General features: G+C 56.6%; 51 protein-coding genes (1 of these 51 running past the window's edge). 44 read left to right on the top strand and 7 right to left on the bottom strand.

What is annotated here, in order from left to right:
• From AC13CY_RS13780 to lpxC, 13 genes are all read left to right on the top strand, one after another.
• Nucleotides 1–1119: the 3' portion of a peptidoglycan D,D-transpeptidase FtsI family protein gene (locus AC13CY_RS13780; protein ID WP_172514590.1), read on the top strand. Its footprint begins 588 nt before the window's first position; only the last 1119 of its 1707 coding nucleotides appear in the window; its start codon lies beyond the left edge, outside the window; the stop codon is at nt 1117–1119.
• Nucleotides 1120–1135: 16 nt separating this feature from the next.
• Complete coding sequence (locus AC13CY_RS13775) at nt 1136–2626, top strand: UDP-N-acetylmuramoyl-L-alanyl-D-glutamate--2,6-diaminopimelate ligase (protein WP_089674979.1); 1491 nt, start codon at nt 1136–1138, stop codon at nt 2624–2626.
• Entirely contained in the window at nt 2626–3981 is a 1356-nt protein-coding gene (locus AC13CY_RS13770) for a UDP-N-acetylmuramoyl-tripeptide--D-alanyl-D-alanine ligase (RefSeq protein WP_474786753.1), read from the top strand. Before AC13CY_RS13775 ends, AC13CY_RS13770 begins: the two co-directional genes overlap by 1 nt.
• Before the next feature lie 9 nt (nt 3982–3990).
• A complete protein-coding gene (gene mraY / locus AC13CY_RS13765) occupies nt 3991–5073 on the top strand; it encodes a phospho-N-acetylmuramoyl-pentapeptide-transferase (RefSeq protein WP_044629186.1) in 1083 nt (360 codons plus the stop codon).
• Nucleotides 5074–5130: 57 nt separating this feature from the next.
• Nucleotides 5131–6510 carry a UDP-N-acetylmuramoyl-L-alanine--D-glutamate ligase gene (gene murD, locus AC13CY_RS13760; RefSeq protein WP_172514589.1) on the top strand — a complete coding sequence of 460 codons (1380 nt, stop codon included), beginning with the start codon at nt 5131–5133 and terminating at the stop codon, nt 6508–6510.
• Entirely contained in the window at nt 6507–7703 is a 1197-nt protein-coding gene (ftsW, locus tag AC13CY_RS13755; RefSeq protein WP_172514588.1) for a putative lipid II flippase FtsW, read from the top strand. The genes murD and ftsW overlap by 4 nt, the downstream gene beginning before the upstream one ends.
• A gap of 18 nt (nt 7704–7721) precedes the next feature.
• Nucleotides 7722–8819 carry an undecaprenyldiphospho-muramoylpentapeptide beta-N-acetylglucosaminyltransferase gene (gene murG, locus AC13CY_RS13750; RefSeq protein WP_089674974.1) on the top strand — a complete coding sequence of 366 codons (1098 nt, stop codon included), beginning with the start codon at nt 7722–7724 and terminating at the stop codon, nt 8817–8819.
• Nucleotides 8820–8836: 17 nt separating this feature from the next.
• The gene (murC, locus tag AC13CY_RS13745; protein ID WP_288102261.1) at nt 8837–10285 is read left to right on the top strand and encodes a UDP-N-acetylmuramate--L-alanine ligase; all 1449 of its coding nucleotides are present in this window, start codon (nt 8837–8839) and stop codon (nt 10283–10285) included.
• On the top strand, nt 10282–11217 hold the full coding sequence (locus tag AC13CY_RS13740) for a D-alanine--D-alanine ligase (RefSeq protein ID WP_062373419.1): 936 nt from the start codon (nt 10282–10284) through the stop codon (nt 11215–11217). The genes murC and AC13CY_RS13740 overlap by 4 nt, the downstream gene beginning before the upstream one ends.
• A 25-nt stretch (nt 11218–11242) precedes the next feature.
• Nucleotides 11243–11971: a cell division protein FtsQ/DivIB gene (locus AC13CY_RS13735; protein WP_062360042.1), complete on the top strand. Its 729-nt coding sequence runs from the start codon at nt 11243–11245 to the stop codon at nt 11969–11971.
• Nucleotides 11972–12281: 310 nt separating this feature from the next.
• The gene (gene ftsA / locus AC13CY_RS13730; RefSeq protein WP_062360043.1) at nt 12282–13571 is read left to right on the top strand and encodes a cell division protein FtsA; all 1290 of its coding nucleotides are present in this window, start codon (nt 12282–12284) and stop codon (nt 13569–13571) included.
• 34 nt (nt 13572–13605) lie between these two features.
• The gene (gene ftsZ, locus AC13CY_RS13725; RefSeq protein WP_044629193.1) at nt 13606–14787 is read left to right on the top strand and encodes a cell division protein FtsZ; all 1182 of its coding nucleotides are present in this window, start codon (nt 13606–13608) and stop codon (nt 14785–14787) included.
• A 158-nt stretch (nt 14788–14945) separates the two neighbouring features.
• Entirely contained in the window at nt 14946–15857 is a 912-nt protein-coding gene (gene lpxC, locus AC13CY_RS13720; RefSeq protein WP_054641053.1) for a UDP-3-O-acyl-N-acetylglucosamine deacetylase, read from the top strand.
• A gap of 110 nt (nt 15858–15967) precedes the next feature.
• Here the strand turns inward: lpxC and AC13CY_RS13715 are convergent, their stop codons facing one another.
• Nucleotides 15968–16438: a DUF721 domain-containing protein gene (locus AC13CY_RS13715; protein WP_058577884.1), complete on the bottom strand. Its 471-nt coding sequence runs from the start codon at nt 16436–16438 to the stop codon at nt 15968–15970.
• A gap of 547 nt (nt 16439–16985) precedes the next feature.
• Between AC13CY_RS13715 and secA the strand changes: the two genes are divergently transcribed.
• From secA to AC13CY_RS13700, 3 genes are all read left to right on the top strand, one after another.
• Nucleotides 16986–19709 (top strand): preprotein translocase subunit SecA, encoded by a 2724-nt coding sequence (secA, locus tag AC13CY_RS13710; RefSeq protein ID WP_253027955.1) that lies wholly within the window; start codon nt 16986–16988, stop codon nt 19707–19709.
• Nucleotides 19710–19745: 36 nt separating this feature from the next.
• Nucleotides 19746–20975 (top strand): bifunctional glutamate N-acetyltransferase/amino-acid acetyltransferase ArgJ, encoded by a 1230-nt coding sequence (argJ, locus tag AC13CY_RS13705; protein ID WP_253027956.1) that lies wholly within the window; start codon nt 19746–19748, stop codon nt 20973–20975.
• 77 nt (nt 20976–21052) lie between these two features.
• Nucleotides 21053–22009: a Nudix family hydrolase gene (locus tag AC13CY_RS13700; protein WP_253027957.1), complete on the top strand. Its 957-nt coding sequence runs from the start codon at nt 21053–21055 to the stop codon at nt 22007–22009.
• A 111-nt stretch (nt 22010–22120) separates the two neighbouring features.
• Here the strand turns inward: AC13CY_RS13700 and AC13CY_RS13695 are convergent, their stop codons facing one another.
• Nucleotides 22121–23023, bottom strand: coding sequence for a carbon-nitrogen hydrolase (locus tag AC13CY_RS13695; RefSeq protein ID WP_044629199.1), 903 nt, complete (start codon nt 23021–23023; stop codon nt 22121–22123).
• A 10-nt stretch (nt 23024–23033) separates the two neighbouring features.
• Nucleotides 23034–24098, bottom strand: coding sequence for an agmatine deiminase family protein (locus AC13CY_RS13690; protein ID WP_172514586.1), 1065 nt, complete (start codon nt 24096–24098; stop codon nt 23034–23036).
• 204 nt (nt 24099–24302) lie between these two features.
• Here AC13CY_RS13690 and AC13CY_RS13685 point away from each other — a divergent pair, with 204 nt between their 5' ends.
• Both AC13CY_RS13685 and AC13CY_RS13680 read left to right on the top strand, forming a co-directional pair.
• On the top strand, nt 24303–25544 hold the full coding sequence (locus tag AC13CY_RS13685; protein WP_044629201.1) for a lipoprotein-releasing ABC transporter permease subunit: 1242 nt from the start codon (nt 24303–24305) through the stop codon (nt 25542–25544).
• A gap of 10 nt (nt 25545–25554) precedes the next feature.
• Nucleotides 25555–26253 carry an ABC transporter ATP-binding protein gene (locus tag AC13CY_RS13680; protein ID WP_232068246.1) on the top strand — a complete coding sequence of 233 codons (699 nt, stop codon included), beginning with the start codon at nt 25555–25557 and terminating at the stop codon, nt 26251–26253.
• A gap of 12 nt (nt 26254–26265) precedes the next feature.
• Here AC13CY_RS13680 and AC13CY_RS13675 read toward each other — a convergent pair whose 3' ends face one another.
• Nucleotides 26266–26817, bottom strand: a complete 552-nt coding sequence (locus AC13CY_RS13675; RefSeq protein ID WP_058577888.1) for a DUF2062 domain-containing protein — start codon at nt 26815–26817, stop codon at nt 26266–26268.
• A gap of 97 nt (nt 26818–26914) precedes the next feature.
• Between AC13CY_RS13675 and AC13CY_RS13670 the strand changes: the two genes are divergently transcribed.
• From AC13CY_RS13670 to murB, 7 genes are read left to right on the top strand one after another with little or no spacing between them, the layout of a single operon-like run.
• Nucleotides 26915–29185: a DNA internalization-related competence protein ComEC/Rec2 gene (locus AC13CY_RS13670; RefSeq protein ID WP_062373433.1), complete on the top strand. Its 2271-nt coding sequence runs from the start codon at nt 26915–26917 to the stop codon at nt 29183–29185.
• A 56-nt stretch (nt 29186–29241) separates the two neighbouring features.
• The gene (msbA, locus tag AC13CY_RS13665) at nt 29242–30978 is read left to right on the top strand and encodes a lipid A export permease/ATP-binding protein MsbA (RefSeq protein ID WP_172514584.1); all 1737 of its coding nucleotides are present in this window, start codon (nt 29242–29244) and stop codon (nt 30976–30978) included.
• Nucleotides 30975–31991: a tetraacyldisaccharide 4'-kinase gene (gene lpxK / locus AC13CY_RS13660; protein WP_074210476.1), complete on the top strand. Its 1017-nt coding sequence runs from the start codon at nt 30975–30977 to the stop codon at nt 31989–31991. Before msbA ends, lpxK begins: the two co-directional genes overlap by 4 nt.
• Nucleotides 31984–32193: a Trm112 family protein gene (locus AC13CY_RS13655; protein ID WP_054641055.1), complete on the top strand. Its 210-nt coding sequence runs from the start codon at nt 31984–31986 to the stop codon at nt 32191–32193. The genes lpxK and AC13CY_RS13655 overlap by 8 nt, the downstream gene beginning before the upstream one ends.
• Nucleotides 32193–32984: a 3-deoxy-manno-octulosonate cytidylyltransferase gene (gene kdsB, locus AC13CY_RS13650; RefSeq protein WP_044629208.1), complete on the top strand. Its 792-nt coding sequence runs from the start codon at nt 32193–32195 to the stop codon at nt 32982–32984. The genes AC13CY_RS13655 and kdsB overlap by 1 nt, the downstream gene beginning before the upstream one ends.
• Nucleotides 32981–33448 (top strand): low molecular weight protein-tyrosine-phosphatase, encoded by a 468-nt coding sequence (locus AC13CY_RS13645; protein ID WP_044629209.1) that lies wholly within the window; start codon nt 32981–32983, stop codon nt 33446–33448. The genes kdsB and AC13CY_RS13645 overlap by 4 nt, the downstream gene beginning before the upstream one ends.
• A complete protein-coding gene (gene murB / locus AC13CY_RS13640; RefSeq protein ID WP_244154911.1) occupies nt 33438–34457 on the top strand; it encodes a UDP-N-acetylmuramate dehydrogenase in 1020 nt (339 codons plus the stop codon). The genes AC13CY_RS13645 and murB overlap by 11 nt, the downstream gene beginning before the upstream one ends.
• Before the next feature lie 63 nt (nt 34458–34520).
• Here murB and rne read toward each other — a convergent pair whose 3' ends face one another.
• Complete coding sequence (gene rne / locus AC13CY_RS13635) at nt 34521–37772, bottom strand: ribonuclease E (protein ID WP_172514583.1); 3252 nt, start codon at nt 37770–37772, stop codon at nt 34521–34523.
• Nucleotides 37773–38462: 690 nt separating this feature from the next.
• On the opposite strand from rne, the gene AC13CY_RS13630 reads away from it, so the two are divergent.
• From AC13CY_RS13630 to sppA, 3 genes are read left to right on the top strand one after another with little or no spacing between them, the layout of a single operon-like run.
• On the top strand, nt 38463–39404 hold the full coding sequence (locus AC13CY_RS13630; RefSeq protein ID WP_054645061.1) for an RluA family pseudouridine synthase: 942 nt from the start codon (nt 38463–38465) through the stop codon (nt 39402–39404).
• Between the two features lie 12 nt (nt 39405–39416).
• A complete protein-coding gene (locus AC13CY_RS13625) occupies nt 39417–40070 on the top strand; it encodes an HAD family hydrolase (protein ID WP_054641056.1) in 654 nt (217 codons plus the stop codon).
• 32 nt (nt 40071–40102) lie between these two features.
• Entirely contained in the window at nt 40103–41218 is a 1116-nt protein-coding gene (sppA, locus tag AC13CY_RS13620) for a signal peptide peptidase SppA (RefSeq protein WP_089674961.1), read from the top strand.
• A gap of 2 nt (nt 41219–41220) precedes the next feature.
• On the opposite strand, the gene AC13CY_RS13615 is transcribed toward sppA, so the two are convergent.
• Nucleotides 41221–41823, bottom strand: a complete 603-nt coding sequence (locus AC13CY_RS13615; protein ID WP_054641057.1) for a Maf family protein — start codon at nt 41821–41823, stop codon at nt 41221–41223.
• Nucleotides 41824–41982: 159 nt separating this feature from the next.
• Between AC13CY_RS13615 and AC13CY_RS13610 the strand changes: the two genes are divergently transcribed.
• From AC13CY_RS13610 to AC13CY_RS13540, 15 genes are all read left to right on the top strand, one after another.
• Nucleotides 41983–42531, top strand: a complete 549-nt coding sequence (locus tag AC13CY_RS13610; protein WP_044629215.1) for a YceD family protein — start codon at nt 41983–41985, stop codon at nt 42529–42531.
• Between the two features lie 36 nt (nt 42532–42567).
• Entirely contained in the window at nt 42568–42738 is a 171-nt protein-coding gene (gene rpmF, locus AC13CY_RS13605; protein ID WP_009099300.1) for a 50S ribosomal protein L32, read from the top strand.
• 40 nt (nt 42739–42778) lie between these two features.
• Entirely contained in the window at nt 42779–43792 is a 1014-nt protein-coding gene (gene plsX / locus AC13CY_RS13600; protein ID WP_287836976.1) for a phosphate acyltransferase PlsX, read from the top strand.
• Between the two features lie 156 nt (nt 43793–43948).
• Nucleotides 43949–44908 carry an ACP S-malonyltransferase gene (fabD, locus tag AC13CY_RS13595; protein WP_054645062.1) on the top strand — a complete coding sequence of 320 codons (960 nt, stop codon included), beginning with the start codon at nt 43949–43951 and terminating at the stop codon, nt 44906–44908.
• 52 nt (nt 44909–44960) lie between these two features.
• Nucleotides 44961–45704, top strand: a complete 744-nt coding sequence (gene fabG / locus AC13CY_RS13590) for a 3-oxoacyl-ACP reductase FabG (protein WP_044629217.1) — start codon at nt 44961–44963, stop codon at nt 45702–45704.
• 124 nt (nt 45705–45828) lie between these two features.
• A complete protein-coding gene (gene acpP, locus AC13CY_RS13585) occupies nt 45829–46062 on the top strand; it encodes an acyl carrier protein (protein WP_008956801.1) in 234 nt (77 codons plus the stop codon).
• Between the two features lie 194 nt (nt 46063–46256).
• Complete coding sequence (gene fabF / locus AC13CY_RS13580; protein ID WP_044629218.1) at nt 46257–47495, top strand: beta-ketoacyl-ACP synthase II; 1239 nt, start codon at nt 46257–46259, stop codon at nt 47493–47495.
• A gap of 6 nt (nt 47496–47501) precedes the next feature.
• On the top strand, nt 47502–48326 hold the full coding sequence (pabC, locus tag AC13CY_RS13575; RefSeq protein ID WP_172514581.1) for an aminodeoxychorismate lyase: 825 nt from the start codon (nt 47502–47504) through the stop codon (nt 48324–48326).
• 18 nt (nt 48327–48344) lie between these two features.
• The gene (gene mltG, locus AC13CY_RS13570) at nt 48345–49349 is read left to right on the top strand and encodes an endolytic transglycosylase MltG (RefSeq protein WP_062360071.1); all 1005 of its coding nucleotides are present in this window, start codon (nt 48345–48347) and stop codon (nt 49347–49349) included.
• A gap of 55 nt (nt 49350–49404) precedes the next feature.
• Nucleotides 49405–50058, top strand: a complete 654-nt coding sequence (gene tmk / locus AC13CY_RS13565; protein ID WP_253557283.1) for a dTMP kinase — start codon at nt 49405–49407, stop codon at nt 50056–50058.
• Nucleotides 50049–51032, top strand: coding sequence for a DNA polymerase III subunit delta' (locus tag AC13CY_RS13560; RefSeq protein ID WP_044629222.1), 984 nt, complete (start codon nt 50049–50051; stop codon nt 51030–51032). Before tmk ends, AC13CY_RS13560 begins: the two co-directional genes overlap by 10 nt.
• A 23-nt stretch (nt 51033–51055) precedes the next feature.
• Nucleotides 51056–51391: a PilZ domain-containing protein gene (locus AC13CY_RS13555; protein ID WP_054645063.1), complete on the top strand. Its 336-nt coding sequence runs from the start codon at nt 51056–51058 to the stop codon at nt 51389–51391.
• Nucleotides 51392–51427: 36 nt separating this feature from the next.
• Entirely contained in the window at nt 51428–52261 is an 834-nt protein-coding gene (locus tag AC13CY_RS13550; protein WP_172514580.1) for a TatD family hydrolase, read from the top strand.
• Nucleotides 52262–52290: 29 nt separating this feature from the next.
• Complete coding sequence (locus AC13CY_RS13545; protein ID WP_089674952.1) at nt 52291–52851, top strand: DUF1285 domain-containing protein; 561 nt, start codon at nt 52291–52293, stop codon at nt 52849–52851.
• Nucleotides 52848–55055 carry an ATP-dependent helicase gene (locus tag AC13CY_RS13540; protein ID WP_062360075.1) on the top strand — a complete coding sequence of 736 codons (2208 nt, stop codon included), beginning with the start codon at nt 52848–52850 and terminating at the stop codon, nt 55053–55055. Before AC13CY_RS13545 ends, AC13CY_RS13540 begins: the two co-directional genes overlap by 4 nt.
• Nucleotides 55056–55095: 40 nt before the next feature.
• Here the strand turns inward: AC13CY_RS13540 and AC13CY_RS13535 are convergent, their stop codons facing one another.
• Nucleotides 55096–56760 (bottom strand): electron transfer flavoprotein-ubiquinone oxidoreductase, encoded by a 1665-nt coding sequence (locus AC13CY_RS13535; RefSeq protein ID WP_044629227.1) that lies wholly within the window; start codon nt 56758–56760, stop codon nt 55096–55098.
• Nucleotides 56761–57134: 374 nt separating this feature from the next.
• On the opposite strand from AC13CY_RS13535, the gene AC13CY_RS13530 reads away from it, so the two are divergent.
• Nucleotides 57135–57671 (top strand): electron transfer flavoprotein subunit beta/FixA family protein (locus tag AC13CY_RS13530; RefSeq protein ID WP_483052665.1); only part of this gene is annotated, 537 nt, incomplete at its 3' end.

Genomic DNA, 57671 nt, shown 5'->3' with positions numbered 1-57671 from the left:
GGTCACCCGGGGCAGCGTCGTGTCATCAAAGACCGGCGCGGTCGGCTGGTGCGAGAGCTGGGCGTGATTCGTGAAGCGCAGCCAGGCGGAGAGCTGACCCTGGCGATTGATCAGCGTATCCAGTACATGGCATATCGCGAATTGCGCGCTGCAGTGGCTGAACATCAAGCAGATGGTGGTGTTTTGGTCATGATGGATGCCCGTACAGGTGAAGTCCTGGCAATGGCCAATCTGCCGTCTTACAACCCCAATAACCGAGCGGGCTTAGATCCTCGTGGTTTGCGTAATCAAGCGCTGGTGGATGTATTCGAGCCTGGTTCGGTCATGAAGCCGTTAGCCATGGCAGCGGTGCTTGAAAGCGGTATTGTTGGCCGTGATGCTGTGGTAGATACATCGCCTGGATGGATGAGGCTTGATCAATTTACGATCCGAGACTTCCGTAACTACGGTGAACTGGATCTCGCGGGTATTCTTGAAAAATCTTCTAACATTGGCATGTCTCGCTTGGCTCTGCAGCTAAGCGATACGGCTATTTGGGAGAAGTATAACCAGCTCGGCCTGGGGCAAAGCCCCGGAACAGGCTTCCCAGGGGAGTCTACGGGCAATCTGCCGGCTCGGATTCAGTGGTCTAGAAGTGAGCGAGCAGCTCTCTCTTATGGTTATGGTTTATCGGTAACGGCCGTTCAGCTAGCCAGTGCTTATACTGCGTTGGCTAATAATGGTGAACGCTTACCCCCTTCGCTGTTAAGGTTGTCAGAGCCGCCCCAAGGTATCCCGGCCATTGAGCCGAGTGTTGCCAACGACTTACTAGAAATCTTAGAAACCTCGGTTGGCGCCTATACAGGTGGGCGACGTGCCCGTGTAGAAGGGTATCGCGTTGGCGGAAAAACCGGCACCGTGCGTAAAACGGGCCAGCAAGGCTACGCCACCGATGCGTACCGCAGTGTCTTTGCGGGGATTGCGCCCATTTCGGACCCGCGTATCGTGACGGTGGTGATGATTGACCATCCCAAAGCAGGCGAATTTTATGGTGGAGCGGTGGCAGCGCCGGTGTTCTCTAGTGTCACCGGTAAAGCGTTGCGGCTACTGGATGTGCCGCCTGACTACGAGGTCGAATAGTGTTTAAGGAGATGGCATGACCATATGCCCAGACCAGTTATGGAAAGCGTTGCACCACGTATGGCCCAGCGCCAAGCTGCCAGCATTGCCTGACCTGCCTCAGCAGCTCAGTTTAAGAACGGATTCTCGCGCCCTGGCCGCTGGAGACGTGTTCGTGGCCGTGCCTGGTAGTCAGCGCGATGGACGCGAATATATCGAACAAGCGCTGGCCAAGGGTGCCTCGCTGGTGCTGGCTCACACCAAGGATAGCGACATAGGGCTAGAGGAACGGGTGTTATTTCTCCCCCATCTTTCGCTACGCCTAGGCGAATTAGGTCGAGCGCTATTTGATGTTCCTCGTGGTCTGGAGGTCATTGCTGTTACGGGAACGAACGGCAAAAGTTCGGTGACTCACTATGTGGCCGAGCTAAGTGAGCAGTTAGGCACCCAAGCGGGTGTGATTGGGACGCTGGGCGTGGGTCGGCCAGGTAAGCTGCTTGAGAGCGGTCTAACCACGCCAGGCCCGTTGGCACTGCAAGCAACACTAGGTGAGCTAGCGCGTCAGGGCGTTAAGCGCGTTGCGCTTGAAGCCTCTTCTCATGCGTTAGATCAGCAGCGTTTGGACGCAGTCGATGTCAACGTCGCGGTCTTCACCAATCTGACGCGAGATCATTTGGATTATCACGGCAGTATGGCGGCTTACGCGGCCGCTAAAGCCAAGCTGTTTAGACGCACCGAGCTATCTCTTGCGGTGGTCAATGGTGATGATCCTCTCGCTAAGTTGATGCTGGCGGGCTGCGATAGCGATGTACGCGTACTAGCGACAGGTACCGATGAGGCAGTGACGCTGCGCGTTTTAGATTGGCAGCCCCATGCCCTTGGGCAGCAGGCGCTGATAGCCACCCCAGAAGGCGAAAAAGTCCTGCGGCTAGGGCTCGTGGGGCGTTTCAACCTGGATAATGTACTACTTGCCATGGCCGTACTTTACGGATTAGGTGAGCCGCTGGATGCGATCTTTGAAGCAGCAGCAGTGCTTTCTCCTGTGCCGGGGCGCATGGCCTGCTACGGTGGTGATAACGCCCCTAGCGTGGTGGTAGATTATGCCCACACGCCAGATGCACTGCAGAGTGCGTTGGGTGCTTTGCGTGCCCATTTGGGCAGTCAAGGCAAGCTATGGTGCCTGTTTGGCTGCGGCGGTGAGCGGGATACAGGGAAGCGCGCTGAAATGGCGAAAGTAGCAGAGCAACTGGCTGATCACGTGGTCGTCACCGATGACAACCCACGCAGTGAGTCTGCCGAGCAGATTCGTCAGCAAATCCACGCAGGCTTTGCCGGTAGTGTGCCAGTAGATGATAGAGGTGACCGCCGACAAGCCATTCTTTACGCGGTTCATCAAGCCGCTCCTGACGATGTGATTCTCGTTGCAGGAAAAGGTCATGAAACCTATCAAGAGATAGACGGAGTTCGCCACCCTTATCAAGATGTCGAGCAGGTGCTCCACGCCCTTGCCACACGGGGAACCCCCTAATGTGGGCGTTGGTAGAAGTAGCCGCCGCCCTTGGCTGCGATATCTCGGCTGAGAGCGCCAACTTGCCCATTTCAGCGGTAGTGACCGACACGCGTAAAATTGTGCCGGGCTGTCTATTTATCGCGCTAAAAGGGCCGCGCTTTGATGGCCATGAGTTTGTAGAGCATGCCAAAGAGCAAGGGGCCGCAGCAGCCCTGGTAGAGCGTGAGGTGGATAGCGCTCTACCTCAGTTGGTGTGCGCCGATACGCGGTTAGGACTTGGGCTGGTCGCGCGGGCTTGGCGTCAGCGCTTTATCCTGCCGCTGGTGGCGGTGACGGGTAATAGCGGTAAAACCACGGTAAAAGAAATGACTGCTGCGCTGTTAGCACCGCTAGGTTGCGTGCTGGCGACAGCAGGCAACTTGAATAACGATATTGGTGCGCCGTTAACCCTGCTGCGCTTATCGAGCGAACATCAAGCGGGCGTTATTGAGCTAGGCGCTAATCATTTAGGCGAGATCGCCTGGACTAGCCAGCTCACTGCACCGCAGGTCGCTATTATCACTAACGTGACTGGCGCTCATGTGGGCGAGTTTGGCGGCATGGGCCAAATTGCTCAGGCGAAGAGTGAAATTTTCTCGGGTCTTAGCGGTCATGGTACTGCCGTCATTAATAGGGATGACCGCTACTACGCTTTTTGGGCCGCCTGTGCTGCCCCTCGGCAAATTGTAAGCTATGGCTTACATGACGATGCGGACGTTCACGCGAGGGCACTTTCCTGCGACCCCCAGGGGCGGTATGCTTTCACGCTTGTTGCGCACGGCCAAATCATGGGTGAAGTGCAGTTGCCGCTTATCGGCAAACATAATGTCAGTAATGCCCTGGCCGCATCGGCAGCAGCGCTAGCGCTAGGAGTAACGCCAGAGCACGTCGTGACAGGATTAAGCTGTTTAACCTCGCTTTCGGGGCGGCTAAGCGTGGTGCCGGGGTTACGCAATGCAACGTTGTTGGATGACACTTACAATGCAAATCCAGGGGCGGTTAAAGCTGCTTTGGATGCGCTCGCTAGCTTCCCAGCGCCACGCTGGTGTGCACTCGGGGCAATGGGTGAGTTGGGCAGCGAGTCCCAAGCTTTACATGCAGAGATTGGCCGCTACGCCGCGTCGTTAGGTATCGATACGCTATTAACGTTTGGCGAGGCGGCGCGCGCGGCCTCAAGTGCCTTTGGTCGCGGGCAACACTTTGACGACCACGAGACGCTTGTGCGTCATGTTCTTAATACTCTTCCGCCTAACACCACTCTGCTGGTGAAAGGGTCACGTAGTGCAGGCATGGAAACGGTCATTGCTGCGCTGCGTGCGGATGAAACAAGGTAAGCGCCGTTCATGTTACTTCACTTGGCGAATTTTTTAGCTCAATTCCAAACTGCGTTTCAGGTGTTCAATTATTTGACGCTGCGCGTCATTCTCGCCGCGCTCACCGCGCTGATGCTGTGCCTTTGGCTGGGGCCCTGGGTGATACGTCGCCTGGTCGAAGGGCAGATTGGCCAGGCCGTTCGCGACGACGGCCCACAGTCGCATCTTTCCAAAGCAGGTACGCCGACCATGGGCGGCGCCATGATCCTGCTGGCGATTGCGATCAGCACCTTGCTGTGGGGTGACCTGACCAACTATTACGTCTGGATCGTGCTGCTGGTGACGCTGGGCTTTGGCGCCATCGGGTGGGTCGACGATTATCGTAAAGTGGTTGAAAAGAACCCACGAGGCCTGCCTGCACGTTGGAAATATTTCTGGCAGTCGGTGGTCGGCCTGGGAGCCGCCATCATTCTGTACGCCACGGCCACCACGCCCGCCGAAACCAGTCTGCTCATTCCGCTGTTCAAGGACGTTGCGCTGTCGTTGGGCTTGTTCTACATCGTATTGAGCTACTTCGTCATCGTCGGCAGCTCCAACGCCGTCAACCTTACCGACGGTTTGGATGGCTTGGCGATTATGCCCACTGTGCTGGTGGCGATGGGGCTCTCTGTATTTGCTTATGCCAGCGGTAATGCGGTGTTTGCCAACTACCTGCATATCCCTTTTATCCACGGCACCGGCGAGTTAGCAGTATTTTGTGCCACCATCGCGGGTGCCGGTCTTGGCTTTTTATGGTTTAACACCTATCCCGCCCAGGTATTTATGGGCGACGTAGGTGCCCTTGCCCTAGGGGCTGCGTTAGGGGTAGTCGCGGTCATTGTCCGTCAAGAGATCGTGCTCTTTATCATGGGCGGTATTTTTGTACTGGAAACCGTCTCGGTGATCCTCCAGGTAGGCTCCTACAAACTAACTGGACGCCGCATCTTCCGCATGGCACCGCTACATCACCACTACGAGCTGAAAGGGTGGCCAGAGCCGCGGGTTATCGTGCGCTTCTGGATTATTACCGTGGTACTTGTGCTGCTAGGCTTGGCCACGCTCAAAGTTCGTTAATCAAAGAAACAGTAGGCGGCGCACAGGCCGCCTTTGGCGTATGGCAGAAGGAGCCACATGGTGCAGGTACCAAACGGATTTACGGTAGTCGTTGGGCTAGGGCTCTCTGGTCAGGCGATTTGCCGCCACCTTACCCAGCTGGGTAGGCCGTTTATGGTGGCTGACACCCGTGAAGCGCCGCCAGGGGTGGAGGCTTTTCGCCAAACGTACCCGGATGTTCAGGTGCATTGTGGCTCTCTGGCTGCTGTAGATTTTTGTCAGGCCTACGAGGTCGTGATTAGCCCAGGTGTAGATCCTCGCACGGCTGGTTTGGAGGGGCTGCTTGAGCGCCATAACCCTGCCACTGGCGAGCCCATGCTGGTAGGCGAAATCGCGCTGTTCAAACGTGCCGTGAAAGCACCCATTGCGGCCATTACGGGCTCCAATGCTAAGTCCACAGTGACGACGCTACTTGGCGAGATGGCTGCTGCATCTGGCATTAATGCCGCTGTGGGCGGCAATCTAGGTACGCCCGCGCTTGATCTTCTGGCGCAACAGCCAGACGCCGACCTATACATCCTAGAGCTATCCAGCTTTCAGTTGGAAACCACGCCCTCTTTAGGCGCGGCCTCGGCGGCCTTCTTAAATCTCTGCGATGACCATCTAGATCGCCACGGCGATCTAGAGGGCTACCGACAGGCCAAGCAGCGTATTTTTATCGGCGCAGAGCACGCCGTGGTGAATGCTGACGATCCGCAAACATGGCCGGATCAGCCGCTAGAGCATATCGAACACTTTGGGGTACATACTCCCCGTGATGCTGCGTGGGGACTGGTCGAGCAACAGGGCCATTGGTGGCTAATGCAGGGCAAAACGCCATGGCTGTTAGCCGATGAGCTGCGTATAACTGGGCAGCATAATTACGCCAATGCGTTAGCGGCGCTGGCGATGGGGCGCGCATTAGGCTTTGATAAAGCCAGTATGTGCGGTGCCCTAAAAGCGTTTGTAGGCTTGCCGCACCGCAGTGAAACCATTGCCGAGCTAAACGGCGTTCGCTGGGTCAATGATTCCAAAGGAACCAATGTGGGCGCGACGCTGGCTGCCATCAACGGGATTGGCGCCACCCTGCAAGGAAAGCTGCTTCTTTTGGCAGGCGGCGTTGGCAAGGGGGCGGATTTTTCTCCGTTGGCTGCGCCGCTAGCGAATAGCGCTCGCACTGCTATTGTGTTTGGGGCCGATGCGCCGCGCCTTGCCGAAGCGCTTAATGAGGCGATTCCGGTTGAGCGTGTAGAACACTTAACGCAAGCCATGGAGGTTGCTTTCGCCATGGCCAAACCCGGTGATTGCGTGCTGCTGTCACCCGCCTGTGCCAGTTTGGATCAATTCGCCAACTATCAGGCACGAGGTGACGCCTTTCGTCACTGGGTTGAGCACAAACGCAGCGAGTTGACGCCATGAGCGATGAATCTCTCAGTAGAGTACAGCGCCTGCGCGCTGCCTTAACGACCCAGCACCTGCCTTGTGATATCTGGCTGATTGTTGCGGTGGTGGCGTTGGCGGGGCTTGGCTGGATTATGGTCAGCTCTGCGTCGGTGGGGCTACTGGAAAACAGCTACCACTACTCCCGTCAGCACGGCATCTTTCTATTATTAGCCATTGTTGCCTGCTTATTTATGTTATGCGTGCCTTTGGAGCTGTGGCGGCAGAACGCAGCGCTTATTCTACTCGTCAGCATTTTTATGCTGGTGGTGGTGCTAGTTATTGGCCAAGAGGTGAACGGCAGTAAGCGTTGGATTTCACTGCCTGGGCCGCTGCCGAGTTTGCAGGTGTCGGAACTGGCGAAAGTGGGCCTTATTTTTTACATGGCGGCATTTATGTCGCGCTTTACCTACGAGCTGCGGCGGCGGGCGTTTACCATGTGGCGGCCATTGGCCGTGCTTGCCGTGCCCGCGAGCCTGCTGTTCTTAGCTCCAGATTTCGGTGGCATGGTGGTTTACACCGTATGTGTCATTGGCATGTTAATGATGAGCGGAGCCTCGCTGACCTTACTGCTCGGCAGTGGAAGCGTGCTGGGGGTTGGGGCGGTGATGATGGTAGTAATGGAGCCCTACCGCTTGGCCCGCTGGACAAGCTTTCTTGACCCCTGGGCCGATCAATTTGCCACCGGCTATCAGTTAACCCAGGCGTTGATTGCGTTTGGTCGTGGGCATGTAACAGGTACCGGTCTTGGCAATAGCGTTCAAAAGCTTCACTACCTGCCGGAAGCCCACACCGACTTTATTTTTGCCGTAGTGGCCGAAGAGCTAGGGATGATTGGTGCCATTTTAGTGGTGCTACTGTTTACTCTATTTATTGTACGCGCCATGTGGGTCGGCCGCCGCGCGGAGCTGGCAGGGCATCTGTTTGGCGCCTACGTTAGCTACGGCATTGGATTTATTGTGGCGGCTCAGGCGTTAATTAACATGGCCGTAAGCTCTGGGTTGCTGCCCACAAAAGGGCTTACTCTGCCGCTAATCAGCTATGGCGGCTCAAGTCTGTTGGTGACGGGCATGATGATTGGGCTACTGCTGCGTGTGGATGCTGAGACTCGGCACCGCCCCCGGCGTACGCCTACCCCCTACCGAGCACGCCGAGAACCGCGTTTATCGTAATTATTCAAGGAGTCGTTTGTGGCGACGAACTCGCGTCGACGGATATTGATTATGGCCGGGGGAACCGGTGGGCACGTTATTCCTGCGCTCTCTTTGGCGCATGCTTTACAGGCCAAGGGTGTCGACGTTGAATGGCTGGGAAGCCCGCGTGGTATCGAAAATCGGCTAGTGCCTAATGCTGGTATTATGCTACACACGATTGCCATTGAAGGGCTGAGGGGCAAAGGGCTGGCAGGCTGGTGCAAAGCGCCCATCAATCTTTCCCGAGCGGTGATGCAGGCGCGACGCATCATTAAACGCTTTAAACCTGATGTTGTGGTCGGCCTGGGGGGCTTTGCCAGTGGCCCGGGTGGGCTGGCGGCGCGGCTGTCGGGTGTGCCGCTGGTCATTCATGAACAGAATGCCGTCGCAGGCCTCACTAATAAAGTGCTTTCGCGCTTGGCGACGCGTACTTACGCCGCCTTTGAGGATGCGTTTGGCAGTCGTGCAGTAGTTATTGGTAACCCCGTGCGTGAAGAGATTGCGGCGCTAGGCGAGAGCCCTAAGCAGGTGGCTGAGATGTCTAATAGGCCGCTTAGGCTGCTGGTTGTGGGTGGCTCGCTCGGTGCTGTAGCACTAAATGAGCGCCTGCCGCCAGCGCTTGCCGCGCTACCACCAGAGCGGCGCCCGGATGTGCGCCATCAAGCCGGTAAAGAGCGCGACGTAGCCACCGCCCAGGCATATACAGAACTTGGCATTGTGGCCGATGTTAGCCCCTTTATCGATGATATGGCGGCCGCCTACTCATGGGCGGATCTTGTGGTTTGCCGCGCTGGTGCGTTAACGGTTGCCGAGTTGGCTGCAGCGGCAAAGCCTGCGCTGTTAGTGCCATTTCCATTTGCAGTAGATGACCATCAGCGAGTCAATGCTGATGTGCTGGTGAAGGCGGGAGCGGCTCAGTGTGTCATCCAATCAGCCCTCACGCCTGAGCGCTTAACTCAATTATTAGACGAATTACTTCATCCCGACAGGCTGGCGGAAATGGCGTCTAAAGCGCGCCAAGCCGCTTATTTAGATGCCACCGAGCGTCTTGCAGCAGGCTGTTTGGGATTAGTGAAGCAAGGAGAAACTGCGTGACCGATTCAGTGACTAACATGTCGCCGCAGGGGGCTCGCCCAACTGGCCCCGGTATGCGTCGTATTAAGCGGCTGCATTTTGTAGGTATCGGTGGTGCAGGCATGTGCGGTATTGCCGAAGTATTAGCCAACCAGGGCTACCAAGTTAGCGGTAGCGACATGAAAGCCTCCGCCGTGGTTGAACGGCTGCGCCATTGCGGAGTAAGCGTGGCCATTGGTCATGCTGAAGAGCATGTGCAGGGGGCCGATGTGGTTGTTGTCTCCAGCGCAATCGATGAAACCAACCCTGAAATACGCTGGGCACATGAGCACCGCGTGCCGGTAGTGCGCCGTGCCGAAATGCTGGCAGAACTGATGCGCTTCCGTCACGGTATTGCCGTCGCGGGGACTCACGGTAAAACAACCACCACTAGCTTGACAGCAACACTATTGGCCGAGGGTGGCCTGGACCCTACTTTTGTGATTGGCGGAAAACTGACGAGTGCAGGCGCCAATGCTCGTTTAGGTGAAGGTGATTACTTAGTCGCTGAAGCTGATGAATCCGATGCCTCGTTCCTTCACCTTCAGCCCATGGTATCGATTGTTACCAATATCGATGCTGACCACATGGCGACTTATGGCGGCGATTTTGAGCGCCTGAAAAGCACTTTCATCGAATTTTTGCACAATCTACCGTTTTATGGTCTTGCGGTGTTGTGTATTGACGATCCTCATGTGCGTGGGCTGTGTGACCAAGTTAAACGCCAGTTTGTCACTTACGGCTTTGATGAAGATGCCGACTACCGCATCGTTGATTTTTCTCAACAGGCGGGAGAAGTCTCGTTTACCGCTCTGCGCCCTGGTGATGCGGCACCGCTGGCCATTCGGCTCGCTATGCCGGGTCGTCATAACGCCCTCAATGCGATGGCGGCTATCGTTGTGGCCACTGACGCAGGCGTAAGTGATGATGCGATCCAGCGTGGGCTAACTGGGTTCGCCGGGGTAGGGCGACGCTTTCAAGTGCATGGACACTTTCCAGCACCTTCCGGCGGTGGCGATATCATGCTAGTGGATGACTACGGTCACCATCCTCGTGAAGTCGATATGGTAATCCAGGCAGTGCGAGCAGGTTGGCCTGATCGACGCCTTGTGATGCTTTACCAACCCCACCGTTACAGCCGTACGCGGGATCTTTTTGAGGATTTTGTGCGTGTGCTTTCTCAGGTGGATACCCTGGTGCTACTGGATGTATACAGCGCAGGTGAGGCCGTGCTGCCGGGAGCCGAAGGGAAAACGCTGGCGGGCTCTATTCGACAGCGTGGTGAAGTCGATCCGCTGTTTGTCGAGCACAAGCAGGAGCTGCCTGCCTTGTTGAATAATGTGCTACGGCCTGGAGATATTTTGATTACTCAAGGGGCCGGCGACGTTGGCGGTATTTCGCTGCGCCTTGCTCAGGCAAAACTTGAGATGGATGAGGTGGCGCTATGAACAGCGGGCAAACCGGTTCTCTAGACCGCGTCGTAGTGGTTTACGGTGGCACATCGGCTGAGCGGGATGTTTCCCTGAAAAGCGGCGCCGCTATTCTTGCCGCTTTAAAACGTCAAGGTGTGGATGCGCTCGGCTACGACCCTAAAGAGGGTGGTCTAGCAGGGCTTGAGCGTCTGGCGCCTAGCGCCGTGTTTGTGGCGCTACATGGGCGTGGTGGAGAAGACGGCACGTTTCAGGGCGCGTTAGAGCTGCTCGGCGTGCCCTATACCGGCAGCGGCGTACTGGCATCTGCATTGGGCATGGATAAACAGCGCACTAAACAGGTGTGGCAGGCCGTTGGCTTGCCTACCCCTGAAAGCATCATGCTAAGTGAAAACGCTGATTGGGCGGCCGTAGTAAACCAGCTTGGGCTGCCTATGATGGTCAAGCCAGTCCATGAAGGCTCCACCTTGGGCATCAGTATTGTCAAAAGCCGGGATGAATTAAAAGCCGCCTACACGGCTGCCGCAAAGTTTGATGCGCGGGTAATGGCTGAGCGGTTTATTATCGGGGATGAATACACGGTCGCGCTCTTGGGTGATGACGTGCTGCCCGCTATTCGCGTTGAAGTGCCGGGTGGATTCTATGACTACGAAGCCAAGTACATTGCTAACACCACGCAGTACCATCTGCCCTGTGGTTTGTCTGAGCAGGATGAGCAAGCGCTGGCAGCACTATGTAAAGAGGCCTTTTTAGCGGTAGGTGGCGAAGGGTGGGGGCGTATTGATGTAATGCGTGACGCAGCTGGTAAGTGTTGGCTGATAGAGGTTAACACCGTGCCCGGCATGACTGACCACAGCCTAGTGCCGCAGGCAGCCGCCTACGCCGGGATCGACTTTGATCAGTTGGTCATGCGTATTTTACAGACCGCCGTTCAGCCGAGCATGCCGTAATGAGTAGCTGGACAATAGGAGCGTTATGAAAAAACGCAACGCATGGCTGGGCGTTGTGCTGCTGGCGCTGCTACTAGGTGCGGGCGGCCGTGCACTGTGGCTATGGCTTGATCGTCCCATTGAGCGCGTGTCGATTCGTGGCGAATGGGAGTACGTTAGTGCTGATTACCTGCGTACGCAGTTAGCGCCGCTTGTGCAGGATGCAACGTGGCTATCGGCAGATCTAGGCGAGCTACGCCAGCGTGCGCTACGTATTGGCTGGCTGAATGAAGTGCGAATTTCCCGCGAGTGGCCTAACGCTTTGGTGTTTGAGCTAGTGGAGCAGGTGCCTGTAGCGCGTTGGAACGATGATTTCCTGCTTAATCCTGAAGGGGAGCCGTTTGCATTTGCGCCGTTAGATGCACCTGAAGGGTTGCCCGACCTCTCAGGGCCAGCGGGCAACAGTGAAGAGGTGTTGGCGTATTACCAGCGGTTGACTCCCCATTTTGCCAGTTTGTCGCTATCGCTTTCTCAGCTACGCTTAGAGCCTCGCGGTGCTTGGCGCTTACAGCTGGGAGACGGGGCCTGGGTCATGCTAGGTAGACGTCAGCATGGAGAGCGTTTGGCAAGGTTATCTGCTTCTTGGCAGCGCGAGCTTGCAAGCTTTAGTGAGCATATCCGCTATATTGATTTACGCTATCCTAATGGTGTTGCGGTGGCTTGGCATGGTGAAACGGATTTTCAAGAGCGTGAACAGCAAGAGGTCAATGAGTAACCGCTCGTGGCAATGTGCAAAAAGTAGGTAAATGTGAGTGGTTGCCAACGCCGAAAAACCTATGAATGGGGTTTAAATTGCTATCCAGTCCAATTATCGTGGGTGTGCGCTAGTCGTATTACGACTATTGTTTCTATACTATGTCCCCAGCGGTGATGTGGATGAGTTTTATTATCCTGTCAGCGGTTAGCTTGGTTAGATAGTGTTCTAGTTAAAGTTATTAAACGCAAATTGGTTATTGCGTTGGTGTTTTAATGTCAATTGGCAATACCTACCCTATTAAAATGACGGCAAGGAGATTTACCGACTCATGGCAGGCTCACCCAACGCATCCAATATGGTTGTCGGGCTGGACATCGGAACGTCCAAGGTCGTCGCGATAGTCGGTCAACCCACCGATGATGGGGGGATTGAGATTGCCGGTATCGGTTCCCACCCCTCGCGCGGTATGAAGCGCGGCGTTGTGATTAATATTGAGTCAACGGTTCTGTCCATTCAGCGTGCGGTGGAAGAAGCCGAACTGATGGCAGGATGCGACATCCACTCGGTTTATGTGGGCGTGGCGGGTAGCCATATTAGCTCCATGAATTCCGACGGCGTTGTCGCGATTAAGGAGCGTGAAGTAACACCTTCAGACATTGAACGGGTGATCGACTCGGCCCGCGCACGAGCGATTTCAGAAGGCCAGCGAGTGTTACATGTATTACCTCAAGAGTTTTCCATTGATACCCAAGGCGGCATCCGTGAGCCGCTGGGGATGTCAGGGGTAAGACTTGAAGCACAAGTGCACTTAGTAACGGCGGCCCAGAATGCTGTGCAAAACATTGAAAAGTGTGTACGGCGCTGCGGTTTAGATGTGGATGCCATTATTTTGGAACAGTTGGCCTCTAGTATGGCTGTGCTGACTGAAGATGAGCGTGAGCTCGGGGTATGTATGGTGGATATCGGTGGTGGTACCACCGATATGGCGATTTTCACAGAAGGTGCCATTCGCCATACAGCGGTGATCCCCATTGCAGGTGACCAAGTCACCAATGACATCGCGATGGCACTGCGAACGCCGACCCAGCACGCTGAAGAAATCAAGGTGAAATACGCTTGCGCATTAACCCAGCTTGCTGCAAGCGATGAGATGATTAAAGTGCCTAGCGTGGGTGATCGCCCAGCCAGAGATCTATCGCGTCAGGCGCTAGCGGAAGTGGTCGAACCTCGTTACGAGGAACTCTTTACGTTAGTAAGAGACGAATTACGTCGCAGTGGCTATGAAGATATGGTGGCTGCGGGTGTGGTGCTCACCGGCGGCACCTCGCGCATGGAAGGTGTAAGCGAACTGGCGGAAGAAATTTTCCATATGCCGGTTCGTATTGCCTGCCCGCAAAATGTCAGAGGCTTGGCAGATGTGGTTCGCAACCCTATCTATGCGACCGGCGTTGGTTTACTGCATTATGCACTGCAGGAAACTCGTCATGGGCAAGGCCTAGAAAGCCACGGGGGAGTCGTTGCGGCCCATAAAGGACGTAATGAGTTAGCCCGGCGTGATATCAAGGATGGCCATTCGGCGCTGGCAAGAATCAAAGGCTGGTTCAAAGGAAATTTCTGATAGGGCCGCAAGCGCGGTTCAGGAGACGGGGCTTATGTTCGAATTGGTAGATAACGCACCCTCGAGCAGTGCGGTCATCAAAGTAGTCGGTGTTGGCGGCGGCGGCGGTAATGCTGTCAACCACATGGTCGAGAGCAATATCGAAGGCGTTGAATTTATCTGCGCCAATACGGATGCTCAGGCACTTAAACGTGTATCCGCAAAAACGGTGCTGCAGCTAGGTGGCGAAATCACCAAGGGTCTTGGTGCTGGCGCTAACCCAGAGGTGGGTCGTCAAGCCGCGCTGGAAGATCGCGAGCGCATTGCTGAGCTGTTAAACGGCGCCGATATGGTCTTTATTACTGCCGGTATGGGTGGTGGTACAGGCACGGGCGGCGCCCCGGTGGTAGCTCAGGTGGCTAAGGAGTTGGGTATTCTGACTGTTGCGGTCGTTACGCGTCCGTTCCCGTTTGAAGGGCCCAAGCGTATGCGCGCTGCGGAAGAGGGCATGAAAGAGCTCTCTGAGCACGTTGATTCCTTGATCACTATTCCCAATGAAAAGCTGCTATCGGTGCTGGGCAAGAATGCTACGCTATTGACGGCTTTTAGCGCAGCTAACGATGTGCTTCTAGGCGCGGTACAGGGCATCGCAGAGCTGATCACCAGCCCAGGTATCATCAACGTCGACTTTGCTGACGTACGCACCGTGATGTCCGAAATGGGCATGGCGATGATGGGTACAGGCGGCGCGACGGGTGAGAACCGTGCCCGTGAGGCGGCAGAAAAAGCCATCCGCAGCCCGCTGCTGGAAGATATCGATCTACATGGCGCTCGCGGTATCCTGGTCAATATCACGGCTGGGCCGGATCTCTCCATTGGTGAATTCAACGATGTGGGGGCGACGGTACAAGAGTTCGCCTCTCAAGAAGCGACGATTGTGGTCGGTACTTCAATCGATATGGAAATGTCCGACGAGCTGCGTGTGACGGTAGTGGCAGCAGGGCTAGATGGCAGCAAGTCAAAAGCAGCGGCTCGCGAACCTGCGCGTCGCTCTGCGGCAGATACCTCCTCTTCCGACTACCGCAAGCTGCAGCAGCCGACGGTCATGCGTCAGCAGGCCGCTGCACGCGCAGAAGCGCCGGAAGCAGCGCCAAAGCCGCGTCCAGAAAAACGTCGTTCAGCGGATGCTGATGACTATCTCGATATCCCCGCATTTTTGCGCCGCCAGGCGGATTAAACCGCGCTATCAGGCTCATTGAGGCAGCAAACGAGAGTTTTATTGGTTAAAACGCTCGTTTGCTGTTAAAGTGAACACTGTTTGATAACTTTCTTTCCCCCTGCGGACTCTGTAGCGTTAGGCTACGAGCCGCCGTCATCAGAGCTTGACCACTACCCATGATCAGACAACGCACATTACAAAACGTCATCCGCGCCACTGGAGTGGGTCTGCACTCTGGCAAAAAAGTCCACATGGCTTTGCGCCCGGCGCCGGCCAACACCGGCATTGTGTTTGTCAGAACCGATCTGGACCCAGTGGTACACGTGCCTGCCCGTGCCGAATTGGTGGAAGACACCATGCTATGCACAGCGCTCTGCCATGAAGGCGTTAAAGTCGCGACCGTTGAGCACTTGATGTCAGCCTTTGCCGGTTTGGGGATTGATAACGCCTACGTCGATATCAGTGCGCCCGAAGTGCCAATTATGGACGGCAGTGCCAGCCCCTTTGTGTTTCTGATTCAGTCAGCGGGCATTTTAGAGCAGGAGGCAGCGAAGAAATTTATCCGCATTAAGCGTCGGGTTAGCGTTACCGATGGTGATAAAGAGGCTACCTTTTTGCCTCACCAAGGCTTCAAGGTGTCATTTGCTATCGACTTCGACCACCCGGTCTTTGAACAGCAGAAGCAAACGGCGCTGATCGATTTCTCAACCACATCGTTCGTGAAAGAAGTCTCTCGTGCACGAACCTTCGGTTTTATGCGCGATTTAGAGTACCTTCGCTCGAACAATCTGGCGCTGGGCGGTAGCTTAGAAAACGCCATTGTGGTGGATGACTACCGTATTGTGAACGAAGGCGGCCTGCGCTACGAAGACGAATTCGTCAAACATAAAGTGCTAGACGCCATTGGTGACCTTTATCAGCTTGGTTACAGCCTGATTGGCGAGTTCCGAGGTGTTAAATCCGGCCATGCGCTGAATAACCAGCTTTGCCGGGAGCTGATGGCGCAGCCCGATTCGTATGAAATCGTTACGTTTGAAGAAGAGAAAGCAGTGGCGCCTATTTCCTATGCCGCTCCTGTCATGGCGTAATGAGGCATAAGGCAAAATGTTGGGGGGAGTTGAGTTGGCATAACGAAACGGCCCCCCACTTTATAAAGCATCGCTAAGGCGGTGCTTTATGCGTTTAAGGGGTCGCGTTGCTAAGGTTTTGGTTCTGTAGAGCGCGCGTGAGAAGCAAGCCGCTCCAGGGCGTTTTTTAACGCGGGGTTGTCGGTGTCTTTGGCGCATTCGGCCAGGGTCTTGCCAGCATCATCTGACAGTGTGCGCGTGTAACGCTTAGGTGACTCGATCGGGCGCACTGGACGAACTTTGAGCGTAAACCCTGTCACGCCTTCAAAGCCCGGTAATTGGTGAAGCAGTGACAGTAGCTGCGACTGCTCGTAGCGTAGCCACGTTAACCAGCTGGCTTGTCCGCTGATCAGCGTAAGGCGTCCGTTGCTGAAGCCGCCGACGAAAATGTGCTCGCGCATCTCTTCAGGCAAATGGGCGCGAAGGTGGCGTTGCGCTTGATCAATTAAGCGTGATTGGCGCATTAGCTGTCCAACGCCGCCAGACTTGGTCAGCAGTTGGGCAATGGGCTGTGCGCGAGAACGCTTAACCTTTATACTCATCAACTTAATTCCTAGGGTGTTGCTAGTGACGTCGTACTGGCGAATACAAACAGCGCCTGTGATTGACCGCCAATGAAAAGAGCCTAACACGCTCGGGAGCCAGTCCACAGCATGTCATCAACGTCAGAGATAGTATCTGCTTCGCCAAGGCGTCAACGACGCTATGGCTTAGCGCGTTGGTGGCTGGCTGGCCTGTTGGTGAGCTGCTTATTGCCCGCTAGTTTACACCCTTCAGATGCATTGAGAAGCAGTGGCCGCAATGTCTGCATCTGCTTTTGGATGCCTGCGATGCTACGGGCTCAATCGCACTGGATTGCCAAGAAGCGCCGTGCGCTTCGTCGCTGGGCTAGTCGCCAAACGCGCCGATTGCCCAGCGTTTGCAGCCGTCCTCTATTACTACCGCTGATCACGCTTCGACTTGTTGCTGCCAGCGATGTAGTGACCCCTCGTGGCCCGCCCGCCGAACAACGCATTGGTTAACATTACGCCTATTTGCCTTATATAAGGGCGCACCTGGATGGGTCGCTCACGATGATCTGGAAATTTCATGATTAATAACTTGTTACGTAAAGTGGTCGGCTCTAAAAACGACCGTGAAGTAAAGCGCATGTATAAAAGCGTGCAGAGCGTTAATGCGTTAGAAGAGACCCTGGCGGGCCTAAGCGATGCGGAACTTCAAGCGAAAACCACTGAGCTGCGTCAGCGGTTAGACGATGGGGCGACGCTGGATAGCCTGCTTCCAGAAGCCTTTGCTGTCGTTCGTGAGTCCAGTAAGCGAGTAATGGGCATGCGCCACTTTGATGTGCAGATGATCGGTGGTATGACCCTGCACCGTGGCCGTATCGCGGAAATGAAAACCGGTGAAGGTAAAACCCTAGTCGCCACGCTGTCAGTCTACTTGAACGCATTGACCCGTAAAGGCGTTCACGTGGTAACGGTGAATGACTACCTCGCCCGCCGTGATGCGGAATGGATGCGCCCGCTTTATGAATTCTTAGGGCTAACGGTAGGCGTTATCTTTGCAGGGCAAACCGGCGAAGAGAAGCGCTATGCTTATCAGTGCGACATTACCTACGGCACCAACAACGAGTTTGGCTTTGACTATCTTCGCGACAACATGGCGTTTTCGCTGGAAGATAAAGTCCAACGCGGCCTGCACTACGCGATTGTGGACGAAGTCGACTCCATCCTAATTGATGAAGCACGTACGCCGTTGATTATCTCCGGTGCGGTAGACGAGAACACCGACCTCTACGGCATCGTGAACCGCCTCGCCCAACAGCTCGAGCAGGGTGAAGTCTCCGAAGATGACGAAGCACCGGTGAGCGGCGATTTCGTGCTCGACGAAAAGCAGAAGCAGGTGGAGCTGACCGAACAGGGTCACAATAAAGTCGAAGAGCTCATGCGGGCCGAAGGGCTGCTGGGTGAGGGCGAATCGCTCTACGCAGCGCAAAACCTCAACCTGCTACAGCATATGCACTCGGCGCTGCGCGCTCTCCATCTCTATCATCCGGACGTTGATTACATCGTTGCCGAAGGGCAGGTGGTGATTGTCGATGAGCACACCGGCCGTACCATGCCGGGGCGCCGTTGGTCTGAAGGTCTGCACCAGGCCGTGGAAGCTAAAGAGGGCGTTACGGTTCAGCGTGAAAGCCAAACGCTGGCGTCTACCACCTTCCAGAACTACTTCCGCCTGTATGAAAAGCTATCGGGCATGACGGGCACGGCGGATACCGAAGCCTTCGAATTCCGTCAGATTTACGGTCTTGATGTGATCGTCATTCCCACCAACCGCCCGCTGGCGCGTAAAGATCTCAACGACCTTGTGTACCTGAGCGCGGAAGAGAAGTACGAAGCCATCATCAAAGACGTGAAAACAGAGACCGAAGCGGGCCGCCCAGTGCTGGTGGGTACCGCCTCTATCGAAACGTCTGAGTATCTGGCGCGCCTAATGCGTGAGGCAGGGCTTAAATTCAACGTCCTAAACGCCAAGCAGCACCAAAGTGAGGCAGAAATTATTGCTCAAGCTGGCCGGCCCGGTGCGATTACCATCGCTACCAACATGGCGGGTCGCGGTACTGACATTATGTTGGGCGGTAACTGGGAAGCCGAAGCCGCGAAGCTGCAAAACCCTAGCCAAGCACAGCTTGATGCGCTAAAAGCCGAATGGCAAAAGCGCCACGACGCGGTGCTGGAAGCTGGTGGCTTGCACGTGGTGGGCTCTGAGCGCCACGAATCCCGCCGCATCGATAACCAGCTTCGTGGCCGTGCAGGCCGCCAGGGCGATCCGGGTTCCACACGCTTCTTCCTCTCTTTGGAAGATAGCCTGATGCGCCTATTCGGCTCCGATCGAGTGAAGCGCTTAATGCAGGCGCTGGGCCTTGAGCGTGGTGAAGCCATTGAACACAAAATGGTCTCTAATGCGGTAGAGCGCGCTCAAAAGAAAGTGGAAGGGCGTAACTTCGATATTCGCAAGCAGCTGCTTGAGTACGACGACGTAGCCAACGACCAGCGCCGCGTGATTTACGAGCAGCGTAACGAAATTCTAGCGTCTGACGATGTCTCCGCCGCGGTGGTGGGTATTCGTGAAGAGGTGATGGAAGACGCGATTAGCGAGTACGTGCCGCCCCAGAGCCTGGCTGAGCAGTGGGACCTGCCCGGCTTGGAAGCCCACTTGAAAACCGAGTTCAATCTCGTCGCGCCAGTGACGCAGTGGGCCGAGGAAGACGAGCGCTTTAGCGAAGAGAAGCTGCGTGAACGTCTGCAAACCATGCACCGCGAGGCCTATGAGGCTAAAATCGAGTCCGCAGGTGCGGCATTGATTCGCCGCTTCGAGAAGCAGGTGATGCTCCAAGTGCTGGATACCCGCTGGAAAGAGCACCTGCAGTCCATGGACCACTTGCGTCGCGGTATCCACCTGCGTGGTTATGCACAGAAGAACCCCAAGCAGGAGTACAAGCGCGAATCCTTCGAGCTGTTCCAACATCTGCTGACCAATATCAAAGCCGATGTCACGCGTATTCTCAGCCACGTTCAGGTGCGTCAGCCAGAAGAAGTGGATGCCCTAGAGCAGAAACGCCGTGAAGAGCTTGCTCGTGAAAAAGCGACAGCCGCCAGCCTCCACGATGCGCCTGATGCCGGTACTAGCGAGACAGCGCCCGGGGTTGATGGCCGTCCGCTGCGCCGGGAAAACCCGAAAGTTGGCCGCAACGACCCCTGTGTGTGTGGCTCGGGTAAAAAATATAAGCAGTGCTGCGGCAAATTAAGCTAATCACGTATGGCGTAAGCGAACGTAGAGGAGAGAAACATGGCGGTGGGAAACCTTCCCTTTCCGGAATTGCCACCCCTCAGTGGGGTGCGCCTGGGCACTGCAATGGCGGGCATTAAGAAGCCGGATCGCCGTGATATGGTGGTGATTGAGCTACCTGAGACTGCCACTGTGGCGGGTGTTTTCACCCGCAATGCGTTCTGTGCTGCTCCGGTAGTGGTTGCCAAGCAGCATCTTGAGCAGTGCGCCAGTAGCGGCCTTGCGCCTCGTTATTGGTTAATTAATACCGGTAATGCCAATGCGGGGACGGGTGAGGCTGGCTTGCAAGATGCTTATGCCAGCTGTGCTGCTGTCGCTGAGCAGGCAGGTGTTGAGCAGGCTCAGGCGCTGCCGTTCTCAACGGGGGTGATAGGTGAGCCGCTGCCCATGGAACGCCTGCTGGCAGGCTTGCCGGGTGCGTTTGATACGCTGGCCGACTCAAGCCAAGCATGGCAGCAGGCAGGTGAAGGTATTCTAACCACCGACACCCGCGCAAAGGGAGCCACGGTGACCGTTGATATTGGCGACCATCAGGTCACCATCAACGGGATTACCAAAGGCTCGGGCATGATTAAACCCAACATGGCCACCATGTTGGGGTTTGTGGTCACCGATGCGGCGATTGAGCAGCCCTTGCTCGCCACGCTACTGCGAGAAACGGTGGATCGCTCGTTCAACTGCATCACTGTGGATAGCGATACCTCTACTAACGATGCCTGCATGTTAGCGGCGACCGGCACGGGCGCGCGTATTGAAAGCGACGAGCACATTACCGTTTTCCGTAACGCTCTGCAGCGGGTGATGACCGAACTCGCCCAGGCGATTATTCGCGATGGCGAAGGGGCGACCAAATTCGTCACACTACAGGTGAATGAGGCCAGCACTCGCCAAGAGGCGTTGGATGTGGCGTTTACCGTAGCTCACTCGCCTCTAGTAAAAACCGCGCTCTACGCCTCGGATGCCAACTGGGGGCGTATTTTGGCGGCGGTGGGTCGAGCGCCGGTTGAGGCGTTTGATGTTAGCCGGGTCGTGATTGACTTAGGCGATGTGCGCCTAGTGGAGAACGGTGGCCGCGCCGGTAGCTATACCGAAGCGGCTGGCAGTGCCGTCATGGCCGAGGAAGAGATCACAATTCGCATTAATTTGGGGCGTGGTGACGAGTCCGCTACCGTGTGGACCTCGGATCTCTCCCATGACTATGTGTCCATCAACGCGGATTACCGCAGCTAAGGCTGCGGCAACGTGCTAACGCAGCGAGATAGCGCCGTGCAATATAAAGGCGGCGCGCACAAAGTGGATAAGACGTAATGAGTGTAATGGTAAAACGACGGGTTCATGTCGCGGCAGCTGCGATGATCAGCGCCGATCAAAAGCACGTGCTGATCGCGCGCCGGCCTTCCAACGTCGATCACGGCGGTCTTTGGGAGTTTCCCGGTGGCAAGCTAGCCCCTTATGAAACTGGGCTGGAAGGCCTTAAACGTGAGTTGCATGAAGAGTTAGGCGTTGAGATTGTTCGTGCCCAACCGCTCATTCGCGTTCACCATGAGTATCCTGATAAGCACATTCTGCTCGATGTGTGGCAGGTGCATGAGTTTGCTGGCGAACCGTTTGGTCGTGAAGGCCAGGCGGTGCGCTGGGTGCCGATGAATGAGTTGGTGAACTACCCGTTCCCAGCGGCGAACCTGCCCATTCTGCGTGCGGTGATGCTACCCACCGAGTACTTGATTACCGGTGAAGAGCCTGACGATGAGCGCTTCGCGTCGCTGCTGGAGCGCGCTCTGCGCGAAGACAGTATTCGCCTTGTGCAACTGCGTGCCAAAAGCTTAGATGACGCGGCCTATGTTGCCCGTGCTGAGCGAGCGCTCAAGCTTTGCCGTGAGTACGGCGCTAAGCTGCTGCTCAACGGTGAGCCAACGCTGCTGGACCAGGTCGATGCGGATGGTATTCATCTGACCAGTGCGCGTTTAATGCAGCTGGACCGACGCCCGATTGCGGAAAACAAGTGGCTGTCCGCCTCCACGCATGATCAAAAGCAGCTCTCCCAAGCGGCAGTGCTGGGCTGTGATTTTGTCACGCTTTCTCCGCTGCGCACCACGCCATCACACCCGGAAGTGGCTCCGATGGGCTGGCACGACTTCCAACAGCTGGTGGAACGTGCCGGTATGCCGGTATTCGCGCTGGGCGGTATGACCCGCTTTGACGCCAACCACGCTCGCGCGGTGGGTGCTCAGGGTATTGCGTCGATTCGCGACTTCTGGAAATAAATTTCTGGATATAAGCGATGTCGGCTTGGTACTTATAGAAAAGCGCTGATAGCAAAACGCCTGCTCTGGTAACAGAGCAGGCGTTTTTGATTTTCAGATGCTCGAATAAGCTTAATCGCGGTAGCGGCGGGTTAGGTCGCCATAAGCGTCGACACGGCGATCGCGCAGGTAGGGCCAAATACGGCGGGTGTTTTCGCTACGCGCCATATCCAGGCTCACGACCAACTGCTCAGTCTCTTCACCGGCATGGGCTAGTAGCTCACCTTGTGGGCCGCAAATAAAGCTACCGCCCCAAAACGCGATACCATCACCCACGCCGGAGTGGTCGGCCTCAAAGCCTACGCGGTTTGCCACCAAGACGGGCAGGCCATTCGCGACGCCGTGGGCGCGCTGAATCAGCGTCCAGGCATCTTTCTGGCGGGTTTTTTCCGCGTCGTCGTCATTAGGATCCCAGCCAATAGCGGTGGGGTAGAGCAGTAGCTCAGCACCCGCCAGCGCCATTAAGCGGGCGGCTTCCGGGTACCACTGGTCCCAGCACACCAGAATGCCTAACCGACCCACTGAGGTGTCAATCGGCGTAAAGCCCTCTTTGCGTGCGTCGTCGGCGTCGCCAGGGGTGAAGTAAAACTTCTCATAGAACCCTGGGTCATCTGGAATATGCATCTTGCGGTACTGGCCAACCCGCCCTTTGGCGCGGTCGTACACCACGGCGGTGTTGTGGTAGAGCCCCGCCGCGCGCTTTTCAAACAGCGAGCCCACCAGCACGATATCCAGCTCTTTTGCCAGTGCCGCCAATCGCTGTCCCGTCGGGCCATCCAGCGGTTCGGCGAGATCAAACAGTGCCGGGTCTTCATATTGACAGAAGTAGTGGGTGGCGTGCAGCTCTTGTAATAGTACGAGCTGTGCCCCTTGGCTGGCTGCTCTGCGAATGCCCGCCTCGCTTTCGGCCAGGCTGAGCGCTTTATCGGGCCATGCGGCTTGTTGAATCACCGCCACGTTAAGTGTCTGGGACATGCTGCCCTCCTTAAGAGTGAGTGGTCGCAGGCACAAGCGTACCTTTGGGTAGCTGCATGGTTAAACAGTGCAGGCTGCCGTGCTGACGAATCACGCTGATGCACTCAATGGGGATCAGCGTATGTTCTGGAAAAGCGACGGCCAGCGCCTGCAGTGCGGTAACATCCGCTGGGTCGCCATAGGTAGGCACCAGCACCGCATCGTTGATAATCAAAAAGTTCGCATAGGTGGCTGGTAGGCGATGCCCATCTTCCGGGTCAAAACAGGCCTGGGGCCAGGGTAGCGGAATAAGCTGGTAGGGCTCTCCGTTACGCTGACGGAAGGCTTTTAACTCCTGCTCCATTGCCTGCAGGGCCGTGTAGTGCGGGTCAGTGGGGTCGTCACAACGCACATAGGCAATGGTCGAGGGGTTACAAAAGCGTGCCAACGTATCCACATGGCTGTCCGTGTCGTCGCCTTCTAAATGTCCATTGGCTAGCCACAGCACGCGGTCTACGCCAAAGTCATCTGCCAAAAGCGCTTCAACGTCTTCTCGAGAGAGCGACGGATTGCGGTTTGGGTTGAGCAGGCACGCTTCCGTGGTGAGCAGCGTGCCTTCGCCGTCAGTCTCGATAGCCCCACCTTCTAACACCATCTCCCGAGAAGAGACTGGGCAGGCCCATAAGCCCGCATCGGCTAGCCACTGGGTTAGCTGATTGTCCCGCTCAGCAGGGAATTTACCGCCCCAGCCGGTAAAGGTGTAATCCAGCAGCAGCGGCTGGTTATCTTCGTCCAATACCGTGATCGGCCCATGATCTCGCGCCCAGGTATCGTCGGTGGGTGCAACAATCAGCAGCAGCTGATGTTTGGGGATGCCGTAGGCATCGAACGTGGCGGTCAGGCGCTGATGGGTCGCCTCGTCTGGCACGCTGATGATCACGCGCTGATAGCGCGCCGTGGCAAGCACAATGCGCTCAAGCGTTGCTTCGATACGCGACAGCATATAAGCCCAGTCTCCGTCTGGACGGGGCCAGGTGAGCTGTAGGCCATCTTGAGGGTGCCATTCGGGCAATAAGCGGTGAGTCTTGGTAGCCAACGTAAAAGGTGCTCTCACTAGTCAGAATAAGCTTGCCCGGCGGGCAAGAGGGTCGGGCGCAATTTAGGGGGTTGCTCCTCAACTTGCAAGCGATACCGTTATAAAGGGAACGGCCTTGGAGAGGGCGACTCTAAGGCTGCGTTTGCACATGCAGCCATGTTAAAAAAACCGTACCATGGACGCCCATTATTAAGGAATGTAGCCATGCTTGATCGTTTGCCTTTTCTGGTGGGGCTGCGCTATGTGCGCGCTAAACGCCGGAACCACTTTATTTCGTTTATCTCCTTAACGTCGATGCTGGGGCTGATGCTAGGGGTGGCGGTACTGATTCTTGTACTGTCGGTTATGAACGGATTTGATCACGAGCTGCGCACGCGCATTTTAGGCATGGTGCCCCACACCAAAATTGAGTCCCAGGAAGGACTGGTAGAGTGGGAGGCGTTGGCAGAGCAATTAGTACAGCGCGATCGAGTGATTGGTGTGGCCCCTTACGTTGAGCAGCAGGGTATGTTCTCCGCTGGCGGCCGCAACCAAGGCGCGATGGTCAACGGCATTCATCCGGATTGGGAAGACCAGGTCTCTATTATTGGCGAGCACATGCGCCAGGGTGAGTTGGCCGACCTTGTGCCCGGTGAGTGGAATGTTGTGCTGGGTTCGATGCTCGCCCGCAGGCTAGGCGTTGGCGTGGGTGACCGCGTGACGCTGCTGGTGCCCGAGGCATCGATTACTCCGGCAGGCGTTTTCCCCCGACTGAAGCGGTTTACCGTCAGCGGTATTTTCAGCGTAGGTGCCGATCTAGACGCCAATTTGGCCTACGCCAATATTGAAGATATGCAAACGCTGGCACGTATGGGCGATGCGGTTGGTGGTTTGCGCCTAGAGCTAGACGACCTGTTTATCGCCGGTAGCGAAACTCAGGCCATTGTGAACGAGTTGGGCCCAGGCTACAGCGGCTCCGACTGGACGTTCTCCCATGGCAATCTCTTCCAAGCTATTCAGATGGAAAAACGCATGATCGCGCTGCTGTTGACCGTGATTATTGCGGTTGCCGCGTTCAATATTGTGTCGACGCTAGTGATGGTGGTGACGGATAAGCGTGCGGACATTGCCATTTTACGCACCATTGGTGCCACACCGGGCTCCATCATGGGTATTTTCATTGTGCAGGGGCTAGCGATTGGCCTGATCGGCATTGCGGTAGGCGTTACCGTGGGCATTCTGCTGGCGCTCACCATTTCCGATTTGATTGGCTGGTTTGAAACGGCGTTTGGTATTCAATTCCTGGATGCGGGGGTTTACTTCATTAGCGACCTGCCGTCGCGTCTGGAGTGGAGCGATGTGCGTGACATCGTGCTGGCCGCGTTTGGCCTGACGTTCCTCTCGACGCTTTATCCCGCATGGCGAGCTGCTCGCGTTCAGCCTGCTGATGTACTGCGCTATGAATAAGGATGCCCCGATGACGCCAACCACCTCTAACGCCGTTATGCTGGAGTGCCGTGGACTCACCCGCATTTACAGCGAAGGCCCTCAGGATCTCACCGTACTGGATCAGCTTGAACTGACCGTCCGTGCCGGTGAACGCGTTGCGATTGTAGGAAGTTCGGGTTCAGGCAAGACCACGCTGTTAAACCTGTTGGGCGGCCTAGACCGCCCGAGCGATGGCAGCGTCGTGATTGGCGGTGAGGCACTTTCGGGCCTGAATGAAGCCGCGCTGGGCCGCTTCCGCAATCAATATATTGGTTTTGTTTATCAGTTCCACCATTTGCTGGCGGAATTTACGGCGGTGGAGAATGCTGCGCTGCCGCTGATTATTCGCGGCCAGTCTAAAAAAGTGGCTGAACAGCGCGCTATGCAGATCCTAGAGCGGGTGGGGATGAAAGCGCGTGCCGACCATAAGCCGGGTGAGCTATCGGGCGGTGAGCGCCAGCGAGTGGCGATTGCCCGGGCGCTAGTGACCGACCCCAGCCTCGTATTAATGGATGAGCCGACCGGAAACCTGGATCAAACTACCGCAGCGTCTATTCTGGCGCTGATGGATGAGCTGGCCAAAGAGAGCGCCTGTGCATTTGTGATTGTGACTCACGATGTGGGCTTGGCTGCCCATCAAGACCGTGTCATGAAGCTGGATGGGGGGCGCTTGGTCGCTCAGGCATAGCGATGCGCTAGTTTAGTCGTCAAACTCTGATTCGATGCGAGCCCTGCGCCGCCGTCTTTTAAGGCGGCGGCGCTTCCAGTTATGGGAGACGTGCCAGCGCCAGATAAGGCGAATGCCAATGTTAGCGACGACCGCAAGCACAATCGCAGTAATCAGAGAGCCCAGTAGCAGCGGTGGCAAGATGTCGTGCATCTGCTCAGCTATCCAGCGGGTTGAGATGCGGGAAGGGGCCTCCCGCGCGGGCGCCCCAAGCAAAAAAGTGCCTATTCGATAATTCACATAAAAAATCAGCGGCATGGTAAGTGGGTTGGTGACCCACACAAGCCCTACCGAAAGTGCCAAATTGCAACGACTTAGCCGCGCACCCAGAGCCGCCACCACCATCTGAAAGGGGATGGGTAGCATCGCGCAAAACAGCCCGACGCTAAACGCGTTCGCAACGCTGCGTCGAGTTAGTAGCCATAAGCCCGGATCCGCAATCAGCGGTGCCATAAAGCGCAACGAACGCTGGCGCCTTAGCGTATCGGGTTTTGGCATGTAGCGCTGCAGGAAACGGCGCGGCATGTCAGGTACTCTTACTTTAGATCGTTTCTATTATCCATATAGCGTAGGGCTTCGGCTACGGCGTGCGCAGTAATGGTTGAGCACCAGGGAGGGGCGGATGGGGCAGGGCATTGCAATGCCCGCGGCATTAGCAGCGCTTGGCGGTAGCCTGTTGGCTTGGTGGGCCGGTGGGCAGGGCGGTACATGGCTGCTGCCACTGGTCCTCATGATGGCGGGGCTAAGCGTTGGCGTATGGCGGCCACGGGCCCTAGTATGGTTGCTCTTAGGCGGGTCCGTTGCCTTTAGTATTCAGCAGGAGTGGGTGCGTCGGCTGCCCGTTGGGCTGAGCGGGCAGGATATAGCGGTGCATGCCAAAGTGACCGCTGTACAGCAGCAGTCAGGGGTTCAGCGGTTGCGATTGAGTATCGAGCGCTGCACAGCCCCTGCCCATCTTCCCCGTTGTGATCAATTAAACAGCGTTCGGGTGAGCGCTTACGACCATGAGCATGAGTATGTGGTTGGCGAGCGCTGGCAAATGACGCTGCGCTTACGGCCGCCCTATGGCTTTATCAACCCCAATACTTTTGATTATGAGCAGTGGTTATGGCGTGAAGGCATCCACGCTACTGGATATATTCGCCCCGATCCTGCGCCGCAGCGGCTTACGCACGCTTCTCCTCGGCTGCGCCAATTGGCATCCGACTTTCTAGCACAGCTGCCTTTAGAGGCACGTACCCAACGCTGGCTGGCCGCATTGACGCTTGGCGATAGCGAAAAGCTTAACCAAGATGACTGGGCGCTGTTAAACGCTACGGGTACCACGCACCTCGTGGTGATCTCGGGCCTGCATGTGGGGCTGGTGGCGTCATTCGTGCTGCTGCTAGGGCGTTATGCTGCGCGTGTCGTTTCGCCTACCAACTGGCGGCTGCGCACTTGGCCCTGGTGGCTTGCTGGCGCGGCCGCCGTTGGCTACGCCGTGTTGGCCGGGTTGGCGCCACCGGCAATGCGCGCGATGATTATGACGTTGCTGGGGTTGTGGGTTCTAAGTGGCCGCCATGCACCGGGGCCCTGGCAAGCTTGGTGGCTTGCACTGGCACTGGTGCTGATAGTTGACCCGCTAGCACTTTGGCGGCCTGGGTTGTGGCTCTCGTTTATGGCGGTAGGGTGGCTGATTATTATCTGGCAGGGTCGGTCCAGGCCGCGCGGTGTAAAAGGCTGGTGCTGGGCACTGCTGCGTTCTCAACTGTTATTGGCCCCTTTAATGGCCGCAGCGGTGTTGTTTGCCTTTGGGCGTGTAGCCCCTACGGCCCCTTTGATCAACTTAGTGGCGGTGCCATGGGTCAGCTCGGTCATGGTGCCTACCGCGCTACTCGGCTGGCTGCTGTCACCCCTTCCGTTTGTTGGTCTAGTGCCCTGGTGGGTGTTTGAGCAAGCCTTAGCGGTATTTCATCAGCTGTTGGTTGTCGCTGTGGAAGCCGCACCGCTCTGGCAGCCTCCCGCGCATTTGGCCTATCCATTGGCGGGGAGCTTGGTGCTGCTGTCGCTGTGCTGGGGCTTGCCCGCCGTGCCGCGTTGGTTACGCGTGGGTGCGGCGGTACTCTTGGTGACAATTCCCTGGTGGCCGAGAGAGCAGGCGATTCCGCCGGGGCAGCTTCACGTGACGGTTTACGATGTGGGCCAAGGGCAGTTAATAGAGCTGCGCAGTGCCAATTTTCGGCTGCTCTATGATACGGGGCCACGTTTTCGCAGTGGCTTTATGCCCCTGCAAAGCCTATGGCCCCCAGGTCAAGATTTTGACCAAGTAATGGTCAGTCACGCGGATACTGACCACGCCGGAGGCGTAGATGCGCTACTAGCGGATCACCAAGTAGCGCAGTGGTGGGCGCCAGCAGGGGAGTCGCTATCTATCCCAAGCCAGCGCTGCGAGCAGGGGCAACGCTGGCAGCGTGACGGTATTACGTATCGAATACTCTGGCCACCGAGCGGTGAGAACACTCTATCCTCTAATGATCGCTCTTGTGTGTTAGCAGTGTATGCGGGTGAACATAGCCTGCTGATCACCGGTGACGTAGGGAACCAAGTGGAGCGACAGCTTCTACCGCAGCTGAATGGCAACGTGAGTGTATTGGTGGCGGGCCACCACGGCAGCGGCACCAGCTCGGGTGTTCAGTTTGTGCGCGAGACGCAGCCACATCACGTGGTTTTCAGCGCTGGGCGAGACAATGCGTTCCGCCACCCTGCCGACGACGTTGTGCGGCGCTTTCGGCAGCAGCATAGCTGCCTATGGAACACCGCCCAGGACGGCGCGCTTAAATTTACGCTGATACCGCAGCAGCCAGTCACCTTTCAGCCACTGCGGGCCTTGGCAGGTGGCCATAAGCGGTGTTGAAGCGCGCCACCATCAGGTAGAATCGCCCACACTGCACACTACTGCCGGGAGCGCGTGTGACTGACTCAGGTTGGATATTATATAAACGGTTATTGGGTTACGTTAAGCCACACTGGCGTGCGTTTGCGCTGGCGGTGGTGGGTTTTGTGATTTACGCAGCTTCAAGTACCGCGCTGGCGGAAATGATGAAGCGGCTGATTGATGGGATTCAAAACCCAGACGCCGATTTTCGGTTTTTCCTGCCGCTGTTTGTAGTACTCATGTTTGCCTCTCGCGGGCTGGGCACTTTTCTGAGCACCTACTTTATGGCCTACGTGGGGCGCTATGTGATTCATACGCTGCGCTGCGATGTGTTTGCCCACTTGCTTCACCTGCCAGGTCGTTTTTTCGATCACCACTCCAGCGGCCACTTGGTATCAAGGGTCACTTACCACGTTGAGCAGGTAGCCGGTGCAGCGACCAATGCGGTGACAATCATCCTGCGTGAGGGGTTGTTTGTCGTGGGGCTGGTAGGCTATCTATTCTGGACCAACTGGATGCTAACGCTGCTGTTTTTGGGTGTTACTCCGATTATTGCCGGTGTGGTGAGCTATGTGAGCAAGCGCTTTCGGCGTATCTCCAAGCGTATTCAACACTCCATGGGCGATGTGACTCATGTGGCTTCTGAGGCGCTTTCGGGCTATCGCGTGGTACGTACCCACGGCGCAGAAGCGTACGAGAAACAGCGTTTTGAGCGCGTGAGTGAAGAGAACCGTCGCCAGAGTATGAAAGAGGCCATGACCCGAGCGGTTAGTTCGCCTGTCGTGCTCATGCTGGTGGCGATCTCTATGGCGCTGCTAGTGTGGCTGGCCATGGCGCCCTCGCTGATGGAAAACATGACGCCGGGGGAGTTTGTCGCCTTTATCACCGCCGCTGCCCTGATGATTAAGCCGGTGCGCCAGCTCACCGAGATTAACAGCGAGATTCAGAAGGGCATCGCAGCGGCCTCTGAGCTGTTTGGCCTGTTAGACCTCACCCCTGAACAGGATGAAGGCTCTCTCATTCCCAGCAAGCTAACGGGCAATGTGGTGATTGAGAACGTCAGCTTCCGCTATGGTGACGACCAGCCCAGCGTACTGCACAACGTGAATCTTAACGTTGCTCCCGGCGAGCTGGTGGCTATTGTGGGCCGCTCGGGCAGCGGTAAATCAACGCTCGTCAGCCTGCTGCCGCGTTTCTATCGCCCCAGTGAAGGGCAGATTTTGATTGATGGCGTGAATGCCGATGAGTACGCCTTAGGGCCGCTGCGCCAGAATATTGCCCTGGTGTCCCAGCAGGTCACCCTGTTTAACGCCTCCATTGCTGACAATATTGCTTACGGCGTGGCTGACCCAGACCCGGCCGCCATTAAGGCGGCTGCCGAGGCAGCCTACGCCAGCGAGTTTATTGAAAAGCTGCCAGAAAGTTACGCCACGGTCGTCGGCGAGAATGGGGTGATGCTCTCGGGTGGGCAGCGCCAGCGGCTCGCCATCGCCCGGGCCATTTTTAAAGATGCGCCCATTCTGATTCTGGATGAAGCGACCTCCGCACTGGATACCGAGTCAGAGCGCTATATCCAAAAAGCGTTGGAGCACGTGTGTGAAGGGCGCACCACCCTGGTCATAGCTCACCGACTCTCCACCATTGAGCGTGCCGACCGCATTCTAGTGATGGATCAAGGGCGGATTATTGAGCAGGGTACCCATCAGGCGCTGCTTGAAAAAGGTGGGGCCTACGCCGCGCTGCACCAGCTTCAGTTTCAGGAGAGTGAATGAGTCTTGCTCAGCGCTGGATAAAGGCTGCCTATGGCGGCAGTAACTGGCTAGTACCGCTCTATCCGTTGGGTAATTTATACCGTTATCTTATGGGGCGGCGAGCACAGTGTTACCGCGAGGGAAATAAACCAGTTTGGCAAGCACCGGTGCCGGTGATCGTGGTGGGCAATATTACGTTAGGCGGTACGGGTAAGTCACCGCTTGTGGCCTGGCTTAGCCGTTGGCTGGTACAGCAGGGATTTTCACCCGGTATCGTCACCCGCGGCTATGGCGGTAAAGCGCCGCACTATCCTCTGTTAGTAACGCCTTCTACAGACCCAGCGCATAGCGGTGATGAACCACTGATGCTGGCACAGCAAACCGGAGTACCGGTGGTGGCGGACCCGCAGCGAGCGCGGGGTGCTGAAAGGTTGGTGCAACAGGGCTGCGATGTACTGATTAGCGATGACGGCTTGCAGCACTTGGCCTTAGGGCGCGATATTGAACTGGTGGTTATCGATGGTGCTCGTGGGCTAGGCAATCAGCGCTGCCTGCCCGCTGGGCCTTTAAGAGAGGCGCCCGGGCGACTTGCAAGTGTGGACGCTGTGATTGTCAACGGAGCGCTACAACGCCCGCTGGAAATATCTAGTGTGGCTATGCAGCTGGTACCTCAGCGCTGGCGCCAGCTGCCTACTGGGCAGCACTATCCGTTGCAGCCGCTGCCATTTGCGCTGCCGGTGCATGGGCTGGCAGGTATTGGCAACCCTCAGCGTTTTTTCAATACGCTACGGGAGTTAGGCGTGGAAGGGGAGATGCATCCCCTGGCAGACCACCAGCCATTTGATGAACACACGTTTCAATTTATGCCGCCACGACCAATCATTATGACGGCGAAAGACGCCGTAAAGTGTCAGGCGTTTGCACCGTCTGATAGCTGGGTATTAGAGGTGGAGGCGCAGCTTCCACAAGCATTTGAGGACTGGCTGGCAAACAGGCTGTCCGTACTGACACAAAGGGGATGCACCGATGGATAAGGAACTATTGGCAATGCTGGTTTGCCCGCTCTGCAACGGCAAACTGAAGTATGATCGTGACGCCCAAGAGCTTTGCTGCCACTACGACGGTTTAGCCTATCCCATACAGGATGGCATTCCTGTCATGCTGCCTGAAGAGGCACGGCAAATGGGTGCTGATGAAAAGTTACCTACCTCGCCTGGCCGCACCGGAGAGGCGTGATGTCTGATGTTACGCCGCAATTTATTGCCGTTGTCCCCGCTCGTTTTGGCTCCTCTCGCTTGCCGGGCAAACCGCTATTAGAGATCGCCGGTGAGCCCATGGTGGCCCATGTGTGGCGGCGAGCCTGTCAAAGCCAGGCCAACCGCGTAGTGGTGGCGACAGACGATACGCGGATTCGCGATGCCATGCTGCCCTATGGAGCTGACGTAGTGATGACTCGCGATGACCACCCCTCGGGCACTGACCGGCTCGCCGAGGTCTCCGACCATCTAGGCCTAAGTGATGACACGCTGGTCGTGAATGTGCAGGGGGATGAGCCGCTGATTCCTCCGGCACTTATTGATCAGGTCGCACTGCGCCTGGCGGATGACCCCGAGGCGGCGATTGCCACCCTAGCCGAGCCGATTGCGGATGTTGATACGCTGTTTAATCCTAACGTGGTGAAAGTCGTGCGGTCGCTACAGGGGCGGGCGCTCTACTTCTCGCGAGCGCCGATTCCCTGGGATCGCGAGCACTTTAAAGCACAGCCAAGCCTACTAGAAACCGATGCTTGGCTGCGCCATATTGGGATCTACGCCTACCGAGCGAGTTTCTTAGCCGCCTATCGGGATCTAGCGCCCTCCAGCCTGGAGCAGTTGGAGCAGTTGGAGCAGCTTCGGGCACTACAGCATGGCTACGCTATTCAAGTGGCGCTGGCGAGCGCGATAAACCCCGCCGGAGTCGATACGGAAGAGGATTTGGCGCGGGTAAGGTCGCTGTTGTCTGCCGAGCGTGAAGGAGGCATTTCATGACGCGTGTTCTCTTTGTTTGCCTGGGCAATATTTGCCGTTCACCAACCGCGGAGGGCGTTTTTCAGCAGGCGCTCGACCGTGCAGGGTTAAGCAAACGCGTGGAAATCGACTCCTGCGGTGTTGGCAGTTGGCATGTTGGCAAAGCGCCCGACCCCCGTGCCCAGGCAGCCGCGCTGCGCCGTGGTATCGATATTAGCCATCTGCGCGCCCGTCAGTTAAAAGCGAGTGACTTCCTGGAATTCGACTACGTGCTGGGCATGGACAGCGATAACCTGGCGGCGATGCAGGCGCTAAAACCGGCCGACAGCCAGGCTAAGGTAGGGCTGTTGTTGGAGTATGCAGGACTCGCGAATACCGATGTTCCTGATCCTTATTACGGCGGAGAAGCGGGCTTTGAGCAGGTATTGGATATGATTGAGCAAGCCAGTACCGGACTGATTGCAGAGCTGACCTGTGGGCGCTGATAGCTTGGATGGGGCATCCGTCTGGGTGGACCTCACTACAGCCAATACGCTTCGCCTACCTTGCCAAGCGGCGCGCTACATTGCACCGACAACGCTCTCTAGCCTGCAGGCTGCCTTGTATAGCGCGCGTATTCATCAGTGGCCAATTACCCTGCTAGGCGGTGGCAGTAATGTGCTGCTGCCACCAACGCTTCACGGTATGGCGCTTCGCCCGGCACTTCGCCATTGGTGGCTGGAGCGCAGTGGTGATGACGTCACCGCCTATGTGGGTGCCGGTGTGAGCTGGCATGCCTTGGTAATGGCATTGGCGACGCATGGCTTGTGGGGGGTTGAAAATTTAGCGTTGATCCCTGGCGATTGCGGCGCTGCACCGGTACAAAATATTGGTGCTTATGGTGTCGAGCTCAGCGATGTGTTGAAAGCAGTCCAGGTTGCCGAGTTGGCCACTGGCGAGATGTACTGGTTGAACGCTGATGCGTGCCAGTTTGGCTATCGCGACAGTATTTTCAAGCGAGCACTAGCGGGTAAGGTAGTGATCACCCAACTTGCGCTGCGGCTGTCCGCCACGCCGAGGCCCGTGCTGGGTTATGGCGATTTGGCGGCTCGCGTGTCGGAGTCACCGACCCCTTTGTCCGTGGCTCAAGCGGTCTGTGCGATTCGCCAGGAAAAATTGCCTGACCCAGCTGTGCTAGCGAATGCGGGCAGTTTCTTCAAGAATCCGCTAGTGAGCAATGAGCATACGCATCGGCTGTTGAAGGAGTATCCAGACATGCCGTATTTTCCTCAGCCCAATAACCAAACTAAGCTGGCAGCAGGCTGGCTGATTGACCAGTGCGGCTTAAAGGGGCAGCGCCTGGGAGCATTTGGCGTCCATGAGCGCCAAGCGTTAGTGCTGGTGCACTTTGGGGGAGGAGATCGCCCAGGACTGCTGAGTTTTGCAGACACTATTGCTCAGACCGTGTTTGATCGGTTTGGTGTATTGCTAGAGCTAGAACCGCGGGTGATCTAACGTCTGCTTATCTTTACCACCCATAAAAAACCCCGCCGAAGCGGGGTTGTTTGTTGCGAGCACTTACTCTTGCGAGTTTTGCTGTGCCTGCTGCTTGCGTAGTTCGCGCGGGTCGTTATGGGCACGACGGCGACGACGCGGTTTTGGCGCCTCCTCATCAGCTGTCGGGGCCTCGCTAACGGGATTTGCCGCTGGCGCATTGTCGGCGGGTTGCGCTGACACGTTCTCTTGCTCTTCTGGAGCAGGGGCCGCTTCCATCTTGGTAGCCGTCTCGTCGTGAGCTTCAGCAGCTGGCTGCTCGCTCGCTTCTGTTGAAGGCTCTTGATCCGCCGCCGGTGAAGGCGCTTTCGCCGTTGAGGGCTCTTCACTGACTGTTGGTGCTGAAGCTTCTTCATCCGTAGAAGCCGCTGCTTCGGCGTTGGCAACCAGAGTGTCTTTAACGCTGTCCTGCTCAGCAGTCTCAGCAGTCTCATTCGCTACTGTCTGAGTCTGAGGCTCTTCCGTGGGCACTGTGCTTTCAGCAGCAGCTTCTGCCGTACTTGCTTCTGCAGCTGCGTCATTCGCTTTTGGCTCGCGCTCTGCGACGTGCTCGGCAGCGGTTTGCGGCGCTTCTGTGGCGTCTTGGGCTGCTGTTTCTTGAGCCACCGGCGGCTGTTCCGCTTTGAGGTCGTCAGTTTGAGCATCGGCGGCCTTGGTCTCGTCAGCGTTTGGCGCGCTCAAGGCTGCTGCATCGCTGCTGTCAGCCGCTGGTGTGCTGGTGGCTTCGTGCTGCACTGACTCAGGCTGAGCCTGACGGCGCTGGCGCGTCGACTTGCGCGCTTTGGCGGCGCTGTTGGCCGGGCGCTCAGCAGTTGTGCTGTCATCCGCTGCCGCTTGAGCCTGCTCAGCGCTATCGTCTTTTTCGCTGCTTACTTGCTCAGTTGCTGGCTTGTCAGCCGGTGTTGGCGATGCTTCCGTGTTGTTGTCAGGCGCGCTAGCGGCTTCAGATGTCGCTGTGGCTGCCGGGGCTTCTTGGGGCTGAGGTGCCTGCTCCGCTTCTGCCTGCAGCTTCAGCTGTTCTGCTTCCGCTTGAGGGTTTAGCGCCTGCTTGCGCGAACGATGACGCGGGTTGTTACGCGTACGCTTCGGCTTGCCGTCGTCTTGCTTGCTGTCGTCAGCCTGGGCCGTAGGCGTACGTTCATCGCTTTTGGGCTTGGCATCACGTGGCTTGTCACGACGGTTATCCGGCTGGACGGCAGGCTTGGCTGCCTCCTCTTTAGGAGCGTCCTTGTTTACGGGCTCTTTCTGATGCGTGTTTTTCGCGTTCTCTTGGGCCTTGGCATCGTCCTGCTGCGGATGACGACGACGGTTGCGGGTGCGGCTGGGGCCGCTGCGCTTATCGCTTGCATCGTCATTGCGAGGAGTGGCATTACCGGATGGCGTGCTGCTGCGCTGCTCGTTTTTGGCCCTGGTGTCGCTGCGCTCCTGAACAGGTTTGGAGCGGCGTTCACTGCGTTGCGGGCGGCTACTCTTCGGCTGTTCAGTCTGCTTACTTGGTGCCTGGGCTTCCTGAGCTGGCTGCTGGCTGCCGTCATCGCCGCCCAGCAGTTTAGCAAAGCCGCGGATAAAGCGGCCAAGCACGCTGGGCTGTTCAGCAGTAGCGGCGGGTGCAGGGGTGGCTGCAGCCGCTTTAGCAGGCGTTTCTTCTGTTTGCAGCGATGCCGGTGCTGGGGCGTTGTGTACTACGCTCTTAACGGCCGCTTCGGCCCGCTGTGCAGGCGGTGCAAAGCTAGGGTCAGGTTCTTTGCCAACATCGGTGTCGGTAGACAGCTCGAAGCTGGAGAGCGTATGGCTCTCGTCTTCGTCCAAATGGTCATCCCGCAGGCGCTGAACATCGTAGTGCGGAGTATCCATTTCTGGGCTGGGTAGCAGCACCACGCGAACGCCTTGGCGAGACTCGATATCTGCCAGTACGCTGCGCTTTTCATTTAGCAGGTAAGTGGCCACCGGTACCGGCAAGATGGCGCGAATCTGCGCGCTGCGCTCTTTCATTGCCTCTTCTTCAATCAGGCGCATGATCGAGAGCGATAGTGAACGCACGTCGCGGATGGTGCCTTGGCCGTTACAGCGTGGGCACACTACGCCGCTTGTTTCGCCCAGGGAGGGGCGTAGGCGCTGGCGCGACATTTCCATTAAGCCAAAGCGTGAAATGCGCCCAATTTGTACCCGAGCACGATCTAGCTTCAGAGCATCGCGCATGCGGTTTTCGACTTCACGCTGGTTGCGCGCAGGGCCCATGTCGATGAAGTCGATCACGACCAAGCCGCCAATATCTCGCAAGCGAAGCTGACGGGCAATTTCGTCGGCCGCTTCGGAATTGGTTTGCAGCGCTGTTTCTTCGATATCACTGCCCCGCGTAGCACGCGCGGAGTTGATGTCGATGGACACCAGAGCTTCAGTGTGGTCGATTACAATCGAGCCACCAGAGGGCAGTTTTACTTCCCGCTGGTAAGCGGTTTCAATTTGCGACTCAATCTGGAAGCGAGAGAAGAGGGGGACCTCATCTGCGTACAGCTTAATTTTCTGCTGGTAAGAGGGCATCACCTGGCGGATAAATGCCAGCGCCTCGGCGTGAATCTCGGGGCTGTCGATCAGCACCTCGCCGATATCCTGACGAAGGTAGTCGCGCATGGCGCGAATGATGACGTTGGATTCACGGTAGATTAAGAACGGTGCAGAACGCTTACCGGCTTCTGTGGTGATGGACTCCCATACCTGAACGAGATAATCCAAGTCCCACTGAAGCTCTTCTGGGCTACGGCCAATGCCTGCGGTGCGAACAATGAGGCCCATTTTGTCGGGCACAGTAAGTTGGCCCATGGCGTCTTTTAACTGGCTGCGATCATCCCCTTCAATACGGCGCGAAATACCGCCCGCACGAGGATTGTTGGGCATCAAGACGAGGAAGCGACCTGCCAAGCTAATAAAGGTGGTCAGCGCTGCCCCTTTGTTGCCGCGCTCCTCTTTATCGACCTGAACAATGACTTCTTGGCCTTCTTTGAGCACTTCTTTAATGCTCGGGCGGCCAGAGACATCTTTGACAAAATATTCGCGGGAGATTTCTTTCAGCGGAAGGAAGCCGTGGCGCTCAGCGCCAAAGTCAACAAAAGCAGCTTCGAGCGAGGGTTCTACACGGGTGATTTTACCCCGATAAATATTGGCTTTTTTCTGTTCCCGAGCGCCAGATTCAATATCTAAATCATACAGGCGCTGTCCATCTACCAGTGCGACCCGCAGCTCTTCCGGCTGGGTCGCGTTAATTAGCATCCGTTTCATGTTGTCTCACGTAGCATGGCGTGCCGAAGCGCTTTTAAAGGCTAGCGTCGGCGAATCGCTGGGTGCTGCGTGCTTGTGCTCGGCGCATGGTTATGCTGACGCATTAAGCCGGGAAGGCAGTTCTGCCGACCCGGCCGAAAGGGCGTTGAGTACGTGGCGGCGGCAGAACATGTTTCGGTGGCTGTCACGTCCATCCGGCTCTGCTGACACCGCCCACACCTGGCATTCATCGATTCACCAACGCCGGTATCGGCACAGCGTTGATCTTTGCGCCCCAGAATTGGCAGTGCCTTGTGACGAAAAGGGGCTGCCACTCTGAAGCGTAACGTTTATTTAGTGACGGGCCTGCCGTTGCTGGCATGACCTGACGCTCTCTGTCGTTACCCATTTACTTAACGGCAGAGTTACTACATTTCAATACGTGATAAGCAGGTAGTGCGTACACTGATCCATGCTTTTTCGCTCTGACCTGCGTGTTTGTCGGGCAGGTGCGAAGGCAAAACGTGGGCAATCATTCGCCATACAAGGATTATATAAGCGGGCCACGTTCGGCCCGGCCACGTTGGCCGATGAGCGCTTTGGAATATAACAGTAAAGACAACCACCAGCAATTGACGCAATGCCGGTGGGTCTACGTTAGAATGCCGTTTTTAGCCTGACGTTAAAGAATGTCACCAGGAGTGCGCGGCAATGTCCGAAGGGCGTGAAGTACAGTGGGTGGATATTGCCCCGGAACAAGCGGGTCAGCGAATCGATAATTTTTTAATGACCCGGCTAAAAGGTGCACCTCGTGCATTGATCTACCGCATCGTGCGTAAGGGTGAGGTTCGGGTCAATAAGAAACGGGTAAAAGTGGATTATCGCCTGCAAGCGGGCGATTTAGTACGTGTTCCGCCACTGCGCCTAGCGCCTAAAGAGGCGGTGAAAGAGGTGAGCGATAATCTGCGCGACCTGCTTGTCGGCAGCGTCATTATGGAAGGGCCCGACTGGATGGTGCTGAATAAGCCGTCAGGCTTAGCAGTCCATGGTGGCAGTGGCGTTAAGATTGGTCTCATCGAGGCGTTGCGCCAAGTGCGGGACGACCTAACGTTCCTGGAGTTAGTGCACCGCCTGGATCGTGATACCTCAGGTTGTTTGCTGCTCGCCAAGTCTCGCGATGCGCTGGTAACCCTTAATGAGGCGTTGAAAAAGCACGGCATGGATAAGCGCTACTTGGCGCTGGTGGCCGGGCGCTGGCCGGCCCGTAAAACTTATGAAAGTGCTCGGTTGGACCGTTTTGATGCAGGTAACGGCGAACGGCGCGTGCGGGTAGATCCCAACGGTAAAGTGTCGCGCACCCACTTCTCTGTAGTGGAAACCTTTGAAAAGGTCACGTTAATTGAGGCTGAGCCCGTTACGGGGCGCACACACCAGATTCGTGTGCACGCAGCCCATGCTGGCCATGCGCTGCTGGGGGATGATAAGTACGCTACTCGTGAGAGCGGCTTGTTAACCAAGCAGCTGGGGTTGGGGCGACTTTTCCTCCATGCACGCTCGTTAACATTCCCCGAGCCTGGCAATGGCAGGCCGGTGACGGTAAAAGCGCCGCTTCCGGAGGCGCTTGAAGAGACGCTCAAGCGCGCACGTCAATAAAAGAGAACTGTTATGCGCTATGAGCTAATTATTTTCGATTGGGACGGCACACTCATGGATTCTGTGCCGAAGATTGTTTCCTGTATGCAAGCAGCAGCGGCAGACGCTGAATGGGGTGAGCTTGAAGTCAGCGCCATTGAAGACATTATTGGGCTGGGTCTTCCTGAGGCGATTGCCAAACTCTGCCCAGGCATTGAGCCAGAGCAGGCGGAGCGCTTGCGCCAGCGCTATTCCCATCACTTTGTTCATGGTGACACTACGCCTATGCCCTTTTTTGATGGGGTTGAAGCGCAGTTGGCAAGGCTGAGAGAGCGGCCCCAGCAGCGGCTTGCGGTGGCGACGGGTAAGAGCCGTCGTGGGCTTGATCGGGTTTTTAATGAAACAGGTAGCGGGGGGCTGTTCCACACTAGCCGGACTGCTGACGAAACGCGCTCTAAGCCCCACCCGCAAATGCTGCTAGAGATTTTGGCTGAGCTTCAGGTTCCAGCAGAGCGAGCGGTAATGGTGGGCGATACTGAGTATGATCTTGAAATGGCGCGTGCTATCGGTATGGATCGGGTGGGCGTAACTTACGGAGTGCATACTCCCGCTCGGCTAGCCGCTAGCCAGCCGGTGTGGGTCGCTGAAGACGTGCCGTCGCTATTTGACTGGCTGCGTCATGCATAAGGGCGTCCTTAAACGAAGAGTAGGAGCTGACGATGAGTGATGAGCAGCAGCGCGGTGGTGACAGTGAAGAGGCTTCTCAAGGTGAAGATCAGCGTGGTGTTCATGATCGCTGGACCCAGGGGCCGGATGTCTCCACCAAGGCACAAGAGTCTCCGTTGCCAGGTGGGCAGGATGACGATGCGGAAATACTCAGAGAGCGTCAGCGCCTAGCGCAGCTTGAAATGATGGATCGCTGGATTGGTGGCGTCTTGACCGAGCAGCGTAGAACACGCCGTTGGAAGCTGTTTTTTCGGCTGATGCTGCTGGCGCTAGTGCTGGTATCACTCACGGTTACGTTATATCGCGTGTTTTTAGCCGAGCCGTCAGCCGTGGTGCCTGCGCAGCAACATCTTGCATTGGTGGAAGTGCATGGCGTGATCGCCAGCGATTCGCCCGCTAATGCTGAGCGTATTATTCAAGGGTTAAACCGGGCTTGGGAGAGTCAAAGCGCGTCGGCAGTGGTGCTGCATATTGATAGCCCTGGTGGAAGCCCAGTGCAGTCGCAGCGTATTTACTCGGAGGTTATGCGGCTGCGTGAGCAGGGAGATAAGCCGATTATTGCCGTGATCGAGGATATCGGTGCCAGCGGGGCGTACTATATTGCCGCTGCGGCGGATGAGATAGTGGCATCTCCCGCCAGCTTGGTGGGCTCCATTGGGGTGATCTATGCCGGTTTTGGCTTTCAAGAAGCTATTGATGAGCTGGGCGTCGAGCGGCGGGTGATGACTGCAGGCGAGAACAAGGCGTTTTTAGATCCATTCCAGCCCTTGGATGAGGAGGTGGCTCGTTTCTGGCAGAGCGTGCTCACTCAAACTCATGAGCAGTTCATCAATGATGTACAGGCTGGGCGTGGTGATCGTTTGAGTGATAGCCCGGAGATCTTTTCCGGGCTGATCTGGAGCGGTGAGCAGGCGCTTGGCTTGGGGCTGGTCGATGAGTTGGCAAGCCTTGAACAGGTGGCGCGTGCTCAGGTGGGTGAGGCATCATGGGAGAACTATACGCCCCGCCTGGATCCCTTTGAGCGCCTAACGCGGCGTTTTACCCAGGCCGCAGCGGAAGTGCTTGGCTTGCACAGTAGTCATGCGCCTATAAAGTTTCAGGCGCAGTAGCATTAGGCATCGCCAAGCGGGTTCATGCCTGCTTGGCGAAGCATGTCGCACAAGGCAATCAGCGGCAGACCGATCAGCGCATTGGGGTCACGCCCCTCTAAGCGCTCAAACAGAGCAATGCCTAAGCCTTCCATGCGAAAACTGCCGGCGCTATCCAGTGGCTGCTCTATTGCTACGTAGCGCTCAATCTCCCGCTCGCTCAGCGTGCGGAACACCACGTCAAACGGTTCGATATGGACCTGATGGCGCTGGTGGCGCGTGTCTAATAAGGCCAGGCCAGTTAAAAAAGTGACTCGTTGGCCTGAGAAGCGGGCTAAGTGAGCGCAGGCCCGCTCCGTAGTATGGGGTTTGCCGAGAATATCCCCTTCAAACAGAGCAATCTGATCAGAACCAATAATGCAGTGATTGGGGAAACGTTCCGCGACGGTATTAGCCTTGCTCAATGCTAGGCGGTGAACGAGTGCCTTTGGTGACTCGTCTGGAAGTGGCGTTTCGTCAATATCGGGCGAGTAGCATTGGTAGGGCAGGTGTAGCCTGTCCAGCAGCGCTTGGCGGAAGCGCGAGCTGGAGGCGAGCACAAGAGGGGCGTTTTGCGTTTGCGGCACTATCGTCTCCTTGTGGCCTGAATGGCGCAATATGTACTGGCAATGAGTGTAGCGAAAGCCCAGCGGCATGCCTATTGACGCTGTTTTCATCGATAAACCGATAAGAATTATGCCATGAGCTTTGACACCAGGAGGGCGAGTGCCTATCATTGCGCGCCTATGTTGACCTCACAACTCCCCAGCCGGGTTGAGCCTTATAAGCTTGCAGCCCGCCGCGAACGACTTGAAGGCTTAGTGGCGCTGAATAAGCTGCCCCGCCTCGCTGAAGAAGCGGGTGACCAAACCGGCGACTGTCACGTCGTGCTTGGGTTTGGTGTAGATGCCCAAGGCCGTCGCGAAATTCGTGGTCATTTGCAAGCGACCCTGGCGCTGCCTTGTCGCCGCTGTATGGTGCCGCTTAGCCAAGACGTTTCCAGTGACTTCCTGCTTGGAATGATTACCGACGAAGCCTTGGCGGCCGAGCTGCCTGCCAGTCATGAGCCGGTGCTGGTGGAAAATGAACAGCTGGACTTGCTGACGGTAGTTGAGGATGAATTAATCCTCAGCCTGCCGCAGGTGGTCTATCACGATGAGACCGAATGCCATGTCTCGGCGGAGCAGCTGGTCAGCAAGACCGAAGGCGCGGCGGATGAATCCGCTTCAGCCAAGAATCCTTTCGCGGTGCTCAATGCTTTGAAAAGCAGTGGCGCTTTGAAAGGCAAAAAGTAAGCATCACTTACCCTACATACCTTGGAGTAAACACCCATGGCAGTTCAACAGAACCGTAAAACTCGTTCCAAGCGCGGCATGCGTCGTAGCCACGATGCGTTGAGCGCACCGACTCTGTCCCAGGATAAAGAAACCGGTACCACTCACCTGCGTCACCACGTTTCTCCGGATGGTTTCTACCGTGGTCGTAAGGTAGTTGAGGTTTAATCCTTAACTCTCTAACGAGTGGCGAAACAGAGTGGGTGCATTGCGCCTAGCGATTGATGTCATGGGGGGTGACCAAGGCCCTCGTGTCATCATAGAGGGCTCTGCAAGGGCAGTGATTGAACGTCCTGACCTAGAGCTCGCTCTGTTTGGCCCGCGTCAGCGTGTTGTCGCTGAGCTTTCGCGCTTGCCGCAGCCCTTGGCTGCGGCAGCGTCACGTTTAGTCGTCTGCGATGCGCCTGATACTGTGTCACAAGATGCTTCTGCTGCCTGGGCGTTACGCTCTGGGGATAAGACCAGCATGGTGCATATGTTGCGTTATGTGGCACAAGGTTATGCTGCAGCGGGTGTTAGTGCAGGAAACACCGGTGCACTAGTCGCGCTTGCAAGGCGTGAGCTTGGTATGCTGCCAGGCTTTTCCAGACCTGCTATCAGTACGGCGATTCCTGCACGGGGTGGTCGTCGCTGTTATTTGCTGGATTTAGGCGCAAATGTGGATTCGCCCGCATCACGGCTAGTGGATTTTGCCATGATGGGTGCGGCAATGGCGCAATGTATGGATGGTATTAATTGCCCTCGAGTCGCGCTATTGAATGTTGGCGCGGAAGCGACCAAGGGCAGTGCGACGGTGCGAGAGGCTGACCGGTTGCTGCGTGAGCGCGCTACCACATTAAGTTTTGCTTATCAGGGGTATGCCGAAGGTGGTGACATCTTCCAGGGCGATATTGATGTCATGGTCTGCGATGGCTTTGTTGGTAACGTGGTGCTCAAGGCGAGCGAAGGTTTGACCCGTATGCTGGTGGAGCGTGTGCAGATGGCGTTTGAGTCACGCTTATGCGGGCGCTTAGCAAGTTTACTGGCCAAACCTGTGCTGAAGCGGCTAAAGCAGGAGCTTGACCCCGTTCGTTATAATGGCGCAAGCCTACTTGGGTTAAAACGTATTGTGGTGAAAAGCCATGGTGGCGCCCGTGCAGATGGGTTCTACTATGCTATTCAGCGAGCGCTGCAGGAAGTAGAGCATGACTTGCCTACTCAGCTTGCCAAACGCTGGGCTTAGCTCAGTGGGCAGATGAGTGGGTTACAGCAATGCGTTGCACGACTTTTGCGGGTTATCGGCGGCAGTAGGATGTGCCAACAGCCGTTTTATAACGGGGCCGATAGCCACGCCTATCGCTCAACTGAGCAAATGCCTACAAGAGCAAAGGTGAACGACATGTCTCAACCCCTTGCCCTCATTTTTCCCGGGCAAGGCTCTCAGCAGCTTGGAATGCTGCGAGAGCTAGCCGAGCGTTACAGTGTGGTGGGAACGACATTTGAGGAAGCGTCTGACGCGCTGGGCTACGATTTATGGAAAGTAGTCCAAGAAGGGCCGGAAGAAGCGTTGAATTCCACGGCTTGCACGCAGCCTGCGCTGCTGACATCAAGCGTTGCCATCTGGCGCGTCTGGCAGGAGCTGGAAGGTCCTCGCCCCAGCGTGATGGCGGGCCATAGCCTGGGTGAGTATAGCGCTATGGTCTGTGCGGGCGTGATGGGCTTTGCAGAGGGTGTCCAACTGGTGCGCTTGCGCGGAGAGGCAATGCAAGAAGCCGTACCTGCTGGTGAAGGCGGAATGGCCGCCATTCTTGGGCTTGATGACAGCGCGGTGGAAGCCGCTTGCACAAGCGCTGCCCAGGGCGATGTCGTTTCTGCAGTTAACTATAACTCCCCGGGTCAGGTCGTCATTGCTGGTAGCAAAGCAGCCGTTGAGCGTGCCATTGTTGCTTGCCAAGAAGCGGGCGCTAAGCGTGCACTTGCCCTCCCTGTGTCTGTTCCTTCTCACTGCGCGCTGATGCGACCTGCTGCTGAGCGTCTTGCCGAAGCGATGCAGGCGATTGAGCTACGTGCCCCTCGCTATACTGTTATTCAGAACGTCGATGCCCAGGCGCATGCAGATGTTGATACGCTGCGCACTCGTTTAATTGAGCAGCTCTACCAGCCAGTACGTTGGTCCTCCTGCGTTGAAGCAATGTCTGAGCAAGGTGCTAATGTCTTCATTGAGTGTGGCCCAGGCAAAGTGCTGACAGGTCTTAATAAACGTATTGTGCGCGGTGCCAAGGGGCTAGCGGTGAATGACCCCGATAGCTTGGATGCAGCGCTTGAGCTTGCGCGAGAAACATTAGCAGGTAGTGCGTGATAAGCGGCTATTTTCAGCTACCCTTGCTTAGTTCAGTGGAAGGAAACGTGTTATGACGCAAGAAAAACGAGTTGCCTTGGTGACTGGTGCGAGCCGCGGCATTGGTCGCGCTATCGCCCATGAGCTGGGCCGCCAAGGGCGTATTGTCATCGGCACAGCGACCAGCGAATCTGGCGCAGAAAAAATCGATGCCGACCTGAAAGCTAACGGGGTTGAGGGCGCTGGTATGTGCCTGAACGTGACGGACCAAGCGAGCATTGATGAGGTCCTGAAAACCATTGGCGAGCGTTTTGGTGCCCCGACTATTTTGGTTAACAATGCGGGTATCACTCGTGATAACCTCCTGATGCGGATGAAAGAGGAGGAGTGGGATTCCGTCATGGATACCAACCTCAAATCTGTATATCGCGTCAGCAAGGCGTGTCTTCGTGGCATGACCAAGGCGCGTTTCGGGCGGATTGTATCGATTAGCTCTGTAGTGGCAACCATGGGCAACCTGGGCCAAACTAACTACGCTGCTGCTAAGGCAGGTATGGAAGGCTTTAGCCGGGCGTTGGCGCGAGAGGTTGCTTCCCGTGCCATTACCGTAAACGCCGTTGCGCCTGGTTTTATCGCCACCGACATGACCGAAGCGCTGCCTGAAGCCCAGCATGAAATGCTGCTAAAGCAGATTCCGCTGGCACGCTTAGGTGGGCCGGAAGAGATCGCCGCAGCGGTTGGCTTTTTAACCAGCGATGCCGCAGGCTATATCACTGGTGAAACGCTGCACGTGAACGGCGGTATGAATATGCGTTGATGGCCTTAGGCTTGGCGGTTGCGTCAACTTAAGGGCGTCTATAAACTACCCCGCAGCTTTTGGCTTGCGGTTTCCAAATAGCTGGTTATCTCTAACAGCTAATGTGAATGACTGGAGTACGTTGATGAGTACTATTGAAGAGCGCGTTAAGAAAGTTGTGGCAGAGCGCCTGAACGTTAAAGAAGAAGACATCCAGAATAGCTCTTCTTTCACTGAAGACTTGGGTGCCGACTCTCTGGACACCGTTGAACTGGTGATGGCTTTGGAAGAGGAGTTCGATACTGAAATTCCTGACGAAGAAGCTGAAAAAATCACCACGGTTCAAGAAGCCATCGACTACGTAAACGCCCACCAGTAAGGGCGCGGTCGACGCTGTGAACCAGGGTGGGGTGCTCACCCATCCGTCTTAAAAAAGCCGTCCTGATATGGGGCGGCTTTTTTGCTTTACGCTCACAATGAATATAACGTTCAATCTCCGTTATACTAGTCACCAAACTTCTGCAGCAAATGACCCAGATGGGTCGTGTCACCATGGATGCCTGGAGGAAACTGATGGCGCGAAGAAGGGTAGTGGTAACTGGGTTAGGCCTGGTGACCCCAGTGGGCAATAGTGTCAATGAGTCGTGGGCGAACATTGTCGCCGGTAAAAGCGGCATAGCGCCTATTGAGCACTTTGATACCAGTGGCTTCAATACGCGGTTTGGCGGTTCGGTAAAGAATTTTGATATCAGCCCTTACCTGAACCCCAAAGACGCTCGCAAAATGGATCTGTTCATTCAGTACGGCATGGCTGCCGGTGCTCAGGCGGTACAGGATTCAGGGATAGAGTGCACAGAGGAGAATGCTGAGCGAATCGGCGTGGCGATTGGCTCTGGAATTGGCGGGCTGCCAATGATTGAGCATAACCATAATGCGCTCAATAAAGGCGGTGCACGTCGGGTATCACCGTTTTTTGTGCCTGGTTCTATTATCAATATGATTTCCGGCAACATGGCGATCCAGCATGGCTTTAAAGGGCCGAATATTGCGATTACCACGGCTTGCACCACCGGTACCCATAATATTGGCTACAGCGCTCGCACCATCGCCTACGGCGATGCGGATGTCATGATTTGTGGCGGCGCAGAAATGGCCACCACACCATTAGGTTTGGGTGGCTTCTCTGCCGCGCGCGCGCTCTCAACGCGCAACGATGACCCGCAAGCAGCGAGCCGTCCTTGGGATGCCGACCGCGATGGCTTTGTGCTGTCTGATGGTGCAGGGGTGCTGGTGCTAGAAGAGTACGAGCATGCGAAAGCCCGTGGCGCCACTATCTACGCGGAGCTGGCTGGCTTTGGTATGAGTGATGACGCCTACCATATGACCGCTCCGCCCGAGGATGGTCGCGGTGCCGCACTCTCCATGCGCAATGCGATTAAAGATGCCGCTATTGATCCGGCAGACGTGCAGTATATCAACGCCCATGGCACATCAACTGCTGCCGGCGATTTGGCTGAAAGTCGCGCTATTGAAAAAGTGTTGGGCAGTGCGGCCCAGCAGGTGGCCGTTAGCTCAACCAAGTCGATGATTGGCCACCTATTGGGTGCCGCCGGTGCGGTAGAGGCGGTATTCAGCATTCTAGCAATCCGTGACCAGGTCGCCCCGCCCACCATCAACCTGGATAACCCCCAGGAGGGCTGCAACCTCGACTACGTACCCCATACCGCGCGGGATATGCGTATTGATATCGCGCTCTCCAACTCGTTCGGGTTTGGTGGCACTAACGGCTCCCTGCTGTTCAAAAAGGTATAACTTTTTATGCCCATGCCCCAGGTGCCATTTGATGACCGCGGGCTAGCGTATGGCGACGGTGTATTTGAAACAGTGCTGCTGCGCGATGGGGTACCCGTACTTTGGGATTATCACCTCGCGCGCTTGGAACAGGGCTGTCGGCGCTTGAATATCCCGTTGCCTACCTCTCAACAGCTGGCACAGGTGTGGCAGTCGCCCCCTGCGGCAGCGCTGGAAGTACTTAAATTAATATTGACACGCGGAAGCGGTGGCCGAGGCTACGCGCTGCCTGATCATCCTGAGCCCAGGCTGATCTTTCGGCGAACGCCTTTTGTTACCAACGGGCAGCGGTGGCAACACGGTGTCTGCGTACGTTTGTGCCATCTTCGTTTAGGGCATCAACCGCTGCTTGCGGGCATCAAACACCTTAACCGTTTGGAGAATGTGCTAGCTCGCCAGGAGTGGCAAGAGAGCCATATTGCCGAAGGCCTGTTAGCGGACCAATCAGGCGAAATGGTGGAAGCAACCAGTATGAACCTCTTCTGGTCAACGGAAGGGCGTCTTTTGACCCCCCGGGTAAACCGCTGCGGCGTGGCAGGTACTCTGCGCGCTGCGCTATTGGCTAACGGCGTTATTGAGGAAGAGGGGCTGACAGTCTCGGAACTACCACAGGTTGAGCGCCTTTGGGTAGGTAATTCGGTACAGGGCGTGTGGCCTGTGTGTGAATTGCTTGATACGCAGGGCGGCCTGATCGCGACTTGGCCTGTGTTAGCAGGGCCAGACCCACTGCAGGGTGAGGCTCACCGCCTGCTGGGCTATCCCAGTATGTTTCCCGCATCAGAATCCAAATAAATAGATTGAGGTGTCAACGTGAAACGGTTACTTACCGTCTTTGGAATATTGGTTGTGCTGGCCGTTGCCGCTGCGCTCGGCGGTTATGCTTATTGGCAGCAGCGTCTAGCGGCGCCAATTGCGGTAGAGGAACCCACCCTATATCAAGTGCCTGCCGGAGCTGGTTTTAATCAAGTCATTCGCGATTTAGAGGCGCAAGGAGTGCTTGAGGATGCCTGGGCATTTAAGCTACTGGCGCGGATAGACCCAGAGCAGATGCCAAGTCTACGGGTTGGCGAGTACCGCCTCACACCGGGGATGAGTGGGCGAGAGGTGATGGCCCTGTTGGGCAGTAATAACGTGGTGACTTATTCGCTGACCGTGCCTGAAGGATGGACCTTTCGCCAAATGCGTGCGCTGCTAAATAGTGCGCCGAAGCTTGAACACCGTACGGCAGACATGAGTGACGAAGAAGTCATGACGCTGCTGGACCGTGAGGGCACCTTTCCTGAAGGTTGGTTCTTCCCCGATACCTACCGCTATCATCTGGGCATGAGCGATGTCGATATTTTGAGCCAAGCGTTAAATCGGATGGAGCGCATTTTGGAGCAAGTGTGGGCGGAACGGGATGACGATTTAACCATTGAAACGCCCTATGAAGCGCTAATTATGGCATCGCTGATTGAGCGGGAAACCGGGGCGCCTGAAGAGCGCAGAGAGATTGCTGGGGTATTTAAGCGCCGGATGGAGCGTGGCATGCGTCTGCAAACAGACCCCACGGTAATATACGGCATGGGCGAGCGCTATGATGGCCGCATCACACGGGCAGACCTACGTGAAGCCACCCCTTACAATACTTATGTGATTGACGGCATGCCGCCGACGCCGATTGCCATGCCAGGGCGAGCCTCATTGGAGGCGGCGGTGAAGCCGCTACCCGGCGAAACGCTCTATTTTGTGTCCCGAGGTGACGGCACGCATCACTTCTCGCGCACATTACGCGAGCATAACAATGCCGTGAATCGCTATATTCGAAACCGTTAATAAATAGCTAAACACTGAACATGTCGATGGCGTATCTATTGAGTAAGGGGCAGCAATGAGCAAGCGCGGTCGCTTCATCACCCTAGAAGGCGGTGAGGGAGTCGGTAAGTCTACCAATATGGCGTTTGTCGAAGCATGGCTAACGGCCCAGGGAATGGAAGTGGTGCGAACCCGTGAGCCGGGTGGTACCCCCCGCGCAGAAGCAATTCGTGAGCTGTTGCTTGACCCTGCCCCCCAAGAGCCGCTGAGCGTTGATGCCGAGCTGTTACTGGTCTTTGCGGCCCGTGCACAGCATCTAGCGGAAAAAATCCTGCCAGCGTTGGCACGAGGTGCCTGGGTAGTATGTGACCGTTTTACCGATGCCACCTTTGCCTATCAAGGCGGCGGGCGCGGGATCAACCCCGCACGCATTGCGCAGTTAGAGCAATTTGTACAGCAAGGCCTTGCCCCTGATCTCACTCTGCTGCTGGATATGTCGCCCGAAGCTGCCAAAGAGCGGTTAGAGGGCCGCCTACGCGAGCTAAATACCCAGCGTGACCGGTTTGAGCAAGAGCAGGCGGATTTCTTTATGGCGGTACGCCGAGCTTATTTGGATCGCGCGGCCGCTTCGCCTGAGCGCTTTGCGGTGATTGATGCAGCTCAGCCGCTAGAGATGGTTCAAGCGGCGCTAAGCCACGTATTGGAAGAACGGGTTGCCCAATGGCAATAACTGGCGTATTGCCCTGGCATCAGGCCACTTGGCAGCAGCTGGTGCGCCTTGCCAACAGCGGGCGCATGCCCCATGCCTTGCTGATTAGCGGTGCCCACGGGGTTGGCAAGCAGCAGTTGGCAGAAGCGTTGATCGCTAGAACGCTATGTGCCCAGCCCGGCGAGCAGGCTTGCGGGCAGTGTCACAGCTGCGCCATGTTGGCCTCTGGCTATCACCCTGATCTACTGCGGGTGTCGCCAGAAGAGGGCAAGCGCCAAATCCGCATTGACCCCGTCCGCGAAGTGAATCGGTTTGTCTCGCAAACGGCGCAGCAGGGTGGCTACCGAGTGATTGTGATCTCACCTGCTGAAGCCATGAATATTGCCGCCGCCAACGCGCTGTTAAAAAGCCTGGAAGAACCCGGCGATAAAACGTTATTTATCCTACTTTCAGATGTGCCCTCCCGCACGCTGCCAACGATTCGTTCGCGCTGCCAGCAGTGGCCCCTAGCAAGCGTGCCCTTTGATGACTGTAAAGGGTGGCTGACCCAGCAGCTGGGTGGTGATGAAGCTCACTTCTGGTGGCAAGTATCAGGCGGCCTTCCCCTGTTAGCGGTTGAGCTGGCCGCTCCCGATGAACGGGCGCTGCGCCACCAGATTCACGACTGTTTCGAACAGTTAGTGCGCGGGGCAGAGCCTGTTTCAGAGGCGGCGAGGCTGGATCGCCAAGCGATTGATGCGATCTTATGGTACGGTATTGCTTGGCTTGAAGACTTGATTCGTCTGGGACTATCGGGCGAGCAGAGCGTGCTACACAATCCTGATTTAACGCCGCTTTATCGCCAGGCGGTGAAAAATGGCCGCGTACAGGACTGGTTCCGGCTATTAGATTACGCCAGAGAGCAGCGCCGCTTGCTGGCCGTTGGAGCAAACCCGAATCCACAGCTGGTGCTTGAAGCTTGGCTGGTGCGCTGGTCTGCGCTGCTGCGCTCCTGACAATCTAATGCAATGAGGTGGTGATGGCTGCTCAAAAAGCACTCTCTTTAACGATACCCGACGTGCCCACGCTGCTATCTGCCTATATGCCGTTTTTGGATCGAGGCGGTATTTTTGTGCCTACCAAAACATTGTATAGCCTCGGGCAACCCGTTGTACTGCTGCTAACGCTGCCAGGGGTGAGCGAGCGACTCTCCGTCACCGGTCAGGTGATTTGGATCTCACCAGAAGGTGTTAGTGGCCGAAGACTGCCAGGCATTGGCGTGCACTTTAGTCAGCAAGATTACTCTGTGCGTGACCGTATCGAGACCCTGTTAGCCGGGCAGCTTGATAAAGCGCCTCCCTCGTTTACGCTCTAAGCTAGCCACCTCCTATTTACTTCCAAAGAGCACTGCATGTTTGTCGATTCTCACTGTCATCTAGACCGTTTATCGGAGCATACACATGGCGGCGATGTGGCCGCCACGTTGGATGCTGCCCGTGCTGCCAACGTTAGCCAGTTTTTAGCCATCTCTACGACGTTAGAAGAGCTGCCGGGCTTGGCCGCCATTGCTAGAGCACATCACGATGTGGCTATTTCCGCGGGCCTTCACCCGCTCCACCAAGAGCCAAATGAGCCGACAGTGGACGATATCGTAGAGGCTGCTGAACAGTATGGGGCGGTAGCGATTGGTGAGACAGGGCTGGATTATCACTACCAGGAGAGCGTGTCTGTCAGCGTTCAGCATGAGCGATTCAAGCGGCATCTCATCGCTGCGAATGAGCTAGAGTTGCCGGTCATCATTCATACCCGCGAGGCCAAAGAGGATACGCTGGCGCTGCTGCGTGAATACAGCAATCCTCAGGTGGGCGGCGTCATCCACTGCTTTACTGAAGACCTGGACATGGCGCGGGAGGCGGTTCGGCTTGGATTCTATATTTCTCTTTCCGGCATTATTACGTTTCGTAATGCGGCATCGCTGAGAACACTGGCGCGTCAGCTTCCGCTGGATCGGCTGTTAATTGAAACCGACAGCCCTTATTTGGCCCCTGTCCCTTATCGCGGTAAGCCCAATGAGCCTGCCTGGGTCGTTGAAGTCGCGGAGTGTATTGCGCGTGAACGAGGCATCAGCGTGGATGAAGTTGCCATGCAAACGACCGTTAATTTTTACCATCTGTTCCGCGCTGCGGCACCAGACGCGCCTGCCCATGTCAAAGAGGCCTTGGCACAGTCTGGGCTTGTGGTGTAACACGCGGTGACAACCACTGGAGGTCGGTGATGAGTATTGATCGACTATTGCAGCAGTCAGAAGGCTCAGCATCTATTCCCCCTGTTGATACCTGGCAGCCCGCGCTATCAGGAGAAATGGATATCCTGATTCAGGAGGATGGCTCCTGGCTGCATGAAGGGCAGCCGTTTGCTCGTCCTGCGATTGCCAAGCTGCTCTCCAGCCTGCTGCGTCTGGATGCCGATGGATACTGCCTGGTCACTCCCGTGGAGCGCTGGCGCATTGCCGTAGTGGACCGCCCCTTTGTCGTGGTCGAAGCGGATTTCCACGATGGTGCCTGGTGGCTAAAGACTCAATTTGACGATGTAGTACGTCTGGATGCCGAGCACCCCATGAGGTTGACTGCTTCTCCCAGCGGCGAGATGGCGCCCGAATGTGCTATCCGGTTCGGTTTAGCGGCTCGACTGCACCGCAACGTGTTCTATCGCTTGGTAGAGCAGGCGCGCGTGCAAGAGAATTCGTCAGGCCAGAGCGAGTGTCAGCTCTATAGTGCGGGAAGCTGGCACCTGCTTGGCCAGTGGAGCGATAGCGTGCCAAGTGAGGCGCCGTGAAGTTAACCGCCGAGCAGCAAGCTGTTGTTCACCATAGGGAAGGGCATGCGCGTGTAGCCGCCGTGGCGGGCGCAGGTAAAACCACGACCATGGCTGCCCGAGTGCTCCACCTGTTAGGCAGTGGCGTTTCTCCCAAGCGAATGCTGGTGCTGATGTTTAACCGCTCAGCGAAAGATGACTTCCAGCGTCGCCTAGCCAGCATGGCCTCAGCAGGCCAGCCGTTGCCCGACGTTCGTACTTTTCACTCCCTAGGCCACCGGCTGACCCAAAGCCTGTGCCGCTGGGGAGCGCTCGCCCCCAGGCGGCTACTCTCTGCTGAATGGCAAATGGAGCGCTTGCTTCGTCAAGCTAGCCTGAATGTGCTTGCCGGCCAGGTAGATCGTCGCGACGCTGCGCTGGAAGGTGATCGGCTAGAGGCGTTGGCACATTTTTGTGGCCTAGTGAAGGCCGAAATGCTGCCTGCGGCGGCGCTTTATGAGCGCCTTAATTACGAGCCGGATACCGACTATTTCCCTACGGCCTTCGAAGAAGCCGAGCGACTACTGCACGCTGAAGGCGTCATGACCTATGCGGACCTGCTCTACCGCCCACTGCAGGCCCTGGAAGCGGACGCCACGCTCCGCAAGCGGGTCGAAGGTTTCTTGGATCATGTGATTGTTGATGAGTACCAGGATATCAATACGGTTCAGCAGCGGCTGCTGGCCGTGCTTGCTGGGCCGAGTGCGAATGTGATGGCTGTGGGCGATGCTAACCAATGTATTTATGAGTGGCGCGGTGCTCGTCCAGACACGATGCTGGAGAACTTTACCGCCACCTTCGGCAAAGCCACCGACTATCCGCTCTCCATGACCTTTCGCCACGGGCATGCCTTGGCGCTGACGGCTAACCACGCCATCATGGCCAATCAGCGTCGGCCCGATCAGCTCTGCTTGGCCGAAGCAGGTAATCCCGATACTCGCATAACCGTAGGTCAAGGAAGCCGACTGTTACTGGATGCCTTGATGGACTGGCAGGCCCAGGGGAGGGCGCTCAGTGATGCTAGCCTGCTAGTGCGAAGCTGGGCGCTCTCGGTGCCTTTCCAGCTTGCCTTGCTGCAGGCGGGTATCCCCTTTCGTCTGCTGCGAGAAGATCGCTTCGTGTTCCGCTTGCCCCTGGTGCAGGCGTTGGCAGGTTATCTGAAACTCTCCAGGCGTCCAGAACTGCTTCACGACCCAGAGCAGTTGCTGCTGCTGTTATCTCAGCCAACCCCCTTTGTCGCTCGTGAACGCCTGCAGCGTCTGGCTTACCAGTTAGCGACAACCCAGCAGTGGCCGGAGCGGCACGAGCCCGTTCTGGCAGCGCTAAAACCGTTACAGCGGCGCACGCTAAAAAAACGCTGGGAGCTACTGTGTGAGCTGCCCAAACTTAACGCATGGCCCCCGGCCAAATTGCTCGGCCATGTGGTAGAGGCGATTGACGCTGAAAAAACGCTGAAACGTGCCGCCGCTAGACGCGATAAAGGAGAGGAGGACGTGCGTTTGCTCGACGTGCTGATTGAGCAGGCTGAGAGCGTACAAGATCCAGATGCCTTCATTGAGCTACTTGAACGTCCGGTGGAGAATCAGGCTGGCGGCGTGCTGGTCAGTACCGTGCACGGTGCCAAGGGCCTCGAGTGGCCGCTAGTGGCCGTTGCAGGCGTTAATGAAGAAGACTTTCCCCACTATAGCCGCGATAACCCGCTGAATGATGAGCGCTTAGAGGAGGAGCGGCGGCTGTTTTATGTGGCCATCACGCGTGCCAAGGAGCAGTTGCTGGTTCTTCACGACGGAGGTGCACATCGGCCAAGCCGTTTTATTGCCGAAAGTGCCTGGCAGGATGGTATGCGTGTCGCCGCTTGTTTAGCCAATCAGCAGGCGCCAGATACGCCGTTAGAAGTGCAATCCCCTAGCTTAGTGGCCCGTTACTTGGAAAGAGTAGGGCGCGCCGACATTGCCTTAGCCGCACCACAGGTGAAGGAGTCTTCAGCTGGTTACCAAGCGGGTAGCCACTACTACCCCGGTCAGCGCTTGCTGCACGCAGTGTTTGGAGAAGGCGAAGTGGCGGCAGTAGAGGGTAATCCGTCCGACCCGGTGATTGATGTGCGGTTTGTGCAAGCCGGGCGACGTCGTCTCATCGCCCGCCGTGCACCTATTGAGGTGATGGAGCCTCCGGTGCAGCCAGCGTAGCCAGCTGCACCATTGCTATCCCTGTTATATATTTGGCCTGTTACATATTTGGATAGTTCGGACCGCCACCGCCTTCAGGGGCTACCCAGGTAATATTCTGGGCGGGGTCTTTGATATCGCAGGTTTTGCAGTGCACGCAGTTCTGGAAGTTAATCTGGAAGCGTGGCTTGCCCTGATCATCCTCAACCACCTCATACACCCCTGCCGGGCAGTAGCGCTGAGCGGGTTCAGCATACTTGGGCAGGTTGTCACGAATCGGCAGCTCTGGGTCTGCGAGGCGCAGGTGGCAGGGCTGATCCTCTTCATGGTTCGTATTGGACAAGAACACCGAGGTGGATTTATCAAACGACAGTTTGCCATCTGGTTTCGGGTAGTTGATCTTCTCGAACTCAGCGGCTGGCCTTAACGCGCCGTGGTCGGTAGTGGTGTCATGAACGTTGGGGAGCTTATTGCCCAGCAACTGGTTCACAAAGTTATAGGCGCCACCGCCAACCGTGCCATATTTGTGAATGGCAGGGCCGAAGCTCGCGCTCTCTTTTAGCTCCTGATAGGCCCAGCTGGCTTCCCACTTGCTGGTAAAGTTGGCAAGCTCTTGCCCGCCTTCATCGCCGCCTTTGATCGCTTCAAATACACTTTCTGCCGCCACCATGCCTGATTTCATTGCCGTGTGCAGGCCTTTGATCTTGGCAAAGTTCAGGGTGCCCGCGTCACAGCCAATCAACAGACCGCCAGGGAAGGTCATTTTCGGCAGGCAGTTGAACCCGCCTTTGGCAATGGCCCGTGCGCCATAAGCCACGCGTTTGCCGCCTTCCAGGTACTGGCTCAGCACCGGGTGGTGCTTCATACGCTGGAACTCATCGAACGGGGAGAGCCACGGGTTCTGGTAGCCGAGATCCATAATCAGGCCAACGACGACCTGCTGGTTTTCCGCATGGTAGAGGAACCAACCGCCGTGGGTCTTGCTGTCTAGTGGCCAGCCGGAGCCATGTACCACCAAGCCGGGTTCGTGCTTATCGGCGGGTACGTCCCACAGCTCTTTCAAGCCGATACCGTAGTGCTGCGGGTCGCGTCCGGCATCCAGCGAGAAGTCATTGATCAGTCGCTTGCCTAAGTGCCCCCGTGCGCCCTCTGCAAATAGCGTGTACTTAGCGCGTAGCTCCATTCCCGGCATGTGGCCATCTTTAGGCGTACCGTCGGCACCTACGCCCATATCGCCAATCAGGATGCCGCGCACCACATTATCTTCAATGATGACTTCCTGAGCAGCAAAACCAGGAAATATTTCAACGCCCAGCGATTCCGCCTGCTCGGCCAGCCAGCGGCACAGGTTGCCTGCGCTAATCACGTAGCGAGTCAGTTCACCCCCGGTGTTGTGCATGCTCTTGGGTACCAGCGCATTGGGGATTTTCTGCGCCTTTTCGGCATCCTTCAGCAAATAGACATCGTCGCGCGTGGCGGGCGTATTCAGGGGAGCGCCGCGCTCTTCCCAGTCGGGAAACAGCTCCGCCAGGGCGCGGGGTTCGAATACCGCGCCAGACAGAATATGCGCTCCCACTTCAGATCCCTTCTCGACCACGCAAACGGTTAGCTCTTGCTCCGCCTCGTTGGCCTGCTGCATCAAACGGCAGGCGGCGGCCAAGCCAGAGGGGCCTGCGCCCACGATGACCACGTCAAAGTCCATTACATCGCGTTCAACGTTTTCCACCCGGTTTCTCCTTATTCTCATAAGCGCCATCTGTATCTGGCTAGCGAATGGGCACTAGCTTATGAAAAGATGGCCTTAATTTAAAACGGTCGTTTGCTTCTGGTTATCTCCCATGATAGGCATAATACCCGTGTCAGGTCACCCCTACGATGGCAAAAGCACACTTTATAAGTGTCGGTACGAATAGCGATACCGGCGGGCTACGACCAAGGCCGCACGAAGAGAAAGTTGTTGCTGGTGGGTAGGCTGTGGCAAATTGATAGGGTTTTTCATTTGCTAGCCTATCAAACGCTTGCATGAATTTTGAGCGCAGCCACTAGGTGGCGGCGCCTAGTCAGGTTAACGGCTTCTATCACGAGCCAAGCGAGGAACCTATGAAAGTACTCGTCGCGGTGAAACGCGTCATCGACTACAACGTCAAAATCCGCGTCAAAGCGGACCACTCTGATGTAGACCTTACCAACGTTAAAATGGCCATGAACCCCTTCTGCGAAATTGCCGTGGAAGAGGCGGTGAGCCTGAAAGAGAAGGGTGTGGCCACCGAGGTCGTGGCCGTGACCGTGGGCCCCAAGGCCGCCCAAGAGCAGCTGCGCACCGCGCTGGCGCTGGGGGCCGACCGCGCCATTCATATTGAAACCGACGAGCGCGCCGAATCGCTGGCGGTGGCCAAACTGCTTGCCAAAGTGGTGGACGAAGAGCAGCCCGGCCTCGTCATCCTCGGCAAACAGGCCATCGACACCGACAACAACCAGACCGGCCAGATGCTCGCCGCGCTGACCAATCTGCCGCAAGGCACCTTCGCCTCAGAAGTCGCGGTAGATGGTGACAAGGTCAACGTGACCCGTGAAATCGACGGCGGCCTGCAAACCGTCGCGCTGACACTCCCGGCCATCGTCACCACTGACCTGCGC

The organism is Vreelandella sp. L-15 (assembly GCF_056857635.1).
The sequence above is the reverse complement of the archived record's forward strand: the minus strand, read 5'-3'. Positions and strand labels throughout refer to the sequence as shown.

Bases quoted from the DNA above. Each gene is read 5' to 3' on its own strand.
- AC13CY_RS13735 (WP_062360042.1), top strand. From the start codon at position 11,243: ATGAAAAAACGCAACGCATGGCTGGGCGTTGTGCTGCTGGCGCTGCTA.
- fabF (WP_044629218.1), top strand. From the start codon at position 46,257: ATGGCGCGAAGAAGGGTAGTGGTAACTGGGTTAGGCCTGGTGACCCCA.
- pabC (WP_172514581.1), top strand. From the start codon at position 47,502: ATGCCCATGCCCCAGGTGCCATTTGATGACCGCGGGCTAGCGTATGGC.
- argJ (WP_253027956.1), top strand. From the start codon at position 19,746: ATGGCGGTGGGAAACCTTCCCTTTCCGGAATTGCCACCCCTCAGTGGG.
- AC13CY_RS13555 (WP_054645063.1), top strand. From the start codon at position 51,056: ATGGCTGCTCAAAAAGCACTCTCTTTAACGATACCCGACGTGCCCACG.
- AC13CY_RS13675 (WP_058577888.1), bottom strand. From the start codon at position 26,817: ATGCCGCGCCGTTTCCTGCAGCGCTACATGCCAAAACCCGATACGCTA.
- AC13CY_RS13775 (WP_089674979.1), top strand. From the start codon at position 1,136: ATGACCATATGCCCAGACCAGTTATGGAAAGCGTTGCACCACGTATGG.
- AC13CY_RS13645 (WP_044629209.1), top strand. From the start codon at position 32,981: ATGACGCGTGTTCTCTTTGTTTGCCTGGGCAATATTTGCCGTTCACCA.
- sppA (WP_089674961.1), top strand. From the start codon at position 40,103: ATGAGTGATGAGCAGCAGCGCGGTGGTGACAGTGAAGAGGCTTCTCAA.
- ftsZ (WP_044629193.1), top strand. From the start codon at position 13,606: ATGTTCGAATTGGTAGATAACGCACCCTCGAGCAGTGCGGTCATCAAA.
- mraY (WP_044629186.1), top strand. From the start codon at position 3,991: ATGTTACTTCACTTGGCGAATTTTTTAGCTCAATTCCAAACTGCGTTT.
- lpxC (WP_054641053.1), top strand. From the start codon at position 14,946: ATGATCAGACAACGCACATTACAAAACGTCATCCGCGCCACTGGAGTG.
- lpxK (WP_074210476.1), top strand. From the start codon at position 30,975: ATGAGTCTTGCTCAGCGCTGGATAAAGGCTGCCTATGGCGGCAGTAAC.
- secA (WP_253027955.1), top strand. From the start codon at position 16,986: ATGATTAATAACTTGTTACGTAAAGTGGTCGGCTCTAAAAACGACCGT.
- rne (WP_172514583.1), bottom strand. From the start codon at position 37,772: ATGAAACGGATGCTAATTAACGCGACCCAGCCGGAAGAGCTGCGGGTC.
- AC13CY_RS13685 (WP_044629201.1), top strand. From the start codon at position 24,303: ATGCTTGATCGTTTGCCTTTTCTGGTGGGGCTGCGCTATGTGCGCGCT.
- ftsA (WP_062360043.1), top strand. From the start codon at position 12,282: ATGGCAGGCTCACCCAACGCATCCAATATGGTTGTCGGGCTGGACATC.
- kdsB (WP_044629208.1), top strand. From the start codon at position 32,193: ATGTCTGATGTTACGCCGCAATTTATTGCCGTTGTCCCCGCTCGTTTT.
- acpP (WP_008956801.1), top strand. From the start codon at position 45,829: ATGAGTACTATTGAAGAGCGCGTTAAGAAAGTTGTGGCAGAGCGCCTG.
- murD (WP_172514589.1), top strand. From the start codon at position 5,131: ATGGTGCAGGTACCAAACGGATTTACGGTAGTCGTTGGGCTAGGGCTC.
- AC13CY_RS13560 (WP_044629222.1), top strand. From the start codon at position 50,049: ATGGCAATAACTGGCGTATTGCCCTGGCATCAGGCCACTTGGCAGCAG.
- ftsW (WP_172514588.1), top strand. From the start codon at position 6,507: ATGAGCGATGAATCTCTCAGTAGAGTACAGCGCCTGCGCGCTGCCTTA.
- AC13CY_RS13655 (WP_054641055.1), top strand. From the start codon at position 31,984: ATGGATAAGGAACTATTGGCAATGCTGGTTTGCCCGCTCTGCAACGGC.
- AC13CY_RS13670 (WP_062373433.1), top strand. From the start codon at position 26,915: ATGGGGCAGGGCATTGCAATGCCCGCGGCATTAGCAGCGCTTGGCGGT.
- murC (WP_288102261.1), top strand. From the start codon at position 8,837: ATGTCGCCGCAGGGGGCTCGCCCAACTGGCCCCGGTATGCGTCGTATT.
- AC13CY_RS13740 (WP_062373419.1), top strand. From the start codon at position 10,282: ATGAACAGCGGGCAAACCGGTTCTCTAGACCGCGTCGTAGTGGTTTAC.
- AC13CY_RS13715 (WP_058577884.1), bottom strand. From the start codon at position 16,438: ATGAGTATAAAGGTTAAGCGTTCTCGCGCACAGCCCATTGCCCAACTG.
- AC13CY_RS13630 (WP_054645061.1), top strand. From the start codon at position 38,463: ATGTCCGAAGGGCGTGAAGTACAGTGGGTGGATATTGCCCCGGAACAA.
- AC13CY_RS13610 (WP_044629215.1), top strand. From the start codon at position 41,983: ATGTTGACCTCACAACTCCCCAGCCGGGTTGAGCCTTATAAGCTTGCA.
- rpmF (WP_009099300.1), top strand. From the start codon at position 42,568: ATGGCAGTTCAACAGAACCGTAAAACTCGTTCCAAGCGCGGCATGCGT.
- AC13CY_RS13695 (WP_044629199.1), bottom strand. From the start codon at position 23,023: ATGTCCCAGACACTTAACGTGGCGGTGATTCAACAAGCCGCATGGCCC.
- fabG (WP_044629217.1), top strand. From the start codon at position 44,961: ATGACGCAAGAAAAACGAGTTGCCTTGGTGACTGGTGCGAGCCGCGGC.
- AC13CY_RS13545 (WP_089674952.1), top strand. From the start codon at position 52,291: ATGAGTATTGATCGACTATTGCAGCAGTCAGAAGGCTCAGCATCTATT.
- AC13CY_RS13770 (WP_474786753.1), top strand. From the start codon at position 2,626: ATGTGGGCGTTGGTAGAAGTAGCCGCCGCCCTTGGCTGCGATATCTCG.
- tmk (WP_253557283.1), top strand. From the start codon at position 49,405: ATGAGCAAGCGCGGTCGCTTCATCACCCTAGAAGGCGGTGAGGGAGTC.
- AC13CY_RS13625 (WP_054641056.1), top strand. From the start codon at position 39,417: ATGCGCTATGAGCTAATTATTTTCGATTGGGACGGCACACTCATGGAT.
- AC13CY_RS13680 (WP_232068246.1), top strand. From the start codon at position 25,555: ATGACGCCAACCACCTCTAACGCCGTTATGCTGGAGTGCCGTGGACTC.
- AC13CY_RS13700 (WP_253027957.1), top strand. From the start codon at position 21,053: ATGAGTGTAATGGTAAAACGACGGGTTCATGTCGCGGCAGCTGCGATG.
- fabD (WP_054645062.1), top strand. From the start codon at position 43,949: ATGTCTCAACCCCTTGCCCTCATTTTTCCCGGGCAAGGCTCTCAGCAG.
- AC13CY_RS13550 (WP_172514580.1), top strand. From the start codon at position 51,428: ATGTTTGTCGATTCTCACTGTCATCTAGACCGTTTATCGGAGCATACA.